46 protein-coding genes and 1 tRNA gene (1 of these 47 running past the window's edge) are annotated in these 57,671 nt (G+C 28.5%); 27 read left to right on the forward strand and 20 right to left on the reverse strand.

The features are described from left to right. Nucleotides 1–744: 744 nt before the first annotated feature. From polA to ASC36_RS07665, 6 genes are all read left to right on the forward strand, one after another. On the forward strand, nt 745–3,570 hold the full coding sequence (gene polA / locus ASC36_RS07640) for a DNA polymerase I (RefSeq protein WP_055425907.1): 2,826 nt from the start codon (nt 745–747) through the stop codon (nt 3,568–3,570). Between the two features lie 59 nt (nt 3,571–3,629). Further along, nucleotides 3,630–4,418, forward strand: coding sequence for a peptidoglycan editing factor PgeF (gene pgeF / locus ASC36_RS07645; RefSeq protein ID WP_055425908.1), 789 nt, complete (start codon nt 3,630–3,632; stop codon nt 4,416–4,418). A gap of 54 nt (nt 4,419–4,472) precedes the next feature. Next, nucleotides 4,473–5,198, forward strand: a complete 726-nt coding sequence (locus ASC36_RS07650; RefSeq protein ID WP_055425909.1) for a hypothetical protein — start codon at nt 4,473–4,475, stop codon at nt 5,196–5,198. A gap of 94 nt (nt 5,199–5,292) precedes the next feature. Next, nucleotides 5,293–6,201 (forward strand): alpha/beta hydrolase, encoded by a 909-nt coding sequence (locus ASC36_RS07655; protein WP_055425910.1) that lies wholly within the window; start codon nt 5,293–5,295, stop codon nt 6,199–6,201. Between the two features lie 159 nt (nt 6,202–6,360). Continuing rightward, nucleotides 6,361–7,956, forward strand: coding sequence for a BamA/TamA family outer membrane protein (locus tag ASC36_RS07660; RefSeq protein WP_055425911.1), 1,596 nt, complete (start codon nt 6,361–6,363; stop codon nt 7,954–7,956). Nucleotides 7,957–8,003: 47 nt separating this feature from the next. After that, a complete protein-coding gene (locus ASC36_RS07665) occupies nt 8,004–9,845 on the forward strand; it encodes an ABC transporter ATP-binding protein (RefSeq protein WP_055425912.1) in 1,842 nt (613 codons plus the stop codon). Nucleotides 9,846–10,259: 414 nt separating this feature from the next. Here ASC36_RS07665 and ASC36_RS07670 read toward each other — a convergent pair whose 3' ends face one another. Then, nucleotides 10,260–10,646 (reverse strand): Spy/CpxP family protein refolding chaperone, encoded by a 387-nt coding sequence (locus tag ASC36_RS07670; protein WP_055425913.1) that lies wholly within the window; start codon nt 10,644–10,646, stop codon nt 10,260–10,262. Nucleotides 10,647–10,965: 319 nt separating this feature from the next. Here ASC36_RS07670 and ASC36_RS07675 point away from each other — a divergent pair, with 319 nt between their 5' ends. From ASC36_RS07675 to ASC36_RS07725, 11 genes are all read left to right on the forward strand, one after another. Further along, nucleotides 10,966–11,742: a ParA family protein gene (locus tag ASC36_RS07675; RefSeq protein ID WP_055425914.1), complete on the forward strand. Its 777-nt coding sequence runs from the start codon at nt 10,966–10,968 to the stop codon at nt 11,740–11,742. Nucleotides 11,743–11,745: 3 nt separating this feature from the next. Continuing rightward, a complete protein-coding gene (locus tag ASC36_RS07680) occupies nt 11,746–12,630 on the forward strand; it encodes a ParB/RepB/Spo0J family partition protein (protein WP_055425915.1) in 885 nt (294 codons plus the stop codon). Beyond that, nucleotides 12,627–13,226, forward strand: coding sequence for a DUF5683 domain-containing protein (locus ASC36_RS07685; protein ID WP_055425916.1), 600 nt, complete (start codon nt 12,627–12,629; stop codon nt 13,224–13,226). Before ASC36_RS07680 ends, ASC36_RS07685 begins: the two co-directional genes overlap by 4 nt. 36 nt (nt 13,227–13,262) lie before the next feature. Continuing rightward, the gene (dapB, locus tag ASC36_RS07690; RefSeq protein WP_055425917.1) at nt 13,263–13,964 is read left to right on the forward strand and encodes a 4-hydroxy-tetrahydrodipicolinate reductase; all 702 of its coding nucleotides are present in this window, start codon (nt 13,263–13,265) and stop codon (nt 13,962–13,964) included. Between the two features lie 67 nt (nt 13,965–14,031). Continuing rightward, complete coding sequence (lepB, locus tag ASC36_RS07695; protein ID WP_055425918.1) at nt 14,032–15,642, forward strand: signal peptidase I; 1,611 nt, start codon at nt 14,032–14,034, stop codon at nt 15,640–15,642. Between the two features lie 12 nt (nt 15,643–15,654). Continuing rightward, complete coding sequence (locus ASC36_RS07700) at nt 15,655–16,830, forward strand: C1 family peptidase (RefSeq protein ID WP_055425919.1); 1,176 nt, start codon at nt 15,655–15,657, stop codon at nt 16,828–16,830. A gap of 239 nt (nt 16,831–17,069) precedes the next feature. After that, on the forward strand, nt 17,070–17,261 hold the full coding sequence (locus ASC36_RS07705) for a hypothetical protein (protein WP_055425920.1): 192 nt from the start codon (nt 17,070–17,072) through the stop codon (nt 17,259–17,261). Nucleotides 17,262–17,924: 663 nt separating this feature from the next. Beyond that, nucleotides 17,925–20,138: an AAA family ATPase gene (locus ASC36_RS07710; RefSeq protein WP_055425921.1), complete on the forward strand. Its 2,214-nt coding sequence runs from the start codon at nt 17,925–17,927 to the stop codon at nt 20,136–20,138. A gap of 235 nt (nt 20,139–20,373) precedes the next feature. After that, the gene (locus ASC36_RS07715) at nt 20,374–21,420 is read left to right on the forward strand and encodes an alpha/beta hydrolase (RefSeq protein ID WP_055425922.1); all 1,047 of its coding nucleotides are present in this window, start codon (nt 20,374–20,376) and stop codon (nt 21,418–21,420) included. A gap of 139 nt (nt 21,421–21,559) precedes the next feature. After that, a complete protein-coding gene (locus ASC36_RS07720) occupies nt 21,560–22,159 on the forward strand; it encodes a nitroreductase family protein (RefSeq protein ID WP_055425923.1) in 600 nt (199 codons plus the stop codon). A gap of 508 nt (nt 22,160–22,667) precedes the next feature. After that, a complete protein-coding gene (locus tag ASC36_RS07725; protein WP_317038630.1) occupies nt 22,668–22,952 on the forward strand; it encodes a hypothetical protein in 285 nt (94 codons plus the stop codon). Between the two features lie 183 nt (nt 22,953–23,135). Here ASC36_RS07725 and ASC36_RS07730 read toward each other — a convergent pair whose 3' ends face one another. Beyond that, nucleotides 23,136–23,648 (reverse strand): GNAT family N-acetyltransferase, encoded by a 513-nt coding sequence (locus tag ASC36_RS07730; RefSeq protein WP_055425924.1) that lies wholly within the window; start codon nt 23,646–23,648, stop codon nt 23,136–23,138. A 164-nt stretch (nt 23,649–23,812) separates the two neighbouring features. On the opposite strand from ASC36_RS07730, the gene ASC36_RS07735 reads away from it, so the two are divergent. After that, nucleotides 23,813–24,151, forward strand: coding sequence for a translation initiation factor (locus ASC36_RS07735; protein WP_055425925.1), 339 nt, complete (start codon nt 23,813–23,815; stop codon nt 24,149–24,151). A 629-nt stretch (nt 24,152–24,780) separates the two neighbouring features. Here ASC36_RS07735 and ASC36_RS07740 read toward each other — a convergent pair. Then, the gene (locus ASC36_RS07740) at nt 24,781–26,205 is read right to left on the reverse strand and encodes an amino acid permease (RefSeq protein WP_055425926.1); all 1,425 of its coding nucleotides are present in this window, start codon (nt 26,203–26,205) and stop codon (nt 24,781–24,783) included. 476 nt (nt 26,206–26,681) lie between these two features. On the opposite strand from ASC36_RS07740, the gene htpG reads away from it, so the two are divergent. After that, the gene (gene htpG, locus ASC36_RS07745; RefSeq protein WP_055425927.1) at nt 26,682–28,565 is read left to right on the forward strand and encodes a molecular chaperone HtpG; all 1,884 of its coding nucleotides are present in this window, start codon (nt 26,682–26,684) and stop codon (nt 28,563–28,565) included. Between the two features lie 192 nt (nt 28,566–28,757). Here the strand turns inward: htpG and ASC36_RS07750 are convergent, their stop codons facing one another. The 5 genes from ASC36_RS07750 to ASC36_RS07770 form a co-directional block, all read right to left on the reverse strand. Beyond that, the gene (locus ASC36_RS07750) at nt 28,758–29,462 is read right to left on the reverse strand and encodes a DUF4197 family protein (RefSeq protein WP_055425928.1); all 705 of its coding nucleotides are present in this window, start codon (nt 29,460–29,462) and stop codon (nt 28,758–28,760) included. Nucleotides 29,463–29,571: 109 nt separating this feature from the next. Further along, nucleotides 29,572–31,356, reverse strand: coding sequence for an excinuclease ABC subunit UvrC (gene uvrC / locus ASC36_RS07755; RefSeq protein WP_055425929.1), 1,785 nt, complete (start codon nt 31,354–31,356; stop codon nt 29,572–29,574). Between the two features lie 170 nt (nt 31,357–31,526). Continuing rightward, nucleotides 31,527–32,807, reverse strand: coding sequence for a replication-associated recombination protein A (locus ASC36_RS07760; protein ID WP_055425930.1), 1,281 nt, complete (start codon nt 32,805–32,807; stop codon nt 31,527–31,529). A 238-nt stretch (nt 32,808–33,045) separates the two neighbouring features. After that, nucleotides 33,046–33,438, reverse strand: coding sequence for a hypothetical protein (locus ASC36_RS07765; protein ID WP_055425931.1), 393 nt, complete (start codon nt 33,436–33,438; stop codon nt 33,046–33,048). Nucleotides 33,439–33,440: 2 nt separating this feature from the next. Further along, a complete protein-coding gene (locus ASC36_RS07770; RefSeq protein ID WP_055425932.1) occupies nt 33,441–34,970 on the reverse strand; it encodes a GH3 auxin-responsive promoter family protein in 1,530 nt (509 codons plus the stop codon). A gap of 174 nt (nt 34,971–35,144) precedes the next feature. Here ASC36_RS07770 and ASC36_RS07775 point away from each other — a divergent pair, with 174 nt between their 5' ends. The 3 genes from ASC36_RS07775 (at nt 35,145) to ASC36_RS07785 (ending at nt 39,351) form a co-directional block, all read left to right on the forward strand. Then, complete coding sequence (locus ASC36_RS07775) at nt 35,145–36,899, forward strand: AMP-dependent synthetase/ligase (protein WP_055425933.1); 1,755 nt, start codon at nt 35,145–35,147, stop codon at nt 36,897–36,899. Between the two features lie 341 nt (nt 36,900–37,240). Then, a tRNA-Ser gene (locus ASC36_RS07780) sits at nt 37,241–37,327 on the forward strand. Nucleotides 37,328–38,712: 1,385 nt separating this feature from the next. Continuing rightward, nucleotides 38,713–39,351 carry a porin family protein gene (locus ASC36_RS07785; RefSeq protein WP_141656233.1) on the forward strand — a complete coding sequence of 213 codons (639 nt, stop codon included), beginning with the start codon at nt 38,713–38,715 and terminating at the stop codon, nt 39,349–39,351. A gap of 977 nt (nt 39,352–40,328) precedes the next feature. Here ASC36_RS07785 and ASC36_RS11230 read toward each other — a convergent pair. Further along, the gene (locus tag ASC36_RS11230) at nt 40,329–40,523 is read right to left on the reverse strand and encodes an asparaginase domain-containing protein (RefSeq protein WP_073961247.1); all 195 of its coding nucleotides are present in this window, start codon (nt 40,521–40,523) and stop codon (nt 40,329–40,331) included. Nucleotides 40,524–40,704: 181 nt separating this feature from the next. Here ASC36_RS11230 and ASC36_RS07790 point away from each other — a divergent pair, with 181 nt between their 5' ends. The 3 genes from ASC36_RS07790 (at nt 40,705) to ASC36_RS07800 (ending at nt 42,880) form a co-directional block, all read left to right on the forward strand. Beyond that, on the forward strand, nt 40,705–41,385 hold the full coding sequence (locus ASC36_RS07790) for a TrmH family RNA methyltransferase (protein WP_055425935.1): 681 nt from the start codon (nt 40,705–40,707) through the stop codon (nt 41,383–41,385). Next, nucleotides 41,382–42,269 (forward strand): hypothetical protein, encoded by an 888-nt coding sequence (locus ASC36_RS07795; RefSeq protein ID WP_055425936.1) that lies wholly within the window; start codon nt 41,382–41,384, stop codon nt 42,267–42,269. The genes ASC36_RS07790 and ASC36_RS07795 overlap by 4 nt, the downstream gene beginning before the upstream one ends. A gap of 77 nt (nt 42,270–42,346) precedes the next feature. Then, a complete protein-coding gene (locus tag ASC36_RS07800) occupies nt 42,347–42,880 on the forward strand; it encodes a GNAT family N-acetyltransferase (protein WP_055425937.1) in 534 nt (177 codons plus the stop codon). Nucleotides 42,881–42,945: 65 nt separating this feature from the next. Here the strand turns inward: ASC36_RS07800 and gyrB are convergent, their stop codons facing one another. The 5 genes from gyrB to ASC36_RS07825 form a co-directional block, all read right to left on the reverse strand. Further along, nucleotides 42,946–44,883 (reverse strand): DNA topoisomerase (ATP-hydrolyzing) subunit B, encoded by a 1,938-nt coding sequence (gene gyrB, locus ASC36_RS07805; RefSeq protein WP_055425938.1) that lies wholly within the window; start codon nt 44,881–44,883, stop codon nt 42,946–42,948. Nucleotides 44,884–45,037: 154 nt separating this feature from the next. Continuing rightward, nucleotides 45,038–45,796 carry a triose-phosphate isomerase gene (gene tpiA / locus ASC36_RS07810; RefSeq protein WP_055425939.1) on the reverse strand — a complete coding sequence of 253 codons (759 nt, stop codon included), beginning with the start codon at nt 45,794–45,796 and terminating at the stop codon, nt 45,038–45,040. Between the two features lie 19 nt (nt 45,797–45,815). Further along, nucleotides 45,816–46,910 (reverse strand): BT_3928 family protein, encoded by a 1,095-nt coding sequence (locus ASC36_RS07815; protein WP_055425940.1) that lies wholly within the window; start codon nt 46,908–46,910, stop codon nt 45,816–45,818. A gap of 10 nt (nt 46,911–46,920) precedes the next feature. Beyond that, nucleotides 46,921–47,463: a DUF1599 domain-containing protein gene (locus ASC36_RS07820; RefSeq protein WP_055425941.1), complete on the reverse strand. Its 543-nt coding sequence runs from the start codon at nt 47,461–47,463 to the stop codon at nt 46,921–46,923. Between the two features lie 25 nt (nt 47,464–47,488). After that, entirely contained in the window at nt 47,489–48,526 is a 1,038-nt protein-coding gene (locus ASC36_RS07825) for an acyltransferase (protein WP_055425942.1), read from the reverse strand. Nucleotides 48,527–49,004: 478 nt separating this feature from the next. Between ASC36_RS07825 and folP the strand changes: the two genes are divergently transcribed. Continuing rightward, nucleotides 49,005–49,826, forward strand: a complete 822-nt coding sequence (gene folP, locus ASC36_RS07830; RefSeq protein WP_055425943.1) for a dihydropteroate synthase — start codon at nt 49,005–49,007, stop codon at nt 49,824–49,826. Nucleotides 49,827–49,859: 33 nt separating this feature from the next. After that, nucleotides 49,860–51,092: a phosphoserine phosphatase SerB gene (gene serB / locus ASC36_RS07835; protein WP_055425944.1), complete on the forward strand. Its 1,233-nt coding sequence runs from the start codon at nt 49,860–49,862 to the stop codon at nt 51,090–51,092. Nucleotides 51,093–51,166: 74 nt separating this feature from the next. Here serB and mtaB read toward each other — a convergent pair whose 3' ends face one another. The 6 genes from mtaB to ASC36_RS07865 all read right to left on the reverse strand — a co-directional run. Continuing rightward, on the reverse strand, nt 51,167–52,507 hold the full coding sequence (gene mtaB / locus ASC36_RS07840) for a tRNA (N(6)-L-threonylcarbamoyladenosine(37)-C(2))-methylthiotransferase MtaB (protein ID WP_055425945.1): 1,341 nt from the start codon (nt 52,505–52,507) through the stop codon (nt 51,167–51,169). Between the two features lie 128 nt (nt 52,508–52,635). After that, nucleotides 52,636–53,370 carry a carbonic anhydrase gene (locus tag ASC36_RS07845; protein WP_055425946.1) on the reverse strand — a complete coding sequence of 245 codons (735 nt, stop codon included), beginning with the start codon at nt 53,368–53,370 and terminating at the stop codon, nt 52,636–52,638. A 676-nt stretch (nt 53,371–54,046) separates the two neighbouring features. Continuing rightward, complete coding sequence (locus ASC36_RS07850) at nt 54,047–54,910, reverse strand: glycosyltransferase family 2 protein (protein WP_055425947.1); 864 nt, start codon at nt 54,908–54,910, stop codon at nt 54,047–54,049. A 6-nt stretch (nt 54,911–54,916) separates the two neighbouring features. Then, the gene (gene recR, locus ASC36_RS07855; RefSeq protein ID WP_055425948.1) at nt 54,917–55,531 is read right to left on the reverse strand and encodes a recombination mediator RecR; all 615 of its coding nucleotides are present in this window, start codon (nt 55,529–55,531) and stop codon (nt 54,917–54,919) included. 24 nt (nt 55,532–55,555) lie between these two features. Then, on the reverse strand, nt 55,556–56,512 hold the full coding sequence (gene trxB, locus ASC36_RS07860; protein WP_055425949.1) for a thioredoxin-disulfide reductase: 957 nt from the start codon (nt 56,510–56,512) through the stop codon (nt 55,556–55,558). A gap of 194 nt (nt 56,513–56,706) precedes the next feature. Continuing rightward, nucleotides 56,707–57,671, reverse strand: partial view of a M14 family zinc carboxypeptidase gene (locus ASC36_RS07865; protein ID WP_055425950.1) — the 3' portion only. Its footprint extends 217 nt past the window's final position; only the last 965 of its 1,182 coding nucleotides appear in the window; the start codon falls outside the window, past its right edge; the stop codon is at nt 56,707–56,709.

A 57,671-nucleotide genomic window follows, 5' to 3' on the forward strand; every position in this document is an offset into this window, starting at 1 on the left:
AGCTGGTTTCCCAAAATCAACATCATCAACCTAAAGACGAACCCATTAAAAATATTAGAGCTTTAGCTATGGTAAAATTATCTATTCGTTATAATGTTATATCATAATTATATATCAATATTGCTTCTTAAATACAGTCAAACACACATTTTTTTGTTTGTTTTTATTTAATATGCTGATTGTAAGATACTTGTATAACATGTGTTTTATTTACTTTATGGAATATATATGCCCTATTGTTGTTTTTTAGTTGTATTTTTAATGCTAAAACGTAATTATATGTATTTAAATCAGTTGTTTTTTTTATCTTTTCGCATACCCAACTGCATACCCAACTGCATACCCAACTGCATACCCAACTCTTTTTTATTGTTTTATAACAAAATTAATACATACAAAAAATGAGCATGAAATATCATACTCATTTTAATTAGTATATATAGGCTTAATATTAGTTTTTAAACGGGTTTTAGTAACTTTATGGTAGTAAATAGTCTATTATTAACCTTAAGGGTTTATTAGGTGGTTAAAATGGTGGCAAAATAGTAGTAAATGTACATTTCATTTTTCTAGCCAATATTTTAAAAATTCACTCAATCCCTTTTCTAGATTGGCTTTTTCGGCTTTTTTTTATTTATTAATTATGTACAATTCATTTTAACCCCTATACAATATATAGTTTCAAGTATTAAATTCAAATATCTTATATTTGAATTTAATACATAAATAAAATAATCGGAACGAATGACCAGTCAAGATTGTGATAAAAAATTATTTCTTTTAGACGCTTATGCTTTAATATTTAGAGCATATTACGCCTTTATTAAAAATCCAAGAATTAACTCTCAAGGAATAAATACCTCTGCGATATTTGGATTTACCAATACCCTTTTCGATTTAATAAAAAAAGAAAATCCCTCACATTTGGCCGTAGTTTTTGATGTGGGAGAAACTTTCCGCCATCGGGAATACAAAGAATATAAAGCCAATCGCCAAGAAACCCCGGAAGCTATTCGTATAGCAGTACCCTATATTCACCAAATACTTGAAGCCTTAAAAATTCCTTGCATGTCAAAAGAGGGATATGAAGCAGACGACGTAATAGGAACTCTAGCTAAAAAAGCAGAAAGGGAAGGATACACCACTTATATGATGACTTCCGATAAAGATTATGCTCAATTGGTTTCAGAAAATATTTTTGTTTTTAAACCAGCATCCAGAGGAAATGACATTGAGATTTGGGATATAGAAGCCGTTAAAGATAAATTTCAGGTTGAAACACCTTCTCAGGTTATTGACCTTTTAGGAATGATGGGGGATAACGTTGATAACATACCCGGAATACCCGGAGTAGGTGAAAAAACAGCCAAACAATTTATTAAAGAATATGGAAGCATAGAAAATTTATTTGCCCATTCTTCTGAATTAAAAGGAAAAATGAGAGAAAAAGTCGAAGCGAATAAAGAATTAGGGCTTTTATCAAAAAAATTGGCAACTATAGAAACCAATGTCCCTATAGAATTTAATTATGAAAGTTTAACAGTGGATAAGCCCAATGTTGATCAGGTAATTAAAATTTTTGAAGATTTAGAATTCAGAAATATGATCGTTAACTTTAAAAAAACATATCCTAATATTTTTGAAAGTGAAAATGGTCCGGAAAAGGATTTATCAAATAGTGTTTCGGTTACTGGACAAAGATCTTTATTCGATACTTTAGATCAAGATATCGAAATGAAAGAAAGCTCAAATTGGAAAACCATTGAAAATACCGATCATCTGTATCAACTGACAGAGACCCCTATGGCTGTAAAATTACTGGTTGAAAAGCTTTCAAAGCAAAATATTGTGTGTTTTGACACGGAAACTACTTCAACTGACTCTATGATTGCAGAATTAGTAGGTATTTCATTCTCGTATGAAAAAGCTAAAGGGTATTATGTTCCTTTTAATACAAAAGATAAAGAAAAGACACAAGAATTAATTGAAATTCTTAGACCTTTTTTTGAAAATGAGAATATAGCCAAAGTTGGACAAAATTTAAAATATGATTATAAAGTTTTAAGAAGATATCAGGTAGAAGTTAAAGGAATACTTTTTGATACCATGATAGCCCATTATTTGATCAATCCCGATGCAAGGCATAATATGGATATACTTGCAGAAACGGAACTCAATTATAAACCTATTTCCATTGAATCTCTGATAGGCAAAAAAGGAAAAAATCAAAAATTATTTTCCTCGGTACCCTTAGATGAACAAAAAGAATATGCAGTTGAAGATTCCGATATTACTTTACAGCTTAAAAATAAATTAGATCCACAATTAGCTAAAGATAATCTTAAAAAGCTATTTACTGAAATTGAAATGCCATTGATGAAAGTTTTAGTAGATATGGAATGGTGTGGAATTAATTTAGATATTCATGCATTACAAGATATGTCTAAAGAATTGGTAGAAGATCTTTCCCGATTAGAAAAAGAAATATATTCACTAGCAGGAGAAGTATTTAATATCAATTCACCTAAACAATTAGGAGATATTATATTTGATAAATTAAAATTAGGAAATAAACCCAAGAAAACCAAAACAGGTCAATACGCAACCGGTGAAGAAGTATTGCTAAAACTGGCTCATACCCATAAAATCATTGATTTATTATTAGAATACAGACAGTTGCAAAAACTCAAATCAACCTATGTGGATGCGCTTCCCGATGAAGTCAATCCGATAACCAAAAGAGTGCATACTACCTTTGCTCAAACTGTAGCTGCTACAGGCAGATTAGCCTCCAATAATCCGAATTTACAGAATATACCTATACGTACACCAAGAGGACAGGAAATACGAAAAGCTTTTATATCAAAAGACCATAATCATAAAATTATTTCTGCTGACTATTCACAAATAGAGTTACGAATTATAGCTGCAATGAGTAAAGATTCGGCTATGATCAACTCTTTTAATAACGGAGAAGATTTTCACAAAGCTACCGCTTCAAAAGTATTCCATATACCTATGGATCAAGTAACTAAAGAACAACGTTCTCATGCGAAAACAATCAATTTCGGAATTATTTATGGAGTTTCTGCCTTTGGTTTAAGTGAACAAACCGGATTATCACGTTCGGAATCAAAAAATTTAATTGATGCTTATTATGCAGCCTATCCGGAACTTAAAAAATATATATCCGAACAGATTGAGACTGCTCGTAAAAATGGATTTGTTGAAACCTTATTAGGAAGAAGAAGATATTTGCCGGATATTCATTCCAAAAACAACGTAGTTCGTTCTCATGCTGAAAGAAATGCTGTCAATGCACCCATCCAAGGAACAGCAGCGGATGTTATTAAAATTGCCATGATAAAAATTCATGAGCTATTACATGAAAAAAATTATCAAACAAAACTCCTGTTACAAGTACATGACGAATTGGTTTTTGATGCTCCTGATGAAGAAATCAAGGAAGTATCAGCCCTTATTAAAAATACAATGGAAAACTCCGTACGCATGGAGGTTCCTTTAATTGTTGATGTTGGTGTTGGTACGAACTGGCTGGAAGCTCATTAATGTTTTTATATAACTTTAATAACTACACAATTGATTTATAATTATTCTATTTTCAATATATGAATTTCATTCGATTTGATAATTTATCAGTATACAGCGAATTACAACATTTTACAACTACTATCGATGGAGGAGTAAGTGTTGGTAATTATACATCTTTCAATTTAGGTACCTCTTCGGGTGATGAATTGCAAAATGTGATTGAAAATAGAAAAAGGTTCTGTAAAGCAATAGAAATATCACCCAATAGGTTATTCATACCCTTTCAAACTCACAGCAATCATGTTGTAGCTATTGATCGTGATTTTTTACATTTACCAACAGAAAAACAACAAAAATTACTTCAGAATACAGATGCCTTACTTACCCATGAGAAAGGTATAGCTATAGGTATAACTACTGCAGATTGTGTTCCAATATTAATATACGATCCTAAAAAACAAGTTTTAGCAGCCATTCATGCAGGCTGGAGGGGAACTGTAAATAAAATTGTATTGAAAACGATTTTTAAAATGATCCAAGAATTTAATAGTAAGCCTGAGGACTTATTGGCTGGCATAGGACCATCAATTTGCCAAGAATGTTTTGAAGTTGGGGAAGAAGTTATTGAGGCGTTTAAAGAAGAAGAATTTCCTATAGAAAAAATAATGATTCAAAATAAACAAACACTAAAATATCATATAGATCTTTGGAAAGCTAATAAAATACTTTTAATACAAGAAGGAATATCTACTCGAAACATAGAAATATCAGGATTATGTACCGTTACACATCCGAATTTATTTTTTTCAGCACGTAGACAAACTATCCATTCAGGGAGAATGATAACAGGAGGTATATTAAAATAATATTTTAATTACATCTACCTATTAATACCTATTTTTGTTAATAAATTTATAATAATGAATAAATTTAACTTTGATAAAAATAAATTAGAAAATACCTTGGGTTTAGGTAAAGAAAAAGTTAATGAACAACTTCAAGCGATCAAAAGAAAAAATTATGGAGAAATTAAAATAATTATTTTCATTGTTTTATTTATAGGAATAATTAGTTTAGGATTTTACTATAATATCATACAAAATATATTTTATAGTTTTCTTTCAATTATAGTATTAGTTTTTGTACTAGTATTGGGAATAGTATGGGAATATATAATTTTCAAATTCATCACCTTAGAAAAAATTCAATATCAAAAATATAATTATAATGTTTCAGATTTCTGGAAGATGACTGAGCAAGAATTTGAGATACTTAAGGCAGATTACGAACAAAAAATAAAACAACTAAATAAATATTCCATTCTGAATTATATGACTTCAATAGGTCTTTTTCTTTTTTCATGTATAGTTTTACTTATCGATTGGATATATGACCACCAATCGTTTACTCTATCTGCCTATCAGGAAGTAAACCCAACTTTTTTATTTTCCCTTGTATTGATCTTATTTTCCCTTATTTTCATGGTACTTCATTATTTAAATCAAACAGAGATTATTAAAATGCAAGAAAAATTTTTCGAAGCAGAACGTTGGATTTTCAGCATTAACTCGGCCTATTTATTGGGAAAAGAAAATCTCTTAGAAAAACTTTTACTTGACAGTAATTGGGACGACAAAAAACAATAGAAAAATAATTATTATATTTACAAAATGTTGTATGTTTTAGTATTATAATAATGAAAAAAAAAATTTTTACTTCATAAGAATTGCAAGCTTTCTTTTGTTTTTATTTTTTCTTTTAATTAACTTAATTGCCGGAATTCAGGCATATAGTTTGACTCATTATAAAAAAGATGCCTCTAAAATTCATATAAATGTAGGGTATTCTACACTGTTTACTGGAGTTTCCATACCTAAACCAAAAACTGATTTAAAACCTTCCAAAAAATTTACCTCTTTAAAAATACCGGTTGAAAACGATAAATATTTAGAAGCTTGGTTACTTGAACCGGAAGTAGTATCTAAAGGTATAGTCCTGATTTTCCATGGTTTCGGATCAGAAAAATCTTCTATGTTGGATAGAGCCTACGTTTTTTTAGATATGGGATATAAAACTTTGTTAATAGATTTTTCAGGTGCAGGAGGTTCCTATGGAATTCAAACAACTCTAGGATACAAAGAAGCAGAAAATGTCAAACATGCTTATGATTTTGTAAAAAACACATTAAGAGAAAAATCTATATTTTTATGTGGTTTCTCAATGGGATCTGTAGCTATAATCAAAGCTCAACATGATCATAATTTAAATGTTAAAGCTCTTATTTTGGAAGCACCTTACGGTAGATTGATCGATGCAGTTAAAATTCGTTTAGGTAAAATTCGCTATATAGGGATTCCATTTTCTTATCTAATTATGTTTTGGGGTGGGGTATTGAACGGATTTAATCCATTTTCAATGAACCCTGAGGAATATATTAAAAATGTCTCGATACCAACATTATTATTATGTGGAGGAAAAGATCCAAGAATACCTGTTGAAGAATCAAAAAGAATATTTACGAATTCCGCTAGTAAGGAAAAAGAATTTAAAATTTTTCCCGATTCATATCACCACAGTTATTTAAAACTGTATCCTCAAGAATGGAAGAACATCGTTTATAATTTTTTAGAAAAAAATAATTTTAAATAAATAAAACAAATTTTGCTCGTTCATCCAGTGGCTTTTGTACAAATTATATATTAACAAGGATCAATTTCTTGACAAGAATACTTGACTAATTTGCATAAGTAACTGAAATAACAATTCAAATTCACATAATAATAAATTAAAATCACATAAGTATAAAATATGAAATTTAAATTATTATGTATAGTACTTTTGCCGTTTTTACTTCACGGACAGATTGAAAAAAGTAATGTAAAGATATATAATAACAATAAACTTTGGTTTAGTAAAACCTATTCTAATAATAAACTAAATTTTGTATTAGACTCCTTAGTAGCCATAGGCTTTTACACCTTAAAACTGGACTCCTTAAAAAAAACTAAAAAAGAAACTTTAGTATATATTAACAGAGGCAAATTTTACAAAAAGGTTTGGGTACAATTAGATTCCCTATCAAAAGTAGCAATTATGAACAAAGATAAGTTCAAAACAGATAATATTGATTCCCTGGCGGGAGTTATACATTATTATTATTTAAAAAGGGGATATGCTTTCAACCAAGTCTATACAAAATTATCTATTGAAAATGAGCCATTAGAAGCGTCCATTAAAGTGGAGCTAAATCAAAAAAGATTTATAAATTCATTTATTATAAACGGGTACACTAAAATTCCTCGTGGAATAATAAAAGAATTAGAATATGGATTTCTTGGTAAAACTTACACCGATGAAAGGCTTAAAGAAATATCTGCTACTTTACAAGCAACTAATTTTATAGTTGAAGAAAAAAATCCGCAGGTATTATTTACTCCCGATTCCACCAAGATCTTTTTATATATAAAAAAAAGAAAAGCCAGTTCATTTGATGGTATGTTAGGTTTTGGCAACGATCATAAAGGCAAATTCAAAGTAAATGGGCAACTACAACTTTCATTAGGCAATTTATTGAATTCATTTGAAACTATTAACTTAAACTGGCTTTCTACAGCGGAAAAATCCCAAAATTTTGAAATTCAAGTTAATGTTCCTTACCTTTTTAAGTCTAAATTCGGATCAGAATCCTCTTTAACAATATATAAACAAGACAGCACGTATGCAACTATACACCTGCATGAGCATATTTATTATCAATATACAGTGAATCAGCGTTTGGGCATAGAAGGGTTATTTGAAAATTCACGTTATGTAACAGAATCAGATAGTAGCAATAATTTCTCCAAAACCGGATTAGGGATAAGTTATCAATACAAAGAAAGAAATGAAAACGATATTTTAGGGCCCAAAAATTATTATTCAGTAAAAGGAATCGTTTATAGAAATATACCGGAAGATCGAAAAAATTTAACTGAATATTACCTGTCAGCATCGTCAGAAAAACTAATAAAAATATCCGGATCCCATTATATTAAACCTCGAATTAGTGCTTCTACCTTATTATCTGATACCTTAACCGTAAACGAATTATTTAAAATCGGAGGAATGAAAACAATACGTGGATTCAATGAACAATCCATTTATGCCAATGCTTATATAATTGGAAGTTTAGAATATAGGTATGTTCCGTTTGAAGAATTGTATTTAAGTTTATTTACAGATTTAGCATGGATTGAAAATAAATATCAAAATGCAAGACCTTTTTTATGGGGAACAGGATTAGGAATAAACTTCTTAACACGTTTCGGAATTTTTTCATTAAATTATGCAGTTGGAAAGTATGATTCAAAACCCATAAATTTCTCAGATTCTAAAATTCATGTTGGAATACAAGCCACTTTTTAAAAATAAGAAATGAATTTTATTTACCTTTGTAATAATTACAAGGTAGCATGAATTCATTAAAAAAAATACTAAAACAATTTGCCTATCCATATAAAAAAGAATTTATATTGGGAATTTTATTTAATGTTTTATATTCTCTGTTTTCGATAGTCTCTGTATTTTCCATTATGCCCATATTGGAAATGCTCTTAGGCGGGAATAATCAAATCTTAATTGAAGAAACCAAAAAAGAAATGCAAGTTTCAAACGGTATGATGGCTGAGTTAAAATATAAATTTTACGTATTTTTAGATCATTCTCTTGAAGGAACCAATCCTAAAACAGTCTTAGCCTATCTTTGTATTACCGTTATTATTTTATTTTTATTAAGAAATATTTTCAGATATTTAGCCCAATACTTTATTGTTCTATTAAGAAGTGGAATTTCAAAAGATTTACGAGTGGGCATGTATGATAAAATCTTGACTCTTCCTGTAGCCTATTTTACTAATAGAAAAAAAGGAGATATCATGATAAGGCTTTCAGGAGATGTTGGAGAGGTAGAAGGTAATATCTTAACATCCATATTAGAGCTTTGGAGAACGCCTTTTTCAATTCTTTTTACTTTAATAGCTTTAATTGCCATTAGTCCCTCTTTAACTTTAATTGCATTTATTGTACTTCCATTTATGGCATGGATTATTTCCTCAATTGGAAAAAGTTTGAAAAAAGATGCAAAAAAAGGGTTAGCTGAATCAGGCAATGTACTTTCAGTTATTGATGAAACTCTTAATGGTGCTAAAATAATTAAAATTTTCAATGCTGAAGAAACCATGAAAAGCAGGTTTATGAATAGCGTTCTTAATCTTAGAAGGTTATCCATCAATATGATGAAAAAATATGAACTTGCCTCACCTTCATCTGAATTTCTGGGTTCTGTTGCTATGATTTTTATAACATGGTATGGCGGAGTTCTTATTTTAGACGGAGAAGGATTGAATCTTCCTTCATTTTTAGTGTATATAGCCCTATTTTTTCAATTATTAGAACCTGCCAAAACATTATCTACCTCAATTACTAACTTACATAAAGGCACCGCATCCACAGATCGTTTGGTGGAAACATTAGAAACCAGCATACAAATTTATGAGCCTGAAAATGCAATAAATCTATCAGAAATAAAAGAAGGAATTCAATTAAAGAATATTAATTTCCAATATGTAGATGGACATCCCATTCTTCAAGACATAAATTTATTCCTCGCTAAAGGAAAGACGATAGCAGTTGTAGGTCAAAGTGGCAGCGGCAAAACAACCCTGGCTAATTTAATTGCAAGATTTTATGATGTTGATAGCGGAGCAATCTATGTTGATGGCCATGATTTAAGAGATTTAAACTTAAAAGTATACCGTAAATTATTGGGAATGGTTACGCAAGAATCTATCCTATTTAATGATACCATAGCTAATAATATTAAATTAAGTAATCCCAATGCCACTATGGATGAAGTAATTGAAGCAGCTAAAGTGGCTAATGCCCTTGAATTTATTGAACAAATGCCTGATGGATTCGACACTACCATTGGTGAAGGAGGAGGTAAACTTTCAGGAGGGCAAAAACAGAGAATAGCCATTGCCAGGGCTATATTGAAAAATCCGCCTATAATGATTTTAGATGAAGCAACTTCTGCGTTAGATACTCAAAGTGAAAGGCTTGTACAAGATGCTTTGGATAATCTAATGTCTAATCGGACATCATTGGTTATTGCTCATAGATTATCTACCATTGTAAAAGCTGATATGATTATTGTTATGGATAAAGGAAAAATAATGGAACAAGGATCACATGGCGAATTATTGGAAAAAAATGGTATTTATAAAAAATTAATTGATATGCAGAATTTTTCTTGACAGTTTATAAAATTTCAAATGTTTTCCATTTATGAATAAATTATAATCGTATCAATATTATAGAATAATTGAATTTACAAATACATTATTTATTTGTATCAATTTCTTTATCTGCTACATTTCCTGCCTTATCAGCTTAAAACATCTTAGTTGGAGTATGCCCTTATTCTCACTCATCTTTTTCTTATCTTCATGTGGAGTATAGTTATAATTAAAAATAAACTTACCAATATAAAATGTGTTATTTGGAAGCATTTCTCTTCAAAATTTCCATAAACTAAGAAATCAAGTTATTGAGAGAATGTATTATTAATGTATTATTTAAGCTAAACCTATTTGATTAGAAAACAAATGCACCCATTAATATAATACAAAGGTATTTCCATTTACCAGATTATAACCTTTATAAACTAACTACTTATTATGATACTTTGCACCACGATTGTATATTTTCTTTTTATTATGCATATCCTCTTTTATTATTTTAATCTTTTGTCTTTGATCCTCAGTTAAAACTTCATTAATTTCAGATTTTTTATCCTCTTTTAATTTATGAATTTGTTTACGCAATTCTTCAGATTTTTTTCGCAACTCATCTTCCTTACTTTTATATTTATCTTCAATTAAATTAATTTTTCTTATTTGATCTTCAGTTAAATTGAGCTCCTTAGCCATTCTATCCCTCATCTCTTTAACCTTCTGTTCTTTTTTATTACAATCTTTACTATTCTCACATGTAGATTGAGTAAAAGCAAACGTTGAAGATAATACTAATACTCCTACAAAAATTATTCTTTTCATATAATTTAAAATTTACCATATATTGACCACATATATGGTAAAAAGTTTAATTTTAAAATCATAATTTGTTAGCTTTCATATGTAAAATATAATAATGCGCTAAACATTTACTGATAAATCATTTTAATATAAATACTTGAAATACATTTTAGATAAAATGATGTTCAGTTTAAATATATAAAAATAGAGGAGGAAATTAACCATAAATATATTTTAAAAATATTAATTTACTTGCTATAACACCCTCTAATGTTGATAATTTTTTCAAAATATACCGTTTAAATATTGTATTTTTACACCTTGAAATTTTAATATAAAGATGGGAAAAATTATTGCTATAGCTAATCAAAAAGGAGGAGTTGGAAAGACAACCACAGCTGTAAATTTGGCTGCGGCGATAGGAGTGCTTGAAAAAAAAGTTTTACTCATCGATGCAGATCCTCAAGCCAACGCCAGTTCTGGATTAGGTATTAATGTTGAAGAAGTTGAATACGGTACGTACGAAGTCCTTGAACATAGCGCCCCAGCCCAAGATGCCATACAACCCACTACTTCCCCCAATGTGGAATTAATACCGGCTCATATTGATCTTGTCGCCGCTGAAATTGAATTAGTTGATAAGGTTAATAGAGAATACATGTTAAAAGAAGCATTGAAAGACATAAAAAATAAATATGATTTTATAATTATTGATTGTGCACCGTCTTTAGGATTAATTACTTTAAATGCTTTAACTGCTGCCGATTCCGTAATAATTCCCATCCAATGTGAATATTTTGCTTTAGAAGGTTTAGGGAAACTTCTAAATACTATCAACAGTGTTCAAAAACTCCACAATCCGGATCTAACTATTGAAGGATTATTATTGACTATGTATGATGCACGTTTACGTTTATCAAACCAAGTGGTAGAAGAAGTTAAAACACATTTTCCGGATATGGTTTTTGACAGTCTCATACAAAGAAATGTGCGATTAAGCGAAGCACCAAGCTTTGGCGAATCCATATTAAAATATGACGCAGAAAGTAAGGGAGCTATAAATTATATATTACTTGCAGAAGAAGTATTAAATAAAAATAAGTCTGAAGTTAAATAAATTATGGGTATAGAGAAAAAAAGAGCTATGGGTAGAGGTCTATCCGCAATTTTGAGTGAGAATTCTAAAAAAGTTAATTCTGCCGAAGAAAAAGGTGCAGAAGAGTTAGTAGGTAACATATTGGAAATTTCACTTGATGACATTATAACCAACCCCAATCAACCCAGAACTAATTTTGATCAAAAAGCATTAGACGAATTATCAATTTCTATTAAACAGTTAGGATTGATACAACCTATAACGGTGCGTAAAAATGGAGATAAATATGATTTAATTTCAGGAGAAAGAAGATATCGCGCATCCAAACAAGCAGGTCTAAAAAAATTGCCCGCATTTGTAAGATTGGCTAATGATCGAGAACTTTTAGAAATGGCTTTAGTTGAAAATATCCAACGAAAAGATCTGGATCCAATTGAAATTGCTCTCAGCTTTGAAAAATTAATTGAAGAAATCAATATAACTCAGGAAAATCTGAGTAACAGAGTGGGGAAGGACAGGAGTACCATAACCAATTATTTAAGGCTATTAAAATTATCTCCAATCATCCAAACCGGTATAAGAGACGGAATTATTTCCATGGGACATGGACGAGCGCTAATCTCCTTGGAAGAACAAGAGAAACAATTATTTGTATACGAAAAAATTGTACGTGAACAATTATCTGTAAGACAAACTGAAAATTTCATACGTACCTTTAAAAATCCTAAAAGCAAAAAAGTATCTAAAGAAAAGGAATTACCCAATCATCTAAAAAAAGGTTTGAAAAATTTTGAAGATTATTTCGAAACTACTATTGAAATAAAGGCTACAGAAAAAGGAAAAGGAAAAATTATCATTAATTTTGATTCAACGGAAGAATTTGAAAGAATTCAGAAATTATTAGAATGATACAAAAGAAAATATTGGTTATAATTTCATTATTTCTTACTTGTTTTATTTTAGCTCAAAATCAAGAAAAAAACAATACCACTGGTAGTGAAGATGAAATTATAATTCGAAATATTAATCAAACAGATTCGCTTACTCGAACTATGTTGAGAAGCCCTCTGAAAGCTTCCTTATATTCAGCTATACTTCCCGGTTTAGGACAATTATACAATAGAAAATATATTAAAGCTCCCATTGTGTTAGGGGTTATTGGTGCCGGAATAGGTTTTATAAAGTATTACAATAACAGATATAATAAATATCATAAAGCATATTTAGCAGAACTAAGCGGACAAAGACATCAATTTTCAGATGTTGCAGGCATTAGTCCAAAAGTTTTAGCTAATGCACAAGATTCAGAGAGGAGAAATAGGGATTATGCAATAGTGCTGACCTCTCTTGCTTATCTTTTAAATATAGTTGATGCTACAGTTGATGCACATCTATCGATTTTTGATAAAGATAAAGATCTTGCCGTCAGACCTGTTATTATGGAAAATGCAGATACATGGTTTAATAATCAAAAAGTAGGACTTTCACTTTGCCTATCATTTTAAAATTGTAAATGTTAATAATAATTAATATATATTCTTATGAAAATAGCTTTAGTAGGTTATGGTAAAATGGGTAAAGCCATAGAAGAAATAGCCCTAAATCAAAATCACGAAATCGTTGCCAGATTAGAAAAAAAACCAACTCAGGAAAATTTAAATGGCGCAGAGGTAGCTATTGAATTCTCAACTCCTTCTACTGCTTATGAAAATGTAACCGCTTGCTTAGAAATTGGAATACCGGTCGTATGTGGAACGACTGCATGGCTAGATAAGCTACCTCAAGTAAAGGATATTTGTATAAAGTATAACGGCGGATTCATTTATTCTTCCAATTACAGCTTGGGAGTTAATTTATTTTTCGAAATAAATAAAAGAGCGGCTGAAATTATGCATAAATACCAGGAATATACTGTTCATATTGAAGAAATACATCATACAGAAAAAAAGGACGCACCCAGCGGTACAGCTATAACTCTTGCAGAAGAAATCATTCCGATATACGGCTTTGATGGATGGAAATTATCATATAAGACCAATAATAATTTATTGGGAATTGAAGCTAAGAGAGTTCATGATGTTCCCGGAACACATACAGTAATATACAACTCACCTATTGACGATATTGAATTTAAACATGTCGCCCATTCCAGAAAAGGTTTTGCTATAGGAGCATTAATAGCAGCTGAATGGCTTATCGGAAAAAAAGGTATTTTCACTATGAAAGATGTGCTAGGATTTTAGATAAAAATTACTTTTGTATCAAGGCAAATAAATAACTAAATTATTAAAAAGATTTAAATATTATCTCATGCATTATTTACCCTATTATTTACTATTCGCTTTACTTTCAAATATACTCTATTTCCTAACTGCTTGGAAATTATTTCAAAAAGCAGGTAGAAAGGCATGGGAATCCTTGCTCCCTTTTTACAATATTTTAATTACATTAAAAATCATTCATCGTCCTTGGTGGTGGTTCATTATAGTATTTATCCCCATTGTAGGTCCTATTATGGGAGCTATTATATTAGTGGATTTTATAAGGCATTATAATCGTCGATCCTATTTAGATGCCCTATTGGTTTTGTTTTTCTCATTTATCTTCTTGGCCTACATAAACTATTCGCCCAAAACACAATACAGTGGAAAACAAGAAAGAAAAGAAACTTTTATATCAGCGGTCCTGTTTGCAGTTATTTTTGCGACCATAGTTCATGCTTTTGTAATTCAGCCATTTACTATTCCAACTGCATCCATGGAACGAACCTTACTTGTTGGAGATTTCCTTTTTGTCAGTAAATTAAATTACGGAATAAGAATCCCGATGACACCGGTAGCTTTGCCATTCTTGCAAAATAAAATTCCATTGGGAAATAACCAACAGCCTCAAAACCAAATAAACTCCTATGTAGATAAAATTCGTTTACCCTATTTGAGACTTCCCGGTTGGACTAAGGTTAACAGATATGATATTGTTGTTTTCAATTACCCTACAGATTCACTTCACACAGCCATAGATAGAAAAGACCCATATGTAAAACGTTGCGTTGGTTTACCAGGAGATCAAATTCAATTAATTGATGGAAACTTATTGGTCAATGGAAAACCTGAAGAAATAAAGAAAGATGAAGAACAGCAAAGAGATTATTTAGTATATACCACCGAAGCCGGCATCAGCCAAAGAAAAATTGAAGATTTATTAGGATATGCTACTTACCAAGAAGGAATGGACGAGCACGGTAAAAATATTTATTATTTTAAAGGACTTACTAAGGAAAATGCGGCCAAAATAAAAGACTTTGATACAGTTGATTCCATTAGGATTTTATTTGCAAATAAAGGGGAAGAGGGAATTCATTATAGAGATATTGCTAAAACAAAAATTGATACTACTAACTCCATTTTCCCCTTACATAGCGGTTGGAACGGATCTCAGTATGGGCCCATTACTATCCCTAAGCAAGGAGACATTATTCAGTTAACCCCTCAGAATATAAATCAATATCGGAGAATCATAAAAAATTACGAAAACAACGATTTAAAGGAAAAAGATGGGAAATTCTATATAAACGGTAAAGAATCCAACACCTATACAATTCAACAAAATTATTATTGGATGATGGGAGACAATAGAGATAACTCTCTGGATAGCAGATATTTTGGATATGTACCGGAAGATCATATTATTGGAACACCTGTTTTTACCTGGTTAAGTATTCAAGGCTTATTTGAAAATGATCCTTTCGGACATCCGGCAAAATTCAAAATAAGATGGAATAGAATGTTCCGCACCGTAAATACAAACGCTCCTCTTAATGAAAAAACTAATTATTTTCCGGTTTTTGTATTGTTATTAGGAGGTTATTTCGCTTACGATTATTTAAAACAAAAGAAAAAGAGAGTAAAAGATAAAAAATAATTGCATTAATTTATGAGGAAAACCGTCATTTCTATCTTACTGTTATTGATTCTACAATCTGTAACTTATGCTCAAGATGATTTGATCAATAAAATTAAGGATAATAAATCAAAAAAGAGCAACTTTCAATTTACCTTAGTTAAGCAACTTGATAATACAAATGTAAAAAACCAAGGTTCCTCAGGTACATGCTGGAGCTATGCAGGAAATTCATTTTTGGAATCTGAAATATATAAAAAACATAATCGTGTAATAGATATTGCAGAAATATACACAGCCAGGAGAACTTACGAAGAAAAAGCCAAGATTTATGTTTTAATGGACGGTTTTGTAAATTATGGTGATGGAGGTTCATTACACGACGTCATAAATATGTACAAAAAATATGGAATTGTCCCTCAAGAAGCCTATACCGGACTCATTAATGGTGCAATAAAGAATAATTTCAGTGAAATGCAACAAGAGCTTAAAGAGTATCTGGATAAGGTAAAAATTCAAAAAGCTCCTATAAATACAAACTGGACATTCAATTTCTCATCAATTCTAGATAAGTATATTGGAAAAGTCCCCGAAACGTTTATTTATAAAGGAAAAATGTATACTCCTAAAACATTTGCCGATGAAATAGTTGATTTAAATCCAAATGATTATATAGAAATATCATCATTTAAAGATTACGAGTACTATAAATCATTTTATCCACCCTTACCCGATAACTGGAGTGGAGATAGGATGTATAATGTACCTATGCATGAATTGACTACTATTATAGACCATGCCTTATCAACAGGATACACAGTTGGATGGGCGGCAGACGTAAGTGAACCGTATTTTAGTTGGAAAAACGGTGTTGCTTATGTTCCGGATACAAATATTTATTCCATTTCTTCCGAAGAAAAAGCAAATTTATTCAGTCACCCTAAGCCTGAAAAGATAATTACTGAAGAAATGCGTCAAGAAGCCTTTAACAACAAATCTACAACCGATGATCATGCCATGCATATTGTAGGTTTGGCCAAAGACCAAAACGGCAAGGAATATTATTTAGTTAAAAACTCGTGGGGCGTTTCCAATGATTTTCAGGGATATTTATATGTCACAAAAAATTACGTACAATTTAAATCTACTGCTATCTTAGTTAATAAAAAAGCCATTCCAAAAAAATTATATAAAAAGCTCAGTCTTTAAAATATTCATTAATTATAAAATATTTAAAATTATAGAAATTATCATTAAAGCAAAGGAGATTGTAAAATTATTGATAAAAATACAATTAGATTAAATTGAAGGAATGATAATTAATTCTATTTAACATAATATAAATTATAGGTAAATTTTACATTTTAAATTTACGGCAGTATTAACGGATTTTTCTATAATTTCTATGTCTACGCAAATGTTCAGAGCTACGAGTAAATAGAACTTTTATGAGACCAATACATTTTACGGAATTTTCCAAAAATTATTCATTATGTATAAAAAACGGCCGTGCAGCCAACCCGGTTTGTGTAGAAAATTTATTGCCTTTAAAATTAAAAAAGAAAAAACAAATGTATGAGCATAATGAGTTTTTTATTTTTCTTACTTTTTTAATTCTTAGGTATCAATCAAAAGAATAACTTAAAAAATAGTAACAAATTTAGAGTCCCAGAATATAAATGCAAGTTTTTGTTTTTTTTGATTTTTTTATTTTCTTTGTTCTACCACTTGAATTTAACACAGTTAAATTAATGGATATTACATAAAAAAGATAAAGAATGTTAACCACCTTTACTATTTCTCTTACTTTTTTCTATTTCCTATTTAACATAATATTATTATTTTTACATATCAGTAATGATTTTTTCTAAAATGAATCCTTCAAAGGCCTTTACCTTTCCAAGAAAAGCCTCCTTTTATATATCTCTTTACAAACAATTTATTTAGAAAAAATTATTTTTTTTATTTTATTTTTTATTTAATTTTTATTACCTTAGCTTATATCAAATAATAAAAACTCATGCCTTAACTTATACTTTAAGATGAATAAATAACTATGCATCAATATACGCATTGCACATCCGTGCGGAAAATTATTTTCTTACTTGAGTAAATTTTTGAAATCTTTATGAAATCTTACTAAAGCTTTCTAAAAAAATTAATAGAAACAAAAAAATTTATTTACCCGTAATGATTATTAATAATAAAAATCATTGATTTAAATATAATATCGCATTTAATATGACCTCAATATAAAATAATTAAACTGAGCGTAATAACCTAAAACTAAAATTTCTATTGAAATGATCACTAAGATAAATTTAAAAAATGTAGCATGCTATAAAAATCAAACTACTCTAGAAACTGATAAAAAGATAAATCTCATATATGGATTAAATGGTACAGGTAAAAGCACTTTATCAAATTTTCTTTATAAAAAAGATGAAGAACAATTTAGTTATTGTTCTATTGAAGGCTTAGATGATGATACTCAAATACTTGTCTACAATCAATCTTTTATTGAAGACAATTTTTATGAATCCAATAGCTTAAAAGGGATATTTACACTTTCAGAACAAAATAAACAAGTTGAAATTGAGATAACTCAGGTCGATAATAAAATTAATGAGTTAAACAAAGAAAAACAAGCATTTGAAAAAAAAATTGCTGAAGAAAATAAATTAAAGGATGATAAGTTAGCAGATGCACAAGATAAAATTTGGGAAATTAAAACAAGTTATTCCGGGGAAGGTCGTGTTTTTGATTATTGTTTAAAAGGTAAAAAAGCAAGGGACAGGCTTTTCGTTCATTTAACTACTATAGAAAAAACAAGTGAGAAACCATCAAAAACTATAAGCGATTTAAAAAATGAATTACAATCATTATCGGGAGTGAATGCAACAACCTATGATTTATTTTCTGAGATATCTTTCATTGAACAGTCAAAGAATATAGAAAATCATTTTATTTTTAGTAAACAAATTATTGGTAATGAAAACAGTACAGTATCACAACTTATTAAAGAACTCGGAAATTCTGATTGGGTAAAAGCCGGATATGAAAAATATTTATCACCTGAATCTTCAGGTAATGTTGAAACATGCCCTTTTTGTCAAGAAAAAACTATCTCGGATATTTTCCGAAAAAATATACAAAATTATTTTAATGAATCTTATGAAAAAGATATCCAACAGCTTAAAAAGCTTTCAGAAGATTATTCAAAATTAACAATTCCTAAACTTCCTGATTTAAAAAATATAATCAATACATATTCTGAAGCTTTAGATTTTATAAAAGAATACGAATTAAATTATGATAAACTTACTGACATTTTCAAAGAAAATAAAAGATTAATTGAGCAAAAAATTAGTACACCGAGTGCATTAATAACACTCAACAATTCATCAATTGTTATTAATAAATTAAATGAAATTATTAATTTCATTAATAATTTCATTTTGGATTATAATGAAAAATTAAAAGATGTTGAAAAGGTAAAAAAAGAAATTGAAAATCAATTTTGGCAAATTATGCGTTGGAATTATGATGATGACATTAATTCATATCTCAAATTAAAATCTAAATCTAATAATGAAATTCATAATTTGGAAAATTTAATGAAAAGTATAAATAGTGAAATTAACAATGAAATACAAAATAAAACTCAACTACAAAAAAATACTTCAAATATTGAAGGACCAATTAAAAATATAAATAAGAATTTAATTGATTTAGGAATTACAAATTTCAGTATAAAAAAACATTCCGAAAATTTTTATACAATAGTACGTGAAAATAATAATCAAAATGTTTTCATTTCACTTAGTGAGGGAGAAAAAATGATTATTAGTTTTTTATATTTCATAGAATTATGCAAAGGTAAGAAAAATATATCACAAGAAGACAAAAAAATAAAAAAAATTATAGTTATTGATGATCCCATTTCAAGTTTATCCCATATTTTTATTTTTAATGTGGGTAGATTGATAAAGAATGAATTTTTGGGAGTAAGAGACAATAATACTTGGAAATATAATTATGAACAAGTGTTCATATTAACACATAGTTTATATTTCTATTATGAAATTACTGAAAGAGATCATAAAATAAGAAAAAAAAATCAAAAACTTATTCGTCTTAAAAAAAACGACACCGGATGTTCATTTGAGAAAATGAAATATGAAGAAATCCAAAACGATTATCATGCTTATTGGTATATTGTAAAAGATAAGGATCAACCCCCTGCTTTAATTGCTAATTGTATGAGAAATATTATTGAATATTTTTTCAATTTTGTTGAAAAAATTAACCTCAATAATTACTTTCAACAGAATGAATTTATAAATAATATAAAATATCAAGGGTTTTATAGATACGTAAATAGAGAATCACATTCATTAGGTCAGAATATATTTGACATAAAGGAATTTAACTATGAAGATTTCAAAGAAGCTTTTGCCCAATTATTTAAAATTTCAGGTTATGAAGACCACTATAATAAAATGATGAATGAATAAAAACCGAATTTTTATCAATTGCATGTAAAGTAAGCTTAAAAATATATTGGTAGCATTAAAATTTCAATAATTTCGATGAGCTTTACAGACTACTAAAAATGAACCTTACAACAAAATAAAATAAGAATATCATTCTTATATTTACATAAAAATTAAATTTTAACCTCTAAATTCATAAATTACATCTTAAATAAGGTTTGATAACAGTTTTTATAATAACATAAATCAGTAACGAATGAAAAAAATAATAACATTACTGACATTGACCCTAGCTATATGGGGAAGTTGTCAGCAAAATCAATATCAAGTAAAAATGAATCCAATCAACCAAGCCGAGCATTATACTTTCAAATTAAGCGACCATGTAATACGAGAAAAAGTAACCTTTAAAAATCGTTACGGAATAACCCTGACCGGCGATTTATACATCCCTAAAAAACATGACAACAAACCTTTACCGGCCCTTGCCGTATGCGGACCTTTTGGGGCTGTTAAAGAACAAGCATCGGGATTATATGCAAATCAAATGGCAGAACGAGGTTTTATTGCATTAGCTTTCGATCCTTCTTACACCGGAGAAAGCGGCGGAGAACCACGCAATGTAGCTTCGCCTGATATCAATACAGAAGATTTTAGCGCTGCTGTTGATTTTCTTGGAATTCAAAAAATAGTGGATAAAAATAAAATCGGTCTCATTGGTATTTGCGGCTGGGCAGGTTTTGCTTTAAATACTAGTGCTGTAGACAAACGAGTTAAAGCTGTTGCCACTACAAGTATGTACGATATGTCAAGAGTGATGGCAAAAGGTGATCGCGATAAAATGACCTTAAATGATCGAACTAAACTATTAGAGCAATTAAGTGAGCAACGTTGGAAAGATGCAGAAGCAGGAATATTTCATGCCGGCCCCTTATTGAATCCTGTAAAGCTGAAAGGAGATGAACCCCAATTTGTTAAGGATTTTTACGATTATTACCGTACCCCCAGAGGATATCATGAACGATCTTTAAATTCAACCGGAGCTTGGAATGCCACCAATCCCCTATCCTTTATGAATATGCCTATTTTAACCTATATCAAAGAAATATCTCCCCGTCCCATTTTATTAATTGCAGGAGAAAAAGCACATTCTCTATATTTTAGCGAAGATGCTTATCAATTGGCTACCGAGCCAAAAGAATTACTTATAATACCTAATGCCGTTCATGTTGATTTATATGATAAAATTACCATAATTCCTTTTGATAAGTTGGAGCATTTTTTTAAAGAACATTTAAAATAGTAGTTAGTAAGATTCCATATCATTTTAAAATTTTAGCAAAAAAATTCTTCTGTATTATCATTGTAATTTAATTAATTCAACCTATCTTCATAACTTAGTAAAAGAATAAATAATTATTAAAATTTTAAAATTAGAAAATATGGATTTTTTACAACTAGCAAAAACCAGGTATACTACTAAATTATACGATCCGACTAAAAAAGTTTCTGAAGAGAATATTCAAAAGTTAAAAGAAATTTTACGTCTTAGTCCCTCTTCTATTAATAGTCAACCTTGGAATTTCATTTTTATATCTGACCCAACTTTGAAAGATCAATTAGCTGGAGCTTCTGAATTTAATTCACAAAAAATAAAAGATTGCAGTCATATCATTGTTTTTAGTGCTTGTGATAACATCAAAAAATTTGAAGAAGGAATGCCCAATTATTTGCCTGAAGGAAGTATGGAATACTATAACCAAGTAATTAAACCCCAATCAGAATTTGAAATAAAGTCATGGTTTCAAAAACAAGTATACCTATCATTGGGATTCTTTTTAAGTGCTTGTGCCGATTTAGGTATTGATAGTACGCCAATGGAAGGAATTGAAGCTAAGAAATATAATGAAATATTAAATTTAAAAGACTATACAACTCTTTTTGCTGTAACAATTGGTTATAGAAATCCGGAAGATCAAAATCAACCGACTGTAAATCCAAAATCCAGATTAGCTGTGGATAAAATTATTCAATCTAAATAAATAAAATAAAACCTATCGGTAAAATACTATTTAATTAATAAATAGTATTTTTTTATATTGTATAAAACAAATAGATTTAAACAAAAAAATAATTTTTTGATATAAAGTAAATTTAATCTTCCTATTCTTCACTTATATCACATAGTTTTACCGATTAAATTTAACACTTTTAGATTTCAAGTTAAGATTTCAAGAATATAAGTAATTGGGTTTTTAGATAAAAGGATGTAAATAATAATACAATAACCCTCACAAAAATCTGCATTTACTCTCTTGTTAATAATCTAATAAATTGATATTTTACTAAAAAATTAAATCATTTTATATTATATTTAAAATAAATATATCTTAGCCATAAGATTAATTAGTACATTTGCTTTATGATAGATAATAGTATACCTAAAAAAGTACATCAGGAAAGAAATATTAAAAAGTTCCGAGAAATTCTTGGTAGTAAACAATAAGCTTTGGCTTTAGATTTAAATGTCACTCAGGCTACGTATCTAAGTTGGAAGCAAGAGAAGAAATAGAATATGAAACTTTACAAAAAATTTCCGAAATTTTGAATTTTCCTGTAGAAGCTATTAAAAATTTTGATGAAGATTCAGCTACTAACGTGATAGCTAATACTTTTTTCAACAATCACGATCATTCATCACCACAATTTGCTACATTAATTAACAATTCGCCAAATTTTGACCCTTTAGATAAAATAGTTGAACTTTACGAACGTATGCTGCAACAGCAAAAAGAAATGATTGATAAGTTGGAAAAGTTGATTCAAAGAAAATAATGTCAAATAAAACCTATGATTAATTAATCTGAACAAATTTAGAGGAAAAATAAATGTTTAACAAATAGCAAATTTTTATTTGTCTTGAATTTTTGTTTCTTCGATTTACTACCTTGATAGAATATAATTGAGTTCACGGATAAAAATTTTATTTCAAAACAAAAGAAAATAAATAGGTAATTATTAGATCTCTAATTTCATCATAAGATCCGTTTGCTTATCATTACCTAAAACAAAAATATGCTGATCAAATTCTACAAAACCGTTTTTCTTATAAAAATGTTGAGCTTTTGTATTCTTTTCCCAAACTCCCAACCACACATAGTTACAACCCTTTTCTTTAGCACTGGAGATAGCCTTTTCAAATAACAGCTGCCCTACTCTTTTTTTCTGATATGAATTCAGTACATAAATTCTTTCAATTTCCATTCCTTTATTTTCTTTAATCTCGGTTTGTGCAGTTCCAAAATTAATTTTTAAATAGCCGACAACTTGGGTATCCAACTCTGCAAAATAAAACTCAGAATAATAATTATTCAGTTCCGATTCTAATTGTTGTAAATTAAAACTTTTACGCACATAGTTATCCATATTTTCCTTTGTATTCAAGCTTTCAAAAGTTTCCATAAATGTTTTACTGCTTATATCCTGAAGTTTCTCCAAATCAGCCAAAGAAATTTTTCTAACTCTTATCATAAACTTGTTAATTAAATATCCTTTAAAATTAAGCTTATTTACTCTTATTTAAAAGCTTATTCAGCCAAATATGTATAATTAAATCCTGGCTATTTTATTCTTCAATGAAGTTTTGATACCAAAAAAATCACTAAATTCGTAATGGTAATATATAAAGCAACATCATGGATTTGCAAGATCAGCTTAAGAAATTATTTCCTGATCATCATTTTGATGAATCAAAAGAATTTTCATCTACTCCTGAAAAAGAATTATTTATGCAAGATGATCCCATTATTTGTAAGTATGAAAAAAAAGGAAGAAATGGAAAGCCCGTTACCATTTTGGAAAATTATAACGGAGCAGAAGAAGATTTAAAACAACTTGCCAAAGAAATAAAATCCAAATTAGGTGTCGGTGGATCTGCTAAAGACGGAATCATAGTTATTCAGGGAAATTATCGAGATAAAATCATGGATATTTTAAAAGAAAAAGGATTTTACGTAAAACGGGCAGGTGGATAAAATAAAATCAGTAGAATTAAAAAAATTTTACTTCAAATACTAAAGTTTTAAGATTCGAAGGCTTAATAATTTTTTATGCCGATACCGAAAATTTTTACGCAAACGAAATTGTATAATCTTTCACCTTTCAAACCAACTGAAATAAGATAAGAACTGATCCTTATGTAGTTGATAGCTCTCAAGAATTATTTGATCTTATATGTAAAAATTCATCTATTATAATCGGAATAATCGCTACAGCTATTGGATCGCATGGGTCTTAGTAAAAAATTTACAATTAGCTTTAGATGTTGAAAAGATGAATGAAAAATTTACAAGTTATAGATATAAAATCATAGAATTAACAATATTATTAAAAGGGAAACTCAGCTATTAATGGATTTCAAACTTATGAGACATAGAATATTATCAATGAATACGATAATTGCAAACAGATATATGAGAACATATAGTAAATACCTTTATTATTCCATAGAAAAAATGATACAACACGCATTGGAAAAGCTTACATGTTCTAATTTATTTTGTTAATAAAATTAGATTTACTTATTGTTTCGGAAAAATGTCAATGTTTTAGAAGATTCAAAAACTCTCCATAGAAAATAAGCCAAGAATACAAGTAGTAAAATTCATTTATAGTTGGAAAATTTATAACAGAAATATAAAACAAATAACCAAATAGGAATCAACTCAATAGATAATTCCATACCGGTTAACCACATTATAGGTAAAATTCCTATTAAGAAAATCAAACAAAGAATGTTTCCTAACGGATACCATAAAGAAGGAAATTTAGTTTTATACATTCCTTCTTTATTTTTGCTTCTCTTAAAATAAAAATGAGTTAAGCTAATAATAATCCAATTGATGATAAGAGAAGAAACCACTAAAGACATTAAATAATTAAGAGCTTCCTTCGGTACTACTTTATTAATTATAACGCATAAAGCAGCAAATAAGGCAGAAACCAATATAGCCATCACCGGTACATGATTGGAATTAAGCTTTGATAAAAATTTTGGGGCATTTCCTTGTTTAGACAAACCGTATAACATCCTACTGTTGCTATACACACTGCTGTTATATACAGAAAGAGCAGCGGTAAGAACTACTACATTTAATACGTTTGCAATAATGCTGGTAAAATAAAAAGTATGTCCAAATAAAGTAAAGTTAAGACCATTAAGCGTGTCGAAAACGGTCACAAAGGGACTGCTCCCGGTTGTTATTTCTCTCCAAGGAGAAAGCGAAAATAAAATAAGTAAGGCCCCTGTATAAAAAATAAGAATTCTGTATATTACCTGATTGGTTGCTTTGGGAATAGTTATTTCCGGATTTTCGGCTTCGGATGCAGTAATTCCGATTAATTCCAACCCACCAAAGGAAAACATAATGTAAGCCATAGAGGCAAGTAATCCTTGATACCCCCCTGCTCCATCTGAATTAAATAAGCCTTTAGGAAAAAATCCACCGTCATTCCATAAATTACTTACAGACGCCTTGGATCCCCCCGAACCGCTGATCAATAAATAGCTTCCAAAAAGAATCATAGCAATAATTGCAATAACTTTTATGATTGAAAACCAAAATTCTGCTTCGCCATAAATCTTTACATTAGCCAGATTAATTAAATTAATAACCACAAAAAAAAATAAGCTCGAAGCCCATAAAGGAACTTGTGGCCACCAAAAATGTACATACATTCCTATGGCGGTTAACTCCGCCATGCTCACCAAAGTATATAACAACCAATAATTCCAACCGGAGGCAAAACCCGCAAAAGGCCCCCAATATTTGTTGGCAAAATGGCTAAAACTGCCGGAAACCGGTTCTTCAACTACCATTTCCCCTAATTGCCTCATAATCATAAAAGCAATAAATCCGGCAATGGTATAACCTAAAATTACTGATGGCCCGGCCATTACTGCGGCCGGTCCGATTCCTAAAAATAAACCGGTACCTATAGACCCGCCTAAAGCTATAAGTTGTATATGTCGATTAGATAATCCTCTCTTTAATTCTTTGTTGGCTCTTTCAGACTTTAATTTATTCAAAATTAAATATTTACAGTTTGTAATTTAGTATTTATATAGGAAATAACAGATGTTATGCTCAATTTTATATATTCATGAAATTCAAAATATATTTATCTTATATTTTATATGAAATCTATAAATTTTACAAATATAATGAAATTCAAAAAATAACCTGTTTTTTTATTCTTCTTATCTGATCAATCCAAAAAATTTAAATTTAAAGCTAATTTTTAATTTTTTAGAAATATCCTTAAAATCATAGTCAATACGTTTTCATTTTTTTATTACTAGATTAATATATATTTTTAGAATTAATTGTAACCTTTAAATTTTTTGAATAAAATATAAAAGCTAAAAGTGAAAGCCAGCCAAAAGTAATAGTATTATCTTGTTTTATGCATGATTTCCGACATTTTGTCATTAAATTTTTATTGGTACTTTTTTTGACTTTTTAAAAATAATTAAAAAATATCGTAAAAAATAAAATATTATATATGGCAAAAGGAAATATCAATGTATCGGTTGAAAATATTTTTCCGCTGATCAAAAAGTTTTTATACAACGATCACGAAATATTCTTACGTGAGCTGGTATCCAATGCTACCGATGCTACTTTAAAACTTAAACATTTATCAAATATTGGAGAAACTAAAGTTGAATATGGAAATCCAATTATAGAAATCAAAATAAATAAAGAAGATAAAACTCTTCACATAATTGATCAAGGAATCGGGATGACTGAAGAGGAAGTTCAAAAGTATATTAATGAAGTTGCATTTTCAGGGGCGGAAGATTTTATTTCTAAACACAAAGATGCTGAAAAAGAAGGAATTATCGGACATTTCGGTCTAGGTTTCTATTCTGCTTTTATGGTTGCTGACAAAGTGGAAATAATCACCAAATCATATACAGATGCTCCGGCAGTACAGTGGGTTTGCGACGGAAGTCCTCAATTTGATTTAGGTCCTTCCGATAAAAAAGATCGAGGTACTGAAATCATCTTACATATTGCAGAAGATTCTTCAGAATTTTTAGAAGAATATAAAATTCGTGAGCTGTTATTAAAATATAATCGCTTTATGCCAATTCCGATTAAATTTGGAACTAAGGAAGAAACTTTACCCTTACCGGAAGGTGCCGATAAAGATGCTAAACCTGAAAAAGTTATAGTTGATGATATTATTAATAATCCCAATCCCGCATGGACCAAATCACCTTCAGAACTGAAAGATGAGGATTATAAAGCATTTTATCACGAGTTGTATCCGATGCAATTTGACGAACCGTTATTTTACATTCATTTGAATGTAGACTATCCGTTTCATTTAACGGGAATTTTATTCTTTCCTAAATTAGCTAATAATTTAAATTTAGATAAAGACAAAATTCAACTGTATCAAAATCAAGTTTTTGTTACCGATGAAGTTAAAGGGATCGTTCCTGATTTCTTAATGTTATTGAGAGGAGTTATTGATTCTCCGGATATTCCATTAAATGTATCTCGTTCTTACCTGCAAGCTGACGGTGCAGTTAAGAAAATTTCTTCTTACATCACTAAAAAAGTAGCTGATAAAATGGTTTCCCTAATCAATGAAAACCGCGAAGATTTTGAAAAGAAATGGAATGATATTAAGGTAGTTATAGAATACGGAATGATTTCCGAAGAGAAATTCTATGAAAAATCAGATAAATTTGCACTTTACCCTACGGTAGATCATATTTACTATACTTTTGATGAATTAAAAGATAAGATTAAAGACCAACAGACCGATAAAGATGGTAAATTAGTGATCTTATATGCATCTAACTTAGATGAACAAGATCAATACATTCAAACAGCGAAGCAAAAGGGCTACGAAGTATTGTTGTTGGATTCTCCTATAGTTCCTCATTTAATTCAAAAATTGGAAACCTCCAAAGAAAATATTTCTTTTGTGCGAGTAGATGCAGATCATATCAATAATCTTATAAAAAAAGATGAAAATACGGTTTCCATTTTAACCGATGAAGAAAAAGAAACCCTTAAAAAAGAAATTGAAGAAAATATAGATTCTAAAACCTATACCATTTCTTTGGAAAATTTGAGTAAGGAGGATGCTCCATTTATTTTGACTCAACCGGAATTCATGCGTAGAATGAAAGATATGCAACAAGTAGGCGGAGGAATGTTTGGAATGATGGGTAATTTTCCCGAAACTTATAATCTTGTTATAAATACGAATAGTCCTTTAGCTTCCGAAATCTTAAAAAAAGATAATAAAGGTGAAAAAGCGTCTATTATTAAACAGGCATTAGATTTAGCTAAACTTTCTCAAAATATATTAAAAGGCAAAGATCTCACCGATTTTATTAAGCGAAGCTATGAAATGATTAAATAATAGTAATTCTATTCTATATAAAAAGCCATTCTAATAAGAATGGCTTTTTAATTTTCGTTTTTATTTAATAAGTAATTTTAAATTTAGAATATTTCATTTCCGATGTAGTCTGTTAATTATTCTAAACGTATAAAATTTATTACATATATAAATTAGATAAATTTTTAAATCAGTAAGTTTTCTAATTACAAACTATTTAATTAAAGATTCAATAAGATTAGAAGAAAAATTTGAATGGTTTACTTCATATTCTTCGGCTACTTGGAAAAATCCATTAACAATTTGACTAGTGGCATAACTTGCAATCGAATTATTTTTGTTTTCAATTGTTGAAGCATTATTTCCGGTAATTATAGCTAAAGCATTTTGAACTCTTTTATCATTTAATGCAGAATTTACTAAAGTGGTTACTCCACTGCTATTTAATTCATTTTCAACTTCGGGTTGTATAGTAGCGATAAACTTAGCCTCTGTTTTCTTTTTTAAATATTGAGTAGCTGCTCCCTTTCCACCTGTTATAATAGATGCAGCATCTAATGGAGTAATATCATTAATCGCAGAATTAATGATAGGCTTAAGTAATTTAACCGAAGATTGAGCAGCTTTTCCAATATTTTGCTTTTCATTTTCTACAATATTGGATAATCCTAACGCTTCAAGCTTCGTATTAATCTCCCTAAGCTCATCAGGTAATGCTTCCTCCATTTTTGTATTAATTAAGAACGATCCGGTGTCTTTTAATACTAATAAACTTTGATTGGTACTGGCAGTAAGAATTTTTTTTACTGCATTTAAGGCAGCTTGATTAGTAGGTGATTTTTTTTGACAGCTACCTAATTGAAAACCTAGCATAAAAATAAAAAGCAACCCGATTTTAGAAAAAACTGTATAATTCATAAATTTTATTATTTGAAAATAAAAGGCAAAAATACTATTATATTTGAATAATAGTTAATAATTAACCTAATTAACTTTTAAGTAACTCGATAAAACTTAGTAAAATTTATTACTTAGCCTCAAAATAGTTTAGTATAATTGTTGTTCTTTTATCTCCAATGAGCTTTTGAATTTCAGTCTTATCAGCCTGTCTTATAGCTGAAACGGATTTAAAATGATTAAGGAGTATTTCAATGGTTTTTTTTCCGATACCGGGAATTGTTTCCAACTCGGTGGTAAATGTTTTTTTACTTCTTTTATTTCTGTGTCTGGTAATTCCATATCTATGCGCTTCATCTCGCACTTTTTGTAATACTTTTAAGGTTTCAGAGGTTTTATCTAAATATAAAGGGATTGAATCGTGGGGAAAATAGAGCTCCTCTAGTCTTTTAGCAATGCCAATAATTGGTATTTTTCCTGCTAAACCGAGTAATTCTAATGATTGATAAGCAGAGCTCAATTGTCCTTTACCCCCATCAATTAATATAAGTTGAGGTAATTCATTGTTTTCTTGCAATTGCCTTTTGTACCTCCGGTAAATAACCTCCTTCATAGTAGCAAAATCATTTGGCCCTTCAACGGTTTTAACATTAAAAATACGATATTCTTTTTTACTCGGTCTGCCATTTCTGAATACAACACAGGCAGAAACCGGATTAGTTCCTTGAATATTTGAATTATCAAAACCTTCAATCAATCGCGGTTCTTCGGGAAGATGTAAAAGGGTTTTCATTTCAGCCATAATTCGATTGGAGTGTCGTTCCGGATCTACAATTTTAGCCTGCTTAATCATTTCTAACCTATATTCCTTAGCATTTCTTTCAGATAATTCTAAAATTTTCTTTTTATCCCCTATTTTGGGAATATACAATTTAACATCAGGTATTTTCAGGTCTACAGAAAATGGAATATATATAATTTTTGATGCAGAATTAAATTTTTTCCTTATTTCTATCATACTTTTTTGAAGTATTTCCTCATCCGGCTCATCAAGCTGCTTTTTAATTTCTGTCGTATAGGATTGAATGATTCTACCCTTAACGATTTTAAAATAATTAACGTAAGCGGCAGATTCATCTGAAGTAATTCCGAAAACATCCACATTAGAAATAGTTGGAGAAATAACGGTTGATTTTGCCTGATATTTTTCTAATACATCCAGTTTTTCCTTAATTTGCTGGGCTTTTTCATATTCCATTTTTTGAGAATACTGAATCATTTTTTTTCGTAAGGAAGCTAACGGTTCGTTAATGTTCCCTTTAATAATATCCCTTATTTCTTTGATATTATCTAAATATTCTTCAAGGGACTGATTTTCTTCACAGGGCCCTAAACAGTTATGGATATGATATTCAAGACAAACCGAAAATTTATGTGATTGTATTTTTTCTTGGGATAAATCTAAATTACAGCTTCTCAGTGGATAAATACTTTTAATTAACTCTAATAATGTCTTAGCAACCACTACGGAGCTATAGGGTCCATAATATTCAGAGCCGTCTTGTATTAACTTTCTGGTTAGAAAAACTCTTGGAAATGGTTCGTTCTTAATACAAATACAAGGATAGGTCTTGTCATCTTTCAAGCGGATATTATATCGAGGCTGAAATTCTTTAATTAGATTATTTTCCAATAACAAGGCATCATATTCAGTATCTACGATAGTAATTTTTAAATTTTTAATTTTAGAAACCAGAACTTTAGTTTTACCCACGTGTTCTTTATTAAAATAAGAAGAAACCCTTTTTTTTAAATTTTTAGCCTTTCCAACATATAAAATTTTCTGATTTTCATCAAAAAATTGATAAATTCCAGGTTTGTTAGGTAATGTTTTTAACTGAAGTTCTAATGACATGTATATTATTGAAATTTCCTATTCAAAAGTATGCATAAGCAATTTAATAAATATCTAAGAAAAATATGCCAAACTCATCCATTATGATTGATTTATTTTTGTAGAATATAATCATATTTTTTTGAGTATTTTATCTTATTATCAGCATATGTTTTAATTCTATATGAAAATTAAAAATCATATTTATCTATCCACAAATTTTTAAGATATTCCCTTAGTTTATTTTCTCTTGGATTATTTCCGGGATGATAAAAGGTTTTTTGAGAAGCTTCTTCCGGTAAAAATTCTTGATAAACAAAATTTCCATGATAGTCATGGGCATATTTATAATCTGAACCATAATTTAGCTCTTTCATTAATTGAGTGGGTGCATTTCTTAAAGGAAGAGGCACCGGCAAATTTCCGGTTGATCTTACATAAGATAAGGCTGAATTAATTGCTAAATAGGAAGTGTTAGATTTCGGAGAAGTAGCCAAATATATAGCACATTGACTCAATAAAATTCTTGCCTCAGGGTTCCCTATTACATTAATTGCCTGAAATGTATTATTTGCTAAAATCAATGCGGTAGGATTAGCCATTCCTATATCTTCAGATGCTGAAATAATCATTCTCCTGGCAATAAATTTAATGTCTTCTCCTCCATCTAGCATTCTGGCCAACCAATATACGGCAGCATTTGGATCTGAACCGCGTATTGATTTTATAAATGCTGAAATGATATCATAATGTTGTTCTCCGTCCTTATCATATAAAGCCATATTTTGTTGTATGACTTTTTTTATTTCTTCATTATTGATATGTATTTCATTCTGATCACTAAATTGTTGAATTACTAAATCCAAACTGTTTAACAATTTTCTTGCATCTCCTCCTGAATAGTGAATTAATGCTTCTTCTTCTTCAATGATAATTTTCTTTTTAGATAAAACTTCATCTTCGGTTATAGCCCTTTGCAGTAAGTTTGATAAGGCTTTCTTATCTAAATGATAAAGTGTATATATTTGACATCGAGATAAAAGGGCCGAAACAACTTCAAAACTGGGATTTTCTGTGGTAGCTCCAATTAAAACGATCCACCCTTTTTCCACAGCCTGTAATAAGCTGTCTTGTTGCGACTTATTGAATCGGTGTATCTCATCAATAAACAAAATAGGGCTTTTTCCTGTAAACAGGTTTTGATTTTTAGCCTTTTCAATTACTTCTCTTACTTCCTTAACACCTGAGCTTACTGCACTAAGTGTATAATAATCCCTCTTAGATTCATGAGCTATAATTTCTGCAAGAGTTGTTTTGCCGGTTCCCGGGGGACCCCAAAAAATCATGGAAGCCAAATTTCCGCTATCCACCATTCTTTTAATTGGTCCATCTTTTCCAATTAAATGATTTTGATATTGATAATCTTGAAGGGTATTTGGACGCATTCTTTCTGCTAAAGGTGACTGGCTCATCCTGTTTTTTAATGATATTTAACGTAATTTATTTATTTCCAATCCAAATTTTTATAGTTATAAGCAATAAATTTCCCAATTCTTACTTCGAGTATTTTTCTTAAACTTTACAAAATAATTCTGAAAATTATTTCTTTTATCTTAAAATCAAAAAAAAGAAACTATGCAAGTCTTAAAGTAGATAACTTATACTATTTTTTGTATCATAGATAATATACTTTATATAAGTTTTATTCAACTAATTACTTTTATAAAGTGTTTTACCATCTTTTTCTAAGATATATTTGTCATTAACTTTTTTTATTTCCCAACTCTCGTTTTTCCATTTGTTATTATTTATCTTGTGAACAACCACCGAACCGGATATTTCTGTAGAAAATATTTCAATTTGGTTATAATCTACAAGTATATAAGCTGCTTGAGTTGAAGCAGCAGAAACAGGTTTTAATTTAATTCCTTCCGTGAAAGGTTGAATACACTCATTCTTAGTTTGAGACCATTGTGATCCGGTAGATCTTTTACATCCATGTTCATCCGCATCATTCCCTACTATAAAAGTATTGATATTATTTTTCGATGAACAAGATAGCAAATTAAAAATAGTACTTAAAATTAATAAAAATGATTTCATTATTAAAGTTTTTTTGATAATTTAAAATCCAGGTTCAAGAGTGAGTCCAAATATTCCCTATCATTGGCTAAACGGGGAATTTTATTTTGACCACCCAATTTGCCTCTTTGCTTCATCCAATCATAAAAAAGATGGGGCCTTGCTGAGTGTACTTTGGGCATACTTAACGTCATATTATTGTATCTTTTAGCTTCATAATCAGAATTTAGTTTTTGTAATTCATTATCTAATACTTCTGTAAATTTTTCAAGAGAATCCGGTTGACGCGCAAATTCTACAATCCACTCATGCGAACCTTTTTCTTTTCCTTTCATAAATATAGGTCCGGCCGTGTATTCTGAAATTATTGCATGAGTTTCTTTTTCCGCTTGTTTTAGCGCCTTTTCAGCATTTTCAACCATCAACTCCTCTCCAAAAGCATTTATATAAAATTTAGTTCTTCCTGTAACCCTAATTCGGTAAGGGGTTTTAGATACAAATTTAACCGTATCTCCTATAATATACCTCCAAAGACCGCCATTAGTTGTTATAACTAATGCATAATTAGTATGTAACCTTACGTCTTCTAAAGATAAAAGAGTCGGATTATCAGAATAAAATTCATCCATGGGAATAAACTCATAAAATATACCATAATCCAACATTAATAGCATGTCTTTACTTTCATTAGTATCTTGCATGGCAAAATAGCCTTCAGAAGCATTGTAAATTTCATAGTACTTAATAGGTCTGGAAAATATTGATGTATATTGTTCAAAATAAGGGGTGAAGCTTATTCCTCCGTGAAAAAAACATTCAACATTGGGCCATATTTCATCAATATATTTTTTATCTGTAGCTTCTAATACTTTCCTTAATAGTACCATCATCCAAGAAGGAACTCCGGTAAAGCTTCCAACATCTTGCTTAATTACCTGCTCAACAATAGCCGGTAACTTGATTTCCCAATCTTTTAAAAGAGAGACCTCTTTATCTGGTGTGCTTTTCCATTCTGCCCAAAAGGGTAGATTGTCTATTAATACAGCAGATAAATCTCCATATTTTGAATCAAAACCAGTATAATTTTCCCTGGTCCCTCCCAGTCTTAAATTTTTACATTCAAAAATTTTAGTTTCCGGATTATGGTAGGAATACATGGAAAATAAATCTTTTCCGGCTTTGTAATGACATTCATGTAAACTATCTTCAGTAATAGGAATAAATTTACTTTTTGCGTTAGTAGTACCGGAAGATTTTGCATACCACTTAATTAATCCGGGCCATATAACGTTCTTTTCGCCTTTTCGTGCCCTTGTTATATAAGGTTCAAAATCTTCATAATGTACAAGAGGAACTTGATTTTTAAAATCCTTATATGATGTTATTTGTTTAAATTTATATTTTTTACCGTATTCTGTATCTTTTGCCTTATATAAAAGGGAAATTAGTACGGCATTTTGGGCATCTTCAGGATTATTTATGAACATTTCCATTTGCTTAACCCTTTTTTTTACATACCATTGGATAAAGGTATTTACAATTCCTGATACCATTTTATTACTAATTTTAGAATATAAAAATACATAATATTACTAAACCTAGCCTAAAATTAATCAATTTTTGAAATTATTAACATACCTTAATTTCAAAACTATTATATTATTCATAAATTTACGTTTCAAAATTTTAGTATATCTTATTTTAAATTTCGATAATAAAAATTATATATGAATTTTTCACAAATTATACTTGATAATCAAGTATTATCTTCTAAAGTAGCCTTAAATTTTAAAGAAAATCATCAATGGAAATCTTATACTTGGCAAGAATTTACTAATTTAGTAAAACAAACGGCTAATGCTTTAAAATTTTTAGGTGCTAAACCGGATGATAATATTGCCATATATGCTGATAATATGCCGCAATGGGTGATTTTAGATTTTGCGATTTTAAGTATTGGAGCTGTTACCGTTCCTATTTTTGCAACAATTAACTCAGAGCAGGCAGAATATATTATTGAAGAAGCTAACGTGAAAATTATTCTTGCGGGAAATGAAAAACAATATACTAATTGTTTAAAAATTTACTCTAAGGGAACATCTCTTGAACATATTTTAGTAGCTAAAAATAATATTGAATTAAAAAGTAAATATTCTTATCATTTTTATCATTTGATTAAAGATCAGCCTACAGATTATGAAGTAGCTTACAAAGATAAAGATGATATTGCATCTATTATTTATACTTCCGGAACAACCGGAGAACCTAAAGGTGTAATGCTCTCCCATGGAAATTTTATTGAGGCTTGCAATGCTCATAAAAGTTTTTTCGGCTTTAGTCCTAAAAATGAAAATTCTTTAGTTTTTTTACCTTTAAGTCATGTTTTCGAAAAATGTTGGAGCTCTTTTGTCCTTTCATGTGGAGGGCAAGTAAGTTTTTGTGAAAATCCAAAAGAAATTTCTCAATTTCTGATAGAAGTAAAACCGACAGCGATGTGTTCGGTTCCTCGTTTTTTTCAAAAAATTTATATTTCCGTTAATGAGAAAATCCAAAACAGCCCTAAAATTCTTAAAAAACTGTTTAAATCCGCTTTAAATATTGGTAGTAAATATGCTAATTTAAAAAGAAATGACAAAAAAATACCTTTTTCATTAGCTGTACAATATAAAATAATTGATACTCTTTTTTTTAAAAAAATTAAAAAAAAATTGGGAGGAAATCTTTGGTTTATTCCTGTGGGGGGAGCGTCCATTAGTCCAGAAATAACTGAATTTTTTGATTCCATTGGATTTCATTTACGTGTAGGATACGGGTTAACTGAAACTTCAGCAACTGTAGCAGCATTTCCTCTAAAAAACTATGAATATAATTCTGTTGGAAAACCCATGACAGGAGTTCAAATACGTATCGGCGCTGAAAATGAAATTTTAATCAAAGGATACGGTGTTTTTAAAGGTTACTATAAGAAGGAAAAAGAAACTAAAGAAGCATTCACTGCTGACGGTTGGTTTAAAACGGGTGATGCAGGAAAATTTGATGATAACGGTAATTTAATTATTATTGACCGCATCAAAGATTTAATGAAAACTTCTAACGGAAAATATATTTGTCCACAACTGATTGAGAATCTATTGACTAATGATAATTTTATTGAAAAAGCTGTTGTTATAGGTGATAATAAGCCTTATGTTACCGCTTTATTAGTACCAAACTTTGAAGCTTTAAAACGTTTAGCAGATAGTCTTAATATTCATTTTAATTCTTATGATGAACTTATATCTAATCAAAAAATAAAAGACCTATTTACTACTAGAATAAATCATATTCAGAAGCATTTATCCGAATTCGAAAAAATTAAAAAATTCCAACTACTTCCAATGGATTTTAATATGGATCAAGGCGAAATTACACCTACTTTAAAAGTTAGACGTAAAATAGTGTTGGAGAAATTTAAATTTCTGATTGAAGATATGTATAATTAAAAATTTATGAATCAAATCCATAGATAAAACAACTGATATTATTTTAATCGTTTTATACAGTTAGAAACCAATTTATCTATATTTTAATAATTAAATTCATATTTTATTATTTACCTATTTGTTTCCTAAATCCTACTAGTCATTATTGAAAATAAGCTATTATTACAATTAGTGAAGGTATTAGATTATGGCTCTTCAAATAACAGATTTAATAACGAATTTATAATTTCATTGCTGTTAATTTTAATTGTACAATTTAAAATAAGTTAAAAGACTTATTTAGATTACGATTATACTTGGTTCAATTTAAAAATATTACTATATTTGCGCTTCAATAACAAAGAGAGGTGCTCGAGTGGTTGAAGAGGCTACCCTGGAAAGGTAGTATACGGGTGACCGTATCGTGGGTTCGAATCCCATCCTCTCTGCTAATAAACCCGCTATATAAGCGGGTTTTTCTTTTATACAAAGGTTTTCATTAAATTTTAGTAATTATTGAATATGACAAAATATGCTGTATTATGCCGTATTTTTGATACAAATAGAACATGAACAAATAAAAATATTAGGTATAAATTTTCTTTTAAAACCGAATTTTTAAAAAATTTCTAAGTTAGAAATGTATCCATTTTTTATTTAAAAACGTTCAAAAGAAATAATAATCTATATCTTACTATATCAATTTTATTTAATTCATCAATGAATAAAAACTTGCTACCAATACATCTAAAATTTATTATACATTAACTCATAATTAATAGATATTTATTAAAATATTAAAATTAGCCATAAGTATATAATTTTGTGTTACTTCTAATTTTCCTAGGTTACCATATATTTATAATTAATAACATAGTAATTATAAATATATGGAAGTAAAAATTCATTTAAAATTTTAATCAATTAAAATAAGTAATTAATCATTTCTAATTTAAAAATTGTTTTAAATAAAGTATTGTTATTTTAACATTTTAACAAAACAATAAAATAAAATTAAAGCGATAAATAGTAAGGTATTTTCTAAATTAAAAATGGAAATAATTCTTTTAAATTTCATAAATTGTTTATTTAGTGCTAATTTTTACAAAAATAATTTTTTTTTTTATAAATATCAATATTCGGCTCTCATAATTTTTAATTCTACAGATATATTTATTTAAATTACCATTATTTATATTAATATATGATATATTTAAGGTTTATATATTCGTATATATAAAATATAAAATTTTAACAATTTAGATTTATATTATTATTAAAATAAACATTAAGAAACTAATTTATGGTATTTAATATAATTTATATATTAATAATAAAAAAGTATTATTATAATATTTATTAATATATATGGTTTTGTATTAATATTTTATGATAATAATTAGAATTTATAAATTTTAGTTCACATAATTAAAAATTTTATTATATAAAGTTTTTATAATCGAATTTTTTTTATAATTTTATGCTATTAAATTTTATTTATAAAACTAAAAATATTAAATTAAGTAAAGAATAAATATTTTAATTATAGTTATATTTAAATATAAAAGAAATAAATTAAATGTATAAAGGCTTTGTTTTATTAGGTTAAGCATTTTTTATTGTGTTAATATGAAAGAATAATATAAAAAAATGATAAATAATTTTTAATTATTACTTAAATTTTATATTTAATTAATTATATTTTCTTCGATTAATTTAATTTTTATATTTAAGAAGTAATTATTATATTTGCGCAAATGTTAAAATTTTTATAATAGTTTATTTATTGATATTTTTTAAATATTTACAAGTTCAAGTTATATATACTCATAAAATGATCAAAAATTTACAAATTATTTATGTAGCAATTTTATTATTAAGTATTTCTACATTAAAATCCCAAGTTCAATTTGGTGTAAAAGGGAGCTTGCAATTTACTAATATTAGAAACGTACACAGACACTCAGAGACTCGTGTTTTTGCTCCTGCCGTGGGATTATTTGCCCAAATTCCATTTAATGATTTTAATGATAGTTGGTTTTTTAAACCAGAAGTAGTTTATTCTGAACAAGGTGAAAAAGATGGCAAAGATATTAATGTGAAATTTTATCAGACCTATATTAATGTCCCTTTAATGGTTAAGTTTTATTTTGAAGATTTTATATTCCCTCCTTGCTGTAGAGGAAAGGATACTCATGAATTTTTTATTGAAGCAGGTCCTCAAGTCGGTTATATAATTAACCAAAAAAATAAATTTAGAGATAAAAAATGGTACGGTGGAGTTTCAAAGTTCGATATTTCAGCCGGTTTAGGTGGTGGAATTAGTTTTTTTAGAAAACATGAAATAGGTGTTAGATACAACTGGGGGCTAAATAATATATACCAAAATTATAGGGCATATTCTAAAAATGGAAAATGGTTTAAATCTCATAATACATCAAATTTAGGCGTCTCTTATTATTACTTTTTTTAATTAAAATTATAATTAATGAGTATTACAATTTAATTTTATAATTGTGTAATTTAAAGAAGTATTATTATCCCTTAGTGAAATAATTAATTTAATAAAAAATTATTTAAAATACATAATTTGTAGCTATTTGATACTCTAAATAAATTAAGGTTTTGTCTTTAATTTAAAAAATTTATATTAAATATGAAAATATTTTATATAGTTAAATTTGTATTCATTAAATCATTTTCGATGCTCTTATTATAATTGTTTTAATTAACATATAAAATCTTAAATTAAATTTTATTAATATAGTATATAATAATGATATAATGATTTCACTAGTATAGTTTTTTTATCAAAGCGATTTTTTGTTTTTTGCTTTCTCAAAATTTTGTCATGAAGATGCATTAATTTTAAGGTAGCTACTTATATAATAATATTTTGATAGGATACAATTCCTTAATTCTTAAATATAATATTATGTTATTTTTCAAAATTTAATTTTTCTTATACATTGATTGGGTAATAACATCAATTCCTTTTTCTAAATCTTTAACTTTCATCATAGAGCTTTTAATTTTATTTATAAAAAAAGTAATATTTAGCCGAACATTTTTAAAATTATATTTTCAATATCGCTTTCTCAAATTATTCAATCTTATTATTTTTCTTTTTCTAAAAAAAAGTGAATATATCTATCTTTCCTATTAATCTTAAAATAAACAGTATCAAGTTTTAACAAATATTCTTTAAAAACTCCGAGATTTACACAAGACTCTCTTTGCTAAGGATAATTGGAAGATATAAATACATCAAAATGTTATATGCTTAAAATTTAATAGTTTTATTAGCTTTATACAATTGATATTCAAAATAAAGTCATATCTTAAACGGTTCTTTATTTTCATACAATGATGCACAATAAATTGAAACAATTAAACTTTCTTTAGAATCTGTTTTTAATTCCAAAATTGGTAATTAAAATTCTCTAAATATTAAAAGTTTAATAATCCCTGTAACTTAAAACTCATTATAGAAGCAGTAGTTGACATAGCATCCGTTCCAGGTAATAGTGCAAATCCATCATATTTAGAATATGAATTTAGAATTATGTTTCCTAAATTATTCAAATTACTGATATAAATATCTGAATAATATATCTTTTTAAAATATATTAATGTCTTCTTCAATTAACCGTATTCTTTGGAATTATTTTTTTAAAATGCATACAATCAAAAGATTTTAGTGTTCATGAATCATAATTTTATCTACTTGTATAAATTGATAATATATAATATTTCATCTATATTTTATAGGTTTTAAACTACAATTTATGAAAATATTAACAGCTTTAATTATTATTTTTGAAACATGATTCCAGAAGAATTTTTTAACAATTTAGATCTATATAACTATTTATCGGGTCTTATATCAAAAAAAAAATTTGAAAAAATTGAAAATCTAGTTCATAATAGGACCAATTACATACTTCCTATACTAGAAGACCTATACCAATTTCGTAATGCCGGTGCAATAGTTAGAAGCATGGAAGCTTTTGGATTTCAATCGTTGATTGCTTTAGAAAATAGAAATGAATTTAAACCGGAAAGTACTGTGTCAAGAGGAGCTGATAAATGGATTGATATATCTTATAAGCCTTCCAACATAGAATCTTTGAAAGAGATTAAAGAAATGGGTTATCAGCTTGTAGCGGTTTCACCTGAAATAAATGCTATAGATATTTATGATTTTCATCTTACTAAACCAACAGCTTTAATCTTTGGAACAGAATTTAAAGGTATCAATGAAGAAACATTGAAATACGCTGATTCATGTATTAAAATACCCATGATGGGCTTCACTAAAAGTTTAAATGTTTCGGTTGCCGCTGGAATATGTTTTTATGAAATGAGAAAAAAATTAGAAGTAAGTAATTTAAATTGGCATTTAACCGAAATTCAAAAACTCAACTTGAAAATAAAATGGGCTATAAAATCTATAAGTTCAGGAGAAGAAATTGCTTTCCATTATGTTAAATCATTAAAAAAATGAATAAGATAACAATTATAATTTTAATTTTTATATACTGCACTTTTGCTCATGCTCAAAATATTGAAGAATCTTCTTATACTGAAAAAAATAAGGTCATGGAAGCTTTAAGTTTTTCTATCCCTATTTGCAATAAGGAGGTTCTAATAAAAACTTGGAGGAATTTTATTAAAAGACAGGGAGGTAAAGTGAAAGGTGGAGTTATTAATAAAATTTATGGAACTGATATTAAATTTTCTCCTAACGGAGAAAGTTGGATTGGAAATATTGCTTATGAATACATTGACGATAAAAATATGACTATATTCACGTCTTTTCATAATATGTCTCATACATTTATAAATTCAAAAGATTCTGAAAAAGAATTAGCGATACCAATTCTTCAAGATCTTGAATTAGATATACAAAAATCTTGTATCAACGATGATCTTACTTATGCTAAGAGTTACAGTATAAAACTTAATAAAGAAAAAATACGTAATTCTGATAAAATTTTATATTTACAGAAAATTATTCACGATGATTATATAAAAATTGATTTAAAAGCAAAAGAGAATCTTTCACAAAAGGAACAGGATCATATAAATAAAATTAAAGAAAAAATTATTTTAAATGAAGCTGAATTACAAACTTTAAAAAACCGTAATACAGAAATTGATAAGGAGCTTATTTCGCAAACTATAGTCGAAGAAAGTTTTGAAAATAAATTAAATATCTTAGGTGAAAAAGCTTATAATAAAGACCATCAAAGCAACTTATTTTCTGGAATTAAATTGGAAAACAATAATGAAGGTTTATTGAATAATACGCCTGATAATAATGAAAATTTAAATGAATCAAATCAAGAACAAGACATCAAATCTTTAAATTATTTTGATAATCATTAATTAATATTGTCGATATAATAATCGTGCTAAACTAATTTAAATACTTGTATATTATCCATTATTATTTATAAATTAATATGAAATTTGAAAAACTAAATCTTTTAGATCTAAATGAAGTTATATTTATAGAGAACATTTATACTAAATCTTTCCCTGTAGAAGAGAGAAGACCTACTGATAAAATGTTTAAAATTTACGAAGATTATAAAGATAAATTTAAAATATTGTTATGTATAAAAGACAATGAAAGAATAGGTTTTATTACTTACTGGAAGTTAAATAATTTTATATTTATTGAGCATTTTGCGATATCATCAGATTATAGGCGGCTCGGTTATGGAAGTAAGATTATGCAACTGTTTATTAAAAAAATTTCACTACCCATTGTTCTTGAAGTTGAACCACCTAGTTCTCACTGGGATGAGCGTCGAATTATTTTTTATGAGCGTTTAGGTTTTAAATTATGGAATACTATTGAATATATGCAACCTTCTTATCATCAAGATGGTAAAAGTTACCCTATGAAATTGATGTCTCTACGAGAAATAAATATTGATAAAGAATATCAAAATGTTATCAATTTAATACACTCCGAAGTATATCATGTTTAGATTTCTAATAATAAAAAGCCTACCTGTTTAAGATAGGCTTTTTAATTATATAATTCAAATTTTTTCTATGCATCAATGTTAGCATAAACAGCATTTTTTTCAATAAATTCTCTTCGTGGTGGAACATCATCACCCATTAACATGGAGAAAATTCGATCGGCTTCTGAAGCATTATTAATAGTCACTTGTCTTAAAGTTCTTTTTGCAGGATTCATTGTAGTATCCCAAAGCTGTTCTGCATTCATTTCGCCTAGACCTTTATATCTTTGAACGGTAAAACCTTTACCTTGAGCATTACCTAATTGTAAAGCTATCTCTTCTCTGTGCTTATCATCCCATGCATAATATTCTTTACTACCTTTTTTCAATAAATATAAAGGAGGAGTAGCAATATAAATATAACCTTTTTCAATCATTTCTTTCATATAACGGAAAAAGAACGTTAAAATTAAAGTAGTGATGTGAGAACCGTCCACATCCGCATCGGTCATAATTACTACTTTATGGTATCTGAGCTTAGAAAGGTTTAATTCTTTAGAATCTTCTTCTGTTCCCACAGAAACGCCTAAAGCTGTATAAATATTTTTTATTTCATCGCTTTCAAAAACTTTATAGCTAACAGCTTTTTCAACATTAAGAATTTTACCTCTCAATGGAAGGATTGCTTGAAAGTTTCTATCCCTTCCTTGTTTAGCAGTTCCACCTGCAGAATCTCCTTCGACAAGGAATAATTCACTTTCTTCTGCTTTACGAGAAGAACAATCAGCTAATTTTCCCGGTAAGCCACTTCCACCTAAAGGTGATTTTCTTTGTACTAATTCTCTTGCCTTTTTAGCCGCCTGACGTGCTTTAGCTGCAAGAAGAACTTTTTGAACAATTTGTTTCGCTTCATTAGGATGTTCTTCAAGATAATTGGTTAACATTTCTGAAACTATTTTATCAACAGCAGAGCTAACTTCTGAGTTACCTAATTTGGTTTTAGTTTGTCCTTCAAATTGAGGTTCCATAACTTTGACGGATACAACAGCAGTTAAACCCTCACGAAAATCGTCGCCGGTTATTTCAACCTTTTCTTTTGCTAGGTTAATATTTTCATCGGCATATTTTTTTAGGGTTCTGGTTAAAGCTCTTCTAAAGCCGGTTAAATGCGTGCCCCCTTCGTGGGTATTTATATTATTTACATAGGAATGAATATTTTCAGAATATGATGTATTGTATCTCATAGCCACTTCAACCGGAATCTCATCAATTTCTCCCTCCATATGAATAATTTCATCCATTAAGGGCTCTCTGTTCTCATCAATAAATTCGACAAACTCTTCTAATCCTCTTTCAGAATAAAATTTTTCTGTTATATTATTACCATTTTCATCGACTTCTCTTTCATCTGATAAAGTAATAGTTATCCCTTTATTCAGAAAAGAAAGCTCACGCAAACGAGTGGCTAAGGTATCATAATTAAAAACAGTTTCAGTAAAAATTGAGCGATCGGGAATGAATGTTACAGTGGTTCCCGTATGTGTTGAAACACCTACAATTTCAACCGAAGTTAAAGCAACACCTTTAGAATATTTTTGTTGATATTGTTTGCCATCCCTATTTACCGTAGCGATAAGTTCAGTGGATAAAGCATTTACACAGGATACTCCCACTCCATGCAATCCTCCAGAAACTTTATATGAATCTTTATCAAATTTTCCTCCGGCGCCAATTTTGGTCATTACCAATTCTAGTGCAGACAATCCCGTTTGTTTATTGGTATCTACAGGAATACCACGGCCATTATCTTTTACAGTAATAGAATTATCTTTTCCTATACTTACATGAATAGTATTACAATATCCGGCTAAGGCTTCATCAATAGAATTATCAACCACCTCATATACTAAATGATGTAATCCTCTTACTCCAACATCTCCAATATACATGGAGGGACGCATACGAACATGTTCAATCCCTTCAAGAGCTTGAATACTATCTGCAGTATATTTTTGTTCACTCATTTTTAATCGTTAATTTTTTTTTCAAGAAATGTTTACAAATATACGTATAAATATTGATATTTACCAGTTTTTACGATATTAGTACTCCCTTAAAACCAAATAAAAAAACAGATTCATATTAATAAATCTGTTTTTTTACTAGCTTATAATTTGATTAAATTTCTTTATAAGTATTGATCAATGATCCAAAATCTTTTACATTTAAAGATGCTCCACCAATTAACCCGCCGTCTACATCCGGTTTTGAAAAAATTTCTTTGGCATTATCCGGTTTAACACTTCCACCATAAAGTATTGATACCGAATCAGCCACTTCTTTTCCATATTTATCTGCAATTAAGGAACGGATATAAGCATGTATTTCTTGAGCTTGTTCCGGAGTAGCAGTCTCACCTGTACCTATAGCCCAAACCGGTTCATAGGCAATAACTACTTTAACTATTTCTTCTGCTGTTAGATTAAATAAAGCTATTTCAGTTTGTCTTTTTACTACTTCAAAATGTTTACCTGCTTTTCTTTCTTCTAATAGTTCTCCATTACAAAAAATAGGTGTTAATCCATTGTCTAAAGCTATTTTAACTTTAGCTCCAATTTGTTCATCAGTTTCCTTATGATATTGTCTTCTTTCTGAATGGCCAACGATTGAGCCGTCCACATGAATGGATGTAAGCATTTCGGCAGAAATCTCTCCTGTGTATGCTCCTGATCTATGTTCTGAAATATCTTCAGAATAAACCTGTAGATTTTTATGTTTGGCTTTTGCGTTTTCCAAGTATATAAAAGGTATGCCGACGATAACTTCACATTTAGGTGAATTTAATTGAATAAAAGAGTCTATTTCTGCTAATAATGTTTGTGCTTCTGGCAACGTTTTATTCATTTTCCAATTCCCTGCAACAATTTTTTTTCTCATATATATGTTTATATTACGTTTATAATTTTTCTATTTCATTTGCGGTAGGAAAATCATTACCGTTATATTTAGCAATGACTACTCCTCTTTTTAATACCATGAGTCCGGGATTACTTCTATTAATTGTTTTTAATGTTGTTTGATCTGTAATGCATGAAGATATAGGATTCAAAAATACTGGATCATTGGTTAGAATGGCAAATTTAAGTTTTTTCTCCTTTAATAGAAAAGTGATTTTTCTCAATTTAGCCCGTTCAATAATACTAAGTTTTTTTGAAAATGGTACTGTAATTATTACTATTTTATCTTGATCTAATATTTCTTGAGTAATATCATTTCCTAAACACTCAATTGAAAAATCATGAACAGAAGATAATTTTGCCTTTTTTATAATTTTAGTTGACGTATCGACAATTTTCCAGGTTAATGTATCTTTCCAAATTCCTGAACTAATATATTCATCAGAATTCATTTTTTTTATCTCATTAGTAGATAAATTCTTAAGCTTATAAATAATTATGTTTTGCTCCGGTTCTCCATCATTCATACCTTCTTTGAGATTTTTTCCAACAGCGTACGGTCTAAAATCTATAATTGGTAAATGAGCTATTCCTTGATAAACTGTCCATAAACATAATACTAAACCTATACTTATGATTATCCAATTAACTTTCAAAATAAATAAAGTATGTATGTATTTAAAACCATAAACTAAGAATAAAATCATAAATAAGAGAACAATATCTTTCCAAAACGAAGTCCAGGGAGATAATTTGATTGCATCTCCAAAACAACCACAATCGGTAACTTTATGGAAATAGGCAGAATAAAAAGTTAAAAAAGAAAAGAAAATTATTAATAATAATAATGAAGTTAGTATAAATTTTCTCCAAACTCCTAATAGAAGAAATATCCCTAGCATTACTTCAAGAATAACAAAAAAAATAGACAATGGAAGTGCTAAATTGTGTAAGAAGCTTATATTAAAAACGCTCTCACCAAAATATTCTTCTAATTTATATGAAAATCCAATAGGATCAATAGTTTTTACAAAACCGGAAATTATGAAAACTATTCCAACAACTACTCTAAAAAATTGAGTTAAAAATCTCATGAAACAATAATTATTTTTTTTCCTGATATAGAATTAAAGCAAAAACTGCATAATTTAAAATATCATAATAATTTGCGTCTAAACCTTCTGAAACTAAAGTTTTACCATCATTGTCTTCTATTTGTTTTATGCGTAACAATTTTTGCAAAATTAAATCCGTCATCGAACTTATCCTTATATCTCTCCAAGCCTCTCCATAATCATGATTTTTACGCATCATTAGGTTTTTAGCTTGACTAACCTTTTTATCGTATAGAGAAGCTGCTTCTTCTAAATTTAAATCCGGTTGTTCTGCAACACCATTTTCAAATTGAATTAAAGCTATGATTGAATAATTCACAATTGCCAAAAATTCTTCATCTATTCCTTCAGAAATTTTTTGATCTCCTTTTTCTTGAATAGTTCTGATTCGATTAGCTTTTATATATATCTGATCTGTTAATGAAGGTAATCGTAATATTCTCCAAGCCGATCCGTAATCAATCATTTTGTTTAAAAATAATTCCTTGCAAATTGAAATTATTAAATCAAATTGTTTTGAGGTTTTTTCCATTACTTACTTAATACATACAAATGTACTATTTAACTACATATTTTCCTAAAGGTATCTTATCTAAAGTATATAATATGATAATTGAGATAAGTAATGTACATAAAGTAGTTACGGGAATCGAAAATAAAGGGTTAAATGAATAAGCGCTTAAGCCCAATAGTTCCAGCAATGACATAATTAAAACATGTATTAAATAAATTCCGTAACTATATTCGCTTATGAAAGCTAAAATTTTACTTTTTTTGTTGAATACCGGAATCAAGAAAAAAAGTAAGAAAACAGAAAGGGCTTGAAATAAATCCCAAGGCTTATATTGTTCTATATAAATATTATTCGTTTTTGATGTTATATACGTATCAAAACAAATCCCTAAATATGATAGTAAATATATGGTTATACATACATACAGGTAATATTTAACATTATATTCATATTTTCTTCTCACTAAATAATATCCCAATACTAAATAGCCTAAGAATTCTGAATAAAGTTTAATATAATTAACTAAATAAACGCTACCAAAGAAGGTATAAAATATTAAAAATATTAAAAAACAAACTACTATGAAATATAATTGTTGTCTTGGATTACTATCTAAAACCCACTGATTAATAATAGGATATAATAGATAAATTCTTATAATCATGTAAATATACCACATATGATAACTAGCACCCGAAACTAATTCTAGATATGTGAAATCAATTACAAATTTAAATTCCAGATCCATATGATCTTTATAATGAATACCTACTATTTTAAAGAAAATATATATTAAGCTCCAAAACAAAAAAGGAATTAAAATTCTTGATAATTTTTTGGTAAAATGCTTAAAAGTGTATTGCTTTCCCAATGATAATAATCCAGTCATCATTACAAATACCGGTACACCAAACCTAGCTATGTTGATATAAAAGTTTGATATCCACCAATTTTTAATTGGAATATTTCCATAATGATGGCTCATTCTGGCAGCCACATGCAATAAAACAATCCCTATAGCCGAAATAGCCCTAAGATTATCTATCCATATGATATTATTTTTATTTGTAGATTTTTTCATTTAATCCAAGGCAAAAATAAGTTAATTTTAGTTACTATATCTTTTTATTTATAGTTATACACTATATCATGATAGTTTAATGATATGAAAGAATTTTATCATTTTATCGTTAGGTTTAAAAGCTGAATTAAAAATTTATTGGTCTATCATTTCAATAAATTGTTACAGATCTATTTTATTATATTAATTTAAAAAAATTAAATACAAATTTATAATAATGATATTAATTATTTATCAAATAAATAATATAGTATTGAGATTTTAAACTATAATAATATAAAAATTTAAAATATTACTTTAAGAATTAACTTTAATAACATTTAAATTTCAGTTGATTTTATTTGCTCAAGAAAATATATTCTTCCATATATAGTTTAATAAATAGATGTAAAATATAATTGTTGCAATTAAACTATATAACTATCTTAATAAAAATACATTATTTATTTTTTTAATTTTACAGCTTCAAATAGCATATATGACAATCAATATAAATGGAGATTTGATCGATTTTAAAGAACCTAAAATAATCGGAATACTTAATGTTACTCAAGATTCTTTTTATGATGGTGGAAAATATTCCACTATTGATAAAGCTTTAAAGCATACAGAAAAATTAATTGATGAAGGTGCTGATTTTATTGATATTGGTGGGCAATCGACGCGTCCGAACTCTCAATTATTATCTGATGAAATTGAATTAAATACGGTTATACCGGTAATTAAAGCGATAAAAAAAGAATTTCCTTTCGTGAAATTATCAATTGATACTTTTTGGTCTAAAGTTGCTTTAGAAAGTGTAAATGAAGGGGTTGGCATGATTAACGATATTTCGGGCGGAACTTTGGACAAAAAAATGTTTGAAACCATAGGAAAGCTTAAAGTTCCTTATGTCTTAATGCATATGAGAGGAACTCCACAAACCATGGGAAATTATACAGACTATGAAAACTTAATAATTGATATCAATTACTATTTTTCTAAAAAAATTAATGAGTTGAAAGAATTTGGGGTAAACGATATTTTGTTAGATCCCGGGTTTGGATTCAGTAAAACTTTAGAACAAAATTATAACTTACTAAAAAACATGGATAAGTTCAAGATATTTAATCTACCTTTATATATTGGAATATCAAGAAAGAGTATGATTTATAAATGCTTGGAAATTTCTGCTGATGATGCGTTAATAGGTACTTCTGCACTGAATTTATATGCATTGCAAAAAGGTGCTCAAATGTTGCGTGTACACGATGTAAAAGAAGCAAAACAAATGGTCAAACTATGGAAAATGTTAAATTAATTGTAAAATAGTTTTAAAAACTTAATTTTTCATATGAAAAATTCATCAGAAATAATTTTAGTAAGCATTTCAGGAGTTGATAAGCCAGGAATAACTACTGCAATAACTCAAATCTTAGGAAAATATAATGCAAAAATACTTGACATTGGTCAAGCCAATATTCATCATTCACTTTCACTAGCCATAATCTTTATGTCTGAAAATGGCAGCTCCGGAAATATTTTAAAAGATATATTATTGAAGGCCAATACATTGGAGATTAATGTTAGGTTTTCTGCCCTAACTAAAGAAGAATACAGTAATTGGGTAAAAGTCCAAGGTAAAAATAGATATATAATTAATATTCTCGGTAAAGAAATCAGTGCACAACAAATTTCGAAAGTATCAAAAGTCTTACTGGATTTTAAACTTAATATTGAACGGATTATACGTCTAACTCAACGTATTCCCTTAGATCGAAATATAGATCGAACCTGTTTTGAATTTGCTGTGAGGGGTAATATATTTAATATAAAAGAAATACAAAATAAATTCTTATCCTTATCATCCGATTTAAATATTGATATTGCTTTACAGGAAGAGAACAGATATAGAAGGATGAGACGTTTAATTTGCTTTGACATGGACTCTACCTTAATTCAAACAGAAGTTATTGATGAGCTTGCAATTAAAGCGGGTGTAGGTAGTGAAGTAAAGGCAATAACTGAATCAGCTATGAATGGAGAAATAGATTTTTCTGAAAGTTTTAAAAAAAGAATTAAGTTATTAAAAGGCTTGGATGAAATCGTTTTAAGAGAAATAGCGGATAATTTACCTATTACTGAAGGCCTTGAAAGATTAATGGGAGTCCTTAAAAAAAGTGGATTTAAAACGGCTATCATTTCCGGTGGATTTACCTATTTCGGAGATTATCTTAAGGAAAAATTCGGATTTGATTATGTATTTGCTAATAAATTGGAAATCATAGATGGAAAATTAACAGGTAATTACATAGGAGACATTGTAGATGGAAAGAAAAAAGCTGAATATTTAAAATTAATTTCAACTTTTGAAAATATAGATATACAACAAACTGTTGCAGTAGGCGACGGTGCCAATGATTTGCCTATGCTATCCATAGCAGGACTAGGAATTGCATTTCATGCAAAGCCAACAGTTAAACAAAATGCAAATCATTCCTTATCTACTATAGGATTAGATGGAATTTTATATTTCTTAGGTTATAAAGATTCTTCTGAAGATATTGAAATGACAACTATATCCTAAAACCAGAATTAACTCTAAGGCTTAATAAAATCAGTTTGTTTTGTATTTACTTACTGTAAAAATTATTTGATTCTTTAAAATGAATTGGCTGCAATAGCAGATCGTACCCGTACATTTCCTAAAGAATCAAGTTTTTCAAGATATACTTCCTCTAGTTGGTTAATAAGTTTTGGATTGTAGGGTTGACAAACACGTACGTAGTTTTCGGTATATCCGTACATCATTCCATTTTTGTTCTCATGCTCCCAAAGAACTTTTTTAATTTTTCCCAACTGGGATTCGTAAAATGCGTATCGTTTTTTTTCTGATAGAATTTTCAACATCTTGTTTCTTTTCTTTCTTTCAGAATAAGAAACTGTATCTCCCATAAGAATAGCTTCTGTATTATCCCTCTCCGAATAAGTAAAAACATGAAAATAGCTGACAGGCAGTTTATGTAAAAAATTATAAGTCTCCAAAAACTTTTCTTCTGTTTCTCCCGGAAAACCAACAATTACATCTACTCCTATACAAGCATCATCTAGTACCGAATGTATTTTATAAATTCTTTCACTGTATAAATGCGTCAAATATCTACGCTTCATTTTCTTCAACAAATCATCGCTTCCGGATTGTAAAGGAATATGAAAATGAGGAACAAAAATATTTGAATCAGCTACATATTCAATAATTTCATCTTTAAGCAAATTCGGTTCAATCGAAGAAATTCGTATTCGCTCAATAGCATCTACCTTATCTAAACTTTGAATTAACTCTAAAAATGTATGTTGGTGTTTTTTATTGCCAAACTCCCCTTTTCCGTAATCGCCTATATTAACTCCTGTTAGTACAATCTCTTTAATTCCTTTTTTAGAAATTTCTTCCGCTTGTTTTATAATATTACCAAGCTCTGCAGATCGTGAAATACCTCTTGCTAAAGGAATTGTACAATAAGTACACTTATAATCACAACCATCTTGAACTTTTAAAAATGCGCGGGTTCTGTCTCCAATAGAATAAGAACCGACAAAAAAATCTGCTTGATCTATTTCACAAGAATGAACTTTTACACCTGAATCTTTTTTAAGGTCCATGATATACTTATGTATATTAAATTTTTCCTTAGCTCCCAATATTAAATCCACTCCATCAATCTTACTAATTTCATCCGGTTTTAATTGAGCATAACAACCAATTATACAAATTAGCGCATCAGGATTTAAATTCAATGCTCTTTTAACTATAGTTTTACATTCCTTATCTGCATTATCGGTTACAGAACAAGTATTGATAATATAAACATCTGCCGTTTCATTAAAAGATACCTTTACAAATCCTTCCTCAGTTAATTGTCTGGCAATGGTAGAGGTTTCAGCAAAATTTAATTTACATCCTATGGTATGAAAAGCTACTGATTTACTGATTTCTTTTAGCATAATGCAAAATTACATATTTAATTTATTTACTGAAATTAATATAATTAGTATTAAATGAACTTTATGATTTTATTAAAAATTCCCCAATTAAAAAATAATCAGGGAATTAAATAAATTCAAATATTTTTCTAATTGTTAAATATAGTTCTTCCGTTTAATGGTTGAAGAGGCCTGTTATTCGTTTTAGGTAAATGATATTTTATTTCATCGATTTCATCTTCACTCATAGTGATCGGGTTTTTAAAAACTATCCATGTAACATTTTCTGCACATGGAGGCGTTGTTAAAGATCCCAAATAGGTAAAATAGGATTTATCTTTAGGATATAAATTTTCAGGATTGAATTTTATAATTGTTTTAATTTTTCCTACTCCTTTTAACGTTTTGAAAATTTCGAGTTTTTCAAAATATGAATTTAGATTTCCTTCTTTTACTAACACACCAATAACCAACACAGAACCATCATTTGCTTTATGTACAAAATGTAATTCAAGCGGATATCTTACTCTATCAATAGTATGTTCAGATTCTTCATGAGCATGAAATTGTACCAAAGTATAAACTTTATTATTATACGTAATGGTGCTTCCGGATTTAAAATCAAATTGAAGAGAATGTCCATTATCTTCTATATCCTCAATTTCACCTGTTCCGTAATTAAATAGTATAGGGGGTAAATCTTTTTTATACTTCGATTTTGAAATGTTAATTGGTGATTGATATTTACCGATACCACATTGTTTGCCTTCTTCCAATTCTCCCCAATGTTCCGGAGATGATTCTCCCTCATACCCCCAATGATGATTTTGAGAATAGCTCATGGTTGCAACCAATATACTTAAAAATAAACATGCTTTTTTCATTGTTTTTATTAATTATAATTTAATACAAAATTATCTATCTATCAAACAATATAAATGTTAAATTTTTGTTAATTAAAAAAATTGGGCTATTTTTTATAAAGTAATAATTATAAATAATAATTTATTAATTTACGATCATCCGAGCTAAACTTACAGTTATTTTTTTAATTAAAATTTCATTCATGGCTAAATCTATTGATTTAAGACCTTAAAACCTAACACCAATAAGAATTCGTTTAGTTTTTTTGCTTTTTACTTTTCACTAGTGATATGTTTTACAGCTGATGCAGTTAAATCTTAAGATTTAAAAAATTATTAAAATTAAAAGAAGTTTTCTCGGGAAATATACTAGTAATGCTTCCGGATAAGACAAATTTTAAGGATGAGCTTATCTGGGTTTTTAATATCTTAAATAAGTAGTACAAAAATTTAAAGGCTTCCTTATCTTGCTATACGTTAAGTTTAATATTAATCGGATATTTTATATATAGGATTTTTATTAAGTCTCTCTAATTATAGGTTATATGTCAGATTTTCATTTGTATCGATATTAGGGATTTCCATCATTTTACTCTCATCTAATTTAAAAGTTATCAAATAATAAAATTTTAATTTGTTAATTTATATAAAATATATAAATTTTATACTAAATTAATTACAATTGAATTGAAAGATTTTATTTTTTATACTTTTGAATTGTATAAATGAATAAAGCTAGGTAATATCTAGTTTTTAATCCTAATAGTAAAAAAATATAAATTATATAAGGCTTTTTAAAATATTTTCTTACAAAGATTTCCATTGCATTAAAAAAATTCTTGTAATAAAGTTTATCTTTATTAGTTGCCGCCCCTTTATAATGGATAATGGAAGTTTTTCCGTAATAATAGTTTTTATAACCGCTTTTTAAAATAGTATAGCTTAAATCTATATCTTCACCATACATAAAATAAGATTCATCAAAGCCTCCTACTTCTGTATATATTTTTTTGGTAGTAAGGAGAAAACATCCTGTTAAAACCTCAACTTTACCTATCTCGAATTCTCCAAGAATGGTATTGTAATATCCTGATAATTGTCTATTTTTTTTTAATGAAACTATTTGAGAAAATAATTTATTAAATGCATTCTTAGGATTGGGCAAATTTCTTTTGGATTCAGGACGATAATTATTATCAATATCAACTATTCTGACCCCTAAGGCTCCGAAATTTTTTGCACTTTGTGCAAAAGGTATAATTTTTTCAAAAATATCCGGGGGGATTATGGTATCCGGGTTTAATATAAGAGTATATTCTCCTGAAGATTGCATAACTCCTATATTATTTGCTTTAGAAAAACCTAAATTAGTGGTATTTTGAATCCATTTTACCTGAGGAAATAATTCAGATATCAATTCTTGACTGCCATCTAAAGAATTATTATCAACTACAATAATTTCAGCATCAATATTTTTAATTGCATATAAACAACTTTGTATACAATCTTTCAAAAATTTTTTTACCTTATAATTAACAACAATTATGGAAAGTTGTTTCATTAAATTTTATTTATGACCTTGATCGTAAGGAACTCTATTTTGTAAAGAACGTATCAAAGTTAATTCATCTGTATATTCAAGTTCGTCTCCCACTCCAATACCTCTGGCAATGGTTGTAAATGTTATTTGTGTATCATTCAAAACTTTATATAAATAAAACATAGTAGTATCTCCTTCAATGGTTGCGCTTAAAGCAAATATAATTTCATCTATATTTTGCTCTTTGACTCTCTCTACTAACGGATTAATACACAAATCGGTCACGCTAACTCCTTCCATAGGAGAAATTCTTCCACCCAATACATGATATTTTCCGTTATATTGTTGGGTGCTTTCTATTGCCATTACATCTCTTAAATCTTCAACGACGCATATAATTTTTTCATTACGATACGGATTTGCACAAATTGTGCAAATCTCTGTATCAGATAGATTATTACATTTTTTGCAATGTTTTATTTCATGAACCAACTGTATAATAGATTTCGATAAATTATCTGCCTGAGTTTTAGGTACATCTAATAAATGCAGTGCTAAACGAAGAGCAGTTCTTTTTCCAATACCCGGAAGTTGTGAGATTTCTTCTACTGCTTTTTCTAAAATTTTGCTGGGATAATTCATACTATGATAGATGAATAATATAAATTAATGACGATCTAAGGATGACAAATATTTTTCTGCATCTAATGCAGCCATACATCCGGCGCCTGCTGCTGTTATAGCTTGTCTATATTTTTTATCAGCAACATCTCCAGCGGCAAATACTCCCGGTATATTCGTTTCCGTGCTAAAAGGCTTAATATTCAAATATCCGGTTTCATCCATGTCTAATTTACCCTTAAAAATCTCAGTATTAGGCTTATGACCAATAGCTATAAATATACCGTCTACTTCCAAAACTTTTTCTTCATTCGTTTGGTTATCTACCACAATCGCTTGGGAAACTAAATTATTCTCTCCCTTTAAGTCTTTTAATTCTGTATTATACATTAAAACAATATTGCTTGTTAGGTCTATGCGTTCCTGCATAATTTTAGATGCTTTGAGATAATCTTTACGCACGACCATAAATACTGTTTTACATATTTTAGCTAAATAAGTTGCTTCTTCTACTGCTGTATCTCCTCCTCCTACAACCACCACATTTTTTCCTCTGTAAAAAAAGCCATCACAGGTAGCACAAGCTGATACCCCTCCGCCTCTGTAAGTTTTTTCAAAATCTTTTCCTAAATATTTGGCACTGGCACCCGTAGAGATAATAATTGTCTTAGCTTGATATTCTCTTCCCGATATAGTCTTTACTAAATGTATATCACCTATATTTTTTCCTAATTCAACCTCTGACACTGTATCCATAATAACCTGTGTACCAAATTTTTCGGCCTGCTTTTGTAACTGTACCATCATTTCGGGTCCGGTAATACCATCAGGATAGCCGGGGAAATTTTCTACTTCAGTGGTAGTTGTCAACTGCCCTCCTAATTCAAGTCCGGTAATAATAAGCGGATTCATACCTGCTCTAGCTGAATAAATGGCTGCAGTAAATCCTGAAGGACCGGAACCAATAATAATAACCTCTACTATATTTTTGTTTTCAATCATCTTTATCATATATAAATAATTCGGTAAAGTTACTAAATTTATCTTTGAGGCTGTGTGTAGGATTATTTAAACTACATATTAAATTATTTTTTTTAAACTCTTGTCGGTTATATTACTTTAATTAATTAATCTTTTCGAAGACATAAAATAATGCGAAAAATCACATATTCATACCGAATTCGGTTTATTATGATTTAAGCAAATGAATCTAATTTTTTACCATTTAAAATAGTCCATTCGTCTAATTTAAAATCAGCTTGAATACCTACTTTAGGAAATTTAATAGTTGATTCCGCCATACATATACATCTTCCTTCTGCATCTATTTCTTCGTGTCCATTAATAAATGATAGGTCGCCAATATCCTCAATTTTAGCAATAAATGATATTTCATTCTCACCCGTATTAATTTTTTCAACATATTGAATTGCAATATCAACTGTTTCCGTTTTTTCTTCATGTATCCGTACATTTCGATAAATTATATCGTAAAATGATGAAGAATTAGTAGGGATTTTCTCATATAATTCATACCCGGTTTGCCATTCATTTTTAACAGATGCATAATATAGTGCTGCAATCAACGATAAGGTAAAATATCTTCGAGTTTTTTGACGGTAATAATCTTTGGGATAATGACCTCCTTCAAATAGTATAGTAGGAATACCTAATTTTTGAAAATTATCACCAACAGACCTCGGATAAAATTCATCAGAAAATCTTGATATTTTATTGGGTAAAAGCTTTGAAACTTCTTTGTATATATCAACTATTAATCCCATTGATTTTTTTCGGGTTTCGGTTATTTCTCTTTCTACGGATACTGATGGAGATAAAAAGGCCAATGTAGCCGGTTCTTTTTTTCCTTCTATTCCAAATATAGTCCTTTGATCATGTAAATTAAATGCCAAATCATAATGTTTTTCACCGGCAGTTTTTTTCAATAATTGCATTTCAATTGAAGAAGCTGATAAAAAATCACGATTTATATCGATGCCTAGTATATTTCTTCGTGTCCAAATTTCAGCTCCATCCGGATTTAACATGAAAATAATATCTAATGTAAACTTATTGAGAATTGCGTGAGATAATTTTTTTTCATTTTCAAAAAATTTAAGCAAATCTAGACAGCTTAACGTACCCGTCGTTTCGTTTCCAT

Origin of the sequence: Apibacter mensalis (genome assembly GCF_001418685.1) — a bacterium.
Lineage (GTDB): Bacteria > Bacteroidota > Bacteroidia > Flavobacteriales > Weeksellaceae > Apibacter > Apibacter mensalis.

What these genes read in the sequence shown, in the direction of transcription:
- polA (WP_055425907.1), top strand. Translation starts at nt 745, where the DNA reads ATGACCAGTCAAGATTGTGATAAAAAATTATTTCTTTTAGACGCTTAT.
- pgeF (WP_055425908.1), top strand. Translation starts at nt 3,630, where the DNA reads ATGAATTTCATTCGATTTGATAATTTATCAGTATACAGCGAATTACAA.
- ASC36_RS07650 (WP_055425909.1), top strand. Translation starts at nt 4,473, where the DNA reads ATGAATAAATTTAACTTTGATAAAAATAAATTAGAAAATACCTTGGGT.
- ASC36_RS07660 (WP_055425911.1), top strand. Translation starts at nt 6,361, where the DNA reads ATGAAATTTAAATTATTATGTATAGTACTTTTGCCGTTTTTACTTCAC.
- ASC36_RS07665 (WP_055425912.1), top strand. Translation starts at nt 8,004, where the DNA reads ATGAATTCATTAAAAAAAATACTAAAACAATTTGCCTATCCATATAAA.
- ASC36_RS07670 (WP_055425913.1), bottom strand. Translation starts at nt 10,646, where the DNA reads ATGAAAAGAATAATTTTTGTAGGAGTATTAGTATTATCTTCAACGTTT.
- ASC36_RS07675 (WP_055425914.1), top strand. Translation starts at nt 10,966, where the DNA reads ATGGGAAAAATTATTGCTATAGCTAATCAAAAAGGAGGAGTTGGAAAG.
- ASC36_RS07680 (WP_055425915.1), top strand. Translation starts at nt 11,746, where the DNA reads ATGGGTATAGAGAAAAAAAGAGCTATGGGTAGAGGTCTATCCGCAATT.
- ASC36_RS07685 (WP_055425916.1), top strand. Translation starts at nt 12,627, where the DNA reads ATGATACAAAAGAAAATATTGGTTATAATTTCATTATTTCTTACTTGT.
- dapB (WP_055425917.1), top strand. Translation starts at nt 13,263, where the DNA reads ATGAAAATAGCTTTAGTAGGTTATGGTAAAATGGGTAAAGCCATAGAA.
- lepB (WP_055425918.1), top strand. Translation starts at nt 14,032, where the DNA reads ATGCATTATTTACCCTATTATTTACTATTCGCTTTACTTTCAAATATA.
- ASC36_RS07700 (WP_055425919.1), top strand. Translation starts at nt 15,655, where the DNA reads ATGAGGAAAACCGTCATTTCTATCTTACTGTTATTGATTCTACAATCT.
- ASC36_RS07705 (WP_055425920.1), top strand. Translation starts at nt 17,070, where the DNA reads ATGAGACCAATACATTTTACGGAATTTTCCAAAAATTATTCATTATGT.
- ASC36_RS07710 (WP_055425921.1), top strand. Translation starts at nt 17,925, where the DNA reads ATGATCACTAAGATAAATTTAAAAAATGTAGCATGCTATAAAAATCAA.
- ASC36_RS07715 (WP_055425922.1), top strand. Translation starts at nt 20,374, where the DNA reads ATGAAAAAAATAATAACATTACTGACATTGACCCTAGCTATATGGGGA.
- ASC36_RS07720 (WP_055425923.1), top strand. Translation starts at nt 21,560, where the DNA reads ATGGATTTTTTACAACTAGCAAAAACCAGGTATACTACTAAATTATAC.
- ASC36_RS07730 (WP_055425924.1), bottom strand. Translation starts at nt 23,648, where the DNA reads ATGATAAGAGTTAGAAAAATTTCTTTGGCTGATTTGGAGAAACTTCAG.
- ASC36_RS07735 (WP_055425925.1), top strand. Translation starts at nt 23,813, where the DNA reads ATGGATTTGCAAGATCAGCTTAAGAAATTATTTCCTGATCATCATTTT.
- htpG (WP_055425927.1), top strand. Translation starts at nt 26,682, where the DNA reads ATGGCAAAAGGAAATATCAATGTATCGGTTGAAAATATTTTTCCGCTG.
- ASC36_RS07750 (WP_055425928.1), bottom strand. Translation starts at nt 29,462, where the DNA reads ATGAATTATACAGTTTTTTCTAAAATCGGGTTGCTTTTTATTTTTATG.
- uvrC (WP_055425929.1), bottom strand. Translation starts at nt 31,356, where the DNA reads ATGTCATTAGAACTTCAGTTAAAAACATTACCTAACAAACCTGGAATT.
- ASC36_RS07760 (WP_055425930.1), bottom strand. Translation starts at nt 32,807, where the DNA reads ATGAGCCAGTCACCTTTAGCAGAAAGAATGCGTCCAAATACCCTTCAA.
- ASC36_RS07765 (WP_055425931.1), bottom strand. Translation starts at nt 33,438, where the DNA reads ATGAAATCATTTTTATTAATTTTAAGTACTATTTTTAATTTGCTATCT.
- ASC36_RS07770 (WP_055425932.1), bottom strand. Translation starts at nt 34,970, where the DNA reads ATGGTATCAGGAATTGTAAATACCTTTATCCAATGGTATGTAAAAAAA.
- ASC36_RS07775 (WP_055425933.1), top strand. Translation starts at nt 35,145, where the DNA reads ATGAATTTTTCACAAATTATACTTGATAATCAAGTATTATCTTCTAAA.
- ASC36_RS07785 (WP_141656233.1), top strand. Translation starts at nt 38,713, where the DNA reads ATGATCAAAAATTTACAAATTATTTATGTAGCAATTTTATTATTAAGT.
- ASC36_RS07790 (WP_055425935.1), top strand. Translation starts at nt 40,705, where the DNA reads ATGATTCCAGAAGAATTTTTTAACAATTTAGATCTATATAACTATTTA.
- ASC36_RS07795 (WP_055425936.1), top strand. Translation starts at nt 41,382, where the DNA reads ATGAATAAGATAACAATTATAATTTTAATTTTTATATACTGCACTTTT.
- ASC36_RS07800 (WP_055425937.1), top strand. Translation starts at nt 42,347, where the DNA reads ATGAAATTTGAAAAACTAAATCTTTTAGATCTAAATGAAGTTATATTT.
- gyrB (WP_055425938.1), bottom strand. Translation starts at nt 44,883, where the DNA reads ATGAGTGAACAAAAATATACTGCAGATAGTATTCAAGCTCTTGAAGGG.
- tpiA (WP_055425939.1), bottom strand. Translation starts at nt 45,796, where the DNA reads ATGAGAAAAAAAATTGTTGCAGGGAATTGGAAAATGAATAAAACGTTG.
- ASC36_RS07815 (WP_055425940.1), bottom strand. Translation starts at nt 46,910, where the DNA reads ATGAGATTTTTAACTCAATTTTTTAGAGTAGTTGTTGGAATAGTTTTC.
- ASC36_RS07820 (WP_055425941.1), bottom strand. Translation starts at nt 47,463, where the DNA reads ATGGAAAAAACCTCAAAACAATTTGATTTAATAATTTCAATTTGCAAG.
- ASC36_RS07825 (WP_055425942.1), bottom strand. Translation starts at nt 48,526, where the DNA reads ATGAAAAAATCTACAAATAAAAATAATATCATATGGATAGATAATCTT.
- folP (WP_055425943.1), top strand. Translation starts at nt 49,005, where the DNA reads ATGACAATCAATATAAATGGAGATTTGATCGATTTTAAAGAACCTAAA.
- serB (WP_055425944.1), top strand. Translation starts at nt 49,860, where the DNA reads ATGAAAAATTCATCAGAAATAATTTTAGTAAGCATTTCAGGAGTTGAT.
- mtaB (WP_055425945.1), bottom strand. Translation starts at nt 52,507, where the DNA reads ATGCTAAAAGAAATCAGTAAATCAGTAGCTTTTCATACCATAGGATGT.
- ASC36_RS07845 (WP_055425946.1), bottom strand. Translation starts at nt 53,370, where the DNA reads ATGAAAAAAGCATGTTTATTTTTAAGTATATTGGTTGCAACCATGAGC.
- ASC36_RS07850 (WP_055425947.1), bottom strand. Translation starts at nt 54,910, where the DNA reads ATGAAACAACTTTCCATAATTGTTGTTAATTATAAGGTAAAAAAATTT.
- recR (WP_055425948.1), bottom strand. Translation starts at nt 55,531, where the DNA reads ATGAATTATCCCAGCAAAATTTTAGAAAAAGCAGTAGAAGAAATCTCA.
- trxB (WP_055425949.1), bottom strand. Translation starts at nt 56,512, where the DNA reads ATGATTGAAAACAAAAATATAGTAGAGGTTATTATTATTGGTTCCGGT.